The sequence below is a fragment of the Kitasatospora sp. NPDC093806 genome (assembly GCF_040683335.1).
Classification (GTDB): domain Bacteria; phylum Actinomycetota; class Actinomycetes; order Streptomycetales; family Streptomycetaceae; genus Kitasatospora.
This window is the reverse complement of sequence record NZ_JBFBDO010000034.1, coordinates 1-57,130: the sequence shown is the minus strand read 5'-3', so window position 1 is coordinate 57,130 and position 57,130 is coordinate 1. Positions and strand designations below refer to the sequence as shown.

51 protein-coding genes and 2 tRNA genes (1 of these 53 cut by a window edge) are annotated in these 57,130 nt (G+C 73.1%); 26 read left to right on the top strand and 27 right to left on the bottom strand.

Translation table 11 applies throughout. The annotated features are described in order from the left end of the window. On the top strand, positions 1-179 hold the 3' portion of the coding sequence (locus AB0N76_RS18585) for a pyridoxal phosphate-dependent aminotransferase (protein ID WP_363558394.1). Its footprint begins 991 nt before the window's first position; the window shows 179 of its 1,170 coding nt (coding positions 992-1,170); the start codon falls outside the window, past its left edge; its stop codon occupies positions 177-179. 8 nt (positions 180-187) lie between these two features. Here the strand turns inward: AB0N76_RS18585 and AB0N76_RS18580 are convergent, their stop codons facing one another. Next, a complete protein-coding gene (locus tag AB0N76_RS18580) occupies positions 188-526 on the bottom strand; it encodes a hypothetical protein (protein ID WP_363558392.1) in 339 nt (112 codons plus the stop codon). 402 nt (positions 527-928) lie between these two features. On the opposite strand from AB0N76_RS18580, the gene AB0N76_RS18575 reads away from it, so the two are divergent. The 5 genes from AB0N76_RS18575 (at position 929) to AB0N76_RS18555 (ending at position 4,135) form a co-directional block, all read left to right on the top strand. After that, a complete protein-coding gene (locus AB0N76_RS18575; protein ID WP_363558390.1) occupies positions 929-2,155 on the top strand; it encodes a helix-turn-helix transcriptional regulator in 1,227 nt (408 codons plus the stop codon). 345 nt (positions 2,156-2,500) lie between these two features. Continuing rightward, the gene (locus AB0N76_RS18570) at positions 2,501-2,632 is read left to right on the top strand and encodes a hypothetical protein (RefSeq protein ID WP_363558388.1); all 132 of its coding nucleotides are present in this window, start codon (positions 2,501-2,503) and stop codon (positions 2,630-2,632) included. 195 nt (positions 2,633-2,827) lie between these two features. Continuing rightward, entirely contained in the window at positions 2,828-3,064 is a 237-nt protein-coding gene (locus AB0N76_RS18565; RefSeq protein ID WP_363558386.1) for a hypothetical protein, read from the top strand. Between the two features lie 104 nt (positions 3,065-3,168). Beyond that, complete coding sequence (locus AB0N76_RS18560) at positions 3,169-3,291, top strand: hypothetical protein (RefSeq protein WP_363558384.1); 123 nt, start codon at positions 3,169-3,171, stop codon at positions 3,289-3,291. A 112-nt stretch (positions 3,292-3,403) separates the two neighbouring features. Continuing rightward, entirely contained in the window at positions 3,404-4,135 is a 732-nt protein-coding gene (locus AB0N76_RS18555) for a phosphotransferase (protein ID WP_363558382.1), read from the top strand. Between the two features lie 1,018 nt (positions 4,136-5,153). Here the strand turns inward: AB0N76_RS18555 and AB0N76_RS18550 are convergent. Beyond that, entirely contained in the window at positions 5,154-6,326 is a 1,173-nt protein-coding gene (locus AB0N76_RS18550) for a phage major capsid protein (protein WP_363558380.1), read from the bottom strand. A 319-nt stretch (positions 6,327-6,645) separates the two neighbouring features. On the opposite strand from AB0N76_RS18550, the gene AB0N76_RS18545 reads away from it, so the two are divergent. Beyond that, positions 6,646-6,879: a hypothetical protein gene (locus tag AB0N76_RS18545; protein WP_363558378.1), complete on the top strand. Its 234-nt coding sequence runs from the start codon at positions 6,646-6,648 to the stop codon at positions 6,877-6,879. A 224-nt stretch (positions 6,880-7,103) separates the two neighbouring features. On the opposite strand, the gene AB0N76_RS18540 is transcribed toward AB0N76_RS18545, so the two are convergent. Next, a complete protein-coding gene (locus AB0N76_RS18540) occupies positions 7,104-8,798 on the bottom strand; it encodes a recombinase family protein (protein WP_363558376.1) in 1,695 nt (564 codons plus the stop codon). A gap of 627 nt (positions 8,799-9,425) precedes the next feature. Here AB0N76_RS18540 and AB0N76_RS18535 point away from each other — a divergent pair. From AB0N76_RS18535 to pyrE, 4 genes are all read left to right on the top strand, one after another. Then, positions 9,426-9,953 (top strand): DUF2617 family protein, encoded by a 528-nt coding sequence (locus tag AB0N76_RS18535; RefSeq protein ID WP_363558374.1) that lies wholly within the window; start codon positions 9,426-9,428, stop codon positions 9,951-9,953. 190 nt (positions 9,954-10,143) lie between these two features. Continuing rightward, a complete protein-coding gene (locus tag AB0N76_RS18530; RefSeq protein ID WP_363558372.1) occupies positions 10,144-11,793 on the top strand; it encodes a spermidine synthase in 1,650 nt (549 codons plus the stop codon). A gap of 308 nt (positions 11,794-12,101) precedes the next feature. Continuing rightward, complete coding sequence (locus tag AB0N76_RS18525) at positions 12,102-13,172, top strand: hypothetical protein (protein ID WP_363558370.1); 1,071 nt, start codon at positions 12,102-12,104, stop codon at positions 13,170-13,172. A gap of 101 nt (positions 13,173-13,273) precedes the next feature. Continuing rightward, on the top strand, positions 13,274-13,810 hold the full coding sequence (pyrE, locus tag AB0N76_RS18520) for an orotate phosphoribosyltransferase (RefSeq protein WP_363558368.1): 537 nt from the start codon (positions 13,274-13,276) through the stop codon (positions 13,808-13,810). Between the two features lie 90 nt (positions 13,811-13,900). On the opposite strand, the gene AB0N76_RS18515 is transcribed toward pyrE, so the two are convergent. Beyond that, positions 13,901-14,620 carry a VTT domain-containing protein gene (locus tag AB0N76_RS18515; protein WP_363558366.1) on the bottom strand — a complete coding sequence of 240 codons (720 nt, stop codon included), beginning with the start codon at positions 14,618-14,620 and terminating at the stop codon, positions 13,901-13,903. Positions 14,621-15,002: 382 nt separating this feature from the next. Between AB0N76_RS18515 and fbaA the strand changes: the two genes are divergently transcribed. The 3 genes from fbaA to AB0N76_RS18500 all read left to right on the top strand — a co-directional run bounded on the left by fbaA (position 15,003) and on the right by AB0N76_RS18500 (position 17,733). After that, positions 15,003-16,025, top strand: coding sequence for a class II fructose-bisphosphate aldolase (fbaA, locus tag AB0N76_RS18510; protein ID WP_363558364.1), 1,023 nt, complete (start codon positions 15,003-15,005; stop codon positions 16,023-16,025). Between the two features lie 116 nt (positions 16,026-16,141). After that, the gene (locus AB0N76_RS18505; protein WP_363558362.1) at positions 16,142-16,555 is read left to right on the top strand and encodes a DUF3151 domain-containing protein; all 414 of its coding nucleotides are present in this window, start codon (positions 16,142-16,144) and stop codon (positions 16,553-16,555) included. Between the two features lie 347 nt (positions 16,556-16,902). Continuing rightward, positions 16,903-17,733, top strand: a complete 831-nt coding sequence (locus tag AB0N76_RS18500; protein ID WP_363558360.1) for a DUF3152 domain-containing protein — start codon at positions 16,903-16,905, stop codon at positions 17,731-17,733. A 7-nt stretch (positions 17,734-17,740) separates the two neighbouring features. On the opposite strand, the gene AB0N76_RS18495 is transcribed toward AB0N76_RS18500, so the two are convergent. From AB0N76_RS18495 to purS, 4 genes are all read right to left on the bottom strand, one after another. After that, on the bottom strand, positions 17,741-18,553 hold the full coding sequence (locus tag AB0N76_RS18495) for a sterol carrier family protein (protein ID WP_363558358.1): 813 nt from the start codon (positions 18,551-18,553) through the stop codon (positions 17,741-17,743). A 69-nt stretch (positions 18,554-18,622) separates the two neighbouring features. After that, entirely contained in the window at positions 18,623-20,878 is a 2,256-nt protein-coding gene (gene purL, locus AB0N76_RS18490; RefSeq protein WP_363558356.1) for a phosphoribosylformylglycinamidine synthase subunit PurL, read from the bottom strand. Next, positions 20,878-21,555, bottom strand: coding sequence for a phosphoribosylformylglycinamidine synthase subunit PurQ (purQ, locus tag AB0N76_RS18485; RefSeq protein WP_363558354.1), 678 nt, complete (start codon positions 21,553-21,555; stop codon positions 20,878-20,880). Before purQ ends, purL begins: the two co-directional genes overlap by 1 nt. Further along, positions 21,552-21,806 (bottom strand): phosphoribosylformylglycinamidine synthase subunit PurS, encoded by a 255-nt coding sequence (purS, locus tag AB0N76_RS18480; RefSeq protein ID WP_030304493.1) that lies wholly within the window; start codon positions 21,804-21,806, stop codon positions 21,552-21,554. The genes purQ and purS overlap by 4 nt, the downstream gene beginning before the upstream one ends. 467 nt (positions 21,807-22,273) lie before the next feature. Between purS and AB0N76_RS18475 the strand changes: the two genes are divergently transcribed. The 7 genes from AB0N76_RS18475 (at position 22,274) to AB0N76_RS18445 (ending at position 26,962) form a co-directional block, all read left to right on the top strand. Further along, positions 22,274-22,591 (top strand): Lsr2 family protein, encoded by a 318-nt coding sequence (locus AB0N76_RS18475; RefSeq protein ID WP_238860361.1) that lies wholly within the window; start codon positions 22,274-22,276, stop codon positions 22,589-22,591. Between the two features lie 131 nt (positions 22,592-22,722). Then, positions 22,723-22,795, top strand: a tRNA-Gly gene (locus AB0N76_RS18470). Positions 22,796-22,846: 51 nt separating this feature from the next. Beyond that, positions 22,847-22,922, top strand: a tRNA-Gly gene (locus AB0N76_RS18465). Between the two features lie 160 nt (positions 22,923-23,082). Then, positions 23,083-24,093, top strand: coding sequence for an ABC transporter ATP-binding protein (locus tag AB0N76_RS18460; protein ID WP_363558352.1), 1,011 nt, complete (start codon positions 23,083-23,085; stop codon positions 24,091-24,093). Then, positions 24,090-24,929 carry an ABC transporter permease gene (locus AB0N76_RS18455; RefSeq protein ID WP_363558350.1) on the top strand — a complete coding sequence of 280 codons (840 nt, stop codon included), beginning with the start codon at positions 24,090-24,092 and terminating at the stop codon, positions 24,927-24,929. The genes AB0N76_RS18460 and AB0N76_RS18455 overlap by 4 nt, the downstream gene beginning before the upstream one ends. 123 nt (positions 24,930-25,052) lie before the next feature. Continuing rightward, entirely contained in the window at positions 25,053-26,267 is a 1,215-nt protein-coding gene (locus tag AB0N76_RS18450; RefSeq protein WP_363558348.1) for a sensor histidine kinase, read from the top strand. 74 nt (positions 26,268-26,341) lie between these two features. Further along, positions 26,342-26,962, top strand: a complete 621-nt coding sequence (locus AB0N76_RS18445) for a response regulator transcription factor (RefSeq protein ID WP_363558346.1) — start codon at positions 26,342-26,344, stop codon at positions 26,960-26,962. 55 nt (positions 26,963-27,017) lie between these two features. Here the strand turns inward: AB0N76_RS18445 and AB0N76_RS18440 are convergent, their stop codons facing one another. The 4 genes from AB0N76_RS18440 to purD form a co-directional block, all read right to left on the bottom strand. Further along, positions 27,018-27,917 carry a phosphoribosylaminoimidazolesuccinocarboxamide synthase gene (locus AB0N76_RS18440; RefSeq protein WP_363558344.1) on the bottom strand — a complete coding sequence of 300 codons (900 nt, stop codon included), beginning with the start codon at positions 27,915-27,917 and terminating at the stop codon, positions 27,018-27,020. A 107-nt stretch (positions 27,918-28,024) separates the two neighbouring features. After that, a complete protein-coding gene (locus AB0N76_RS18435; RefSeq protein ID WP_363558342.1) occupies positions 28,025-29,563 on the bottom strand; it encodes a N,N-dimethylformamidase beta subunit family domain-containing protein in 1,539 nt (512 codons plus the stop codon). Positions 29,564-29,830: 267 nt separating this feature from the next. Continuing rightward, positions 29,831-31,399 carry a hypothetical protein gene (locus AB0N76_RS18430; protein ID WP_363558340.1) on the bottom strand — a complete coding sequence of 523 codons (1,569 nt, stop codon included), beginning with the start codon at positions 31,397-31,399 and terminating at the stop codon, positions 29,831-29,833. 595 nt (positions 31,400-31,994) lie between these two features. After that, positions 31,995-33,242, bottom strand: coding sequence for a phosphoribosylamine--glycine ligase (gene purD, locus AB0N76_RS18425; RefSeq protein ID WP_363558338.1), 1,248 nt, complete (start codon positions 33,240-33,242; stop codon positions 31,995-31,997). Between the two features lie 470 nt (positions 33,243-33,712). On the opposite strand from purD, the gene AB0N76_RS18420 reads away from it, so the two are divergent. Continuing rightward, positions 33,713-34,483 (top strand): SLATT domain-containing protein, encoded by a 771-nt coding sequence (locus tag AB0N76_RS18420; protein ID WP_363558428.1) that lies wholly within the window; start codon positions 33,713-33,715, stop codon positions 34,481-34,483. Between the two features lie 34 nt (positions 34,484-34,517). Here the strand turns inward: AB0N76_RS18420 and AB0N76_RS18415 are convergent, their stop codons facing one another. The 3 genes from AB0N76_RS18415 to AB0N76_RS18405 form a co-directional block, all read right to left on the bottom strand. Further along, complete coding sequence (locus tag AB0N76_RS18415; protein ID WP_363558336.1) at positions 34,518-35,165, bottom strand: hypothetical protein; 648 nt, start codon at positions 35,163-35,165, stop codon at positions 34,518-34,520. Between the two features lie 117 nt (positions 35,166-35,282). Further along, complete coding sequence (locus AB0N76_RS18410; RefSeq protein WP_363558334.1) at positions 35,283-36,398, bottom strand: GntR family transcriptional regulator; 1,116 nt, start codon at positions 36,396-36,398, stop codon at positions 35,283-35,285. 183 nt (positions 36,399-36,581) lie between these two features. Beyond that, entirely contained in the window at positions 36,582-37,379 is a 798-nt protein-coding gene (locus tag AB0N76_RS18405; RefSeq protein ID WP_363558332.1) for a carbon-nitrogen family hydrolase, read from the bottom strand. A gap of 172 nt (positions 37,380-37,551) precedes the next feature. Between AB0N76_RS18405 and AB0N76_RS18400 the strand changes: the two genes are divergently transcribed. Next, positions 37,552-38,373 carry a maleylpyruvate isomerase family mycothiol-dependent enzyme gene (locus tag AB0N76_RS18400; protein WP_363558330.1) on the top strand — a complete coding sequence of 274 codons (822 nt, stop codon included), beginning with the start codon at positions 37,552-37,554 and terminating at the stop codon, positions 38,371-38,373. Positions 38,374-38,522: 149 nt separating this feature from the next. Then, entirely contained in the window at positions 38,523-39,362 is an 840-nt protein-coding gene (locus AB0N76_RS18395) for a Bro-N domain-containing protein (protein ID WP_363558328.1), read from the top strand. 62 nt (positions 39,363-39,424) lie between these two features. Here AB0N76_RS18395 and AB0N76_RS18390 read toward each other — a convergent pair whose 3' ends face one another. From AB0N76_RS18390 to pdhA, 5 genes are all read right to left on the bottom strand, one after another. Further along, positions 39,425-40,786 (bottom strand): MFS transporter, encoded by a 1,362-nt coding sequence (locus tag AB0N76_RS18390; protein WP_363558326.1) that lies wholly within the window; start codon positions 40,784-40,786, stop codon positions 39,425-39,427. A gap of 61 nt (positions 40,787-40,847) precedes the next feature. Then, a complete protein-coding gene (locus AB0N76_RS18385) occupies positions 40,848-42,083 on the bottom strand; it encodes a M64 family metallopeptidase (RefSeq protein ID WP_363558324.1) in 1,236 nt (411 codons plus the stop codon). Positions 42,084-42,492: 409 nt separating this feature from the next. After that, positions 42,493-43,932, bottom strand: coding sequence for a dihydrolipoamide acetyltransferase family protein (locus tag AB0N76_RS18380; RefSeq protein ID WP_363558322.1), 1,440 nt, complete (start codon positions 43,930-43,932; stop codon positions 42,493-42,495). Between the two features lie 15 nt (positions 43,933-43,947). Next, positions 43,948-44,925 (bottom strand): alpha-ketoacid dehydrogenase subunit beta, encoded by a 978-nt coding sequence (locus tag AB0N76_RS18375; protein ID WP_363558426.1) that lies wholly within the window; start codon positions 44,923-44,925, stop codon positions 43,948-43,950. Continuing rightward, positions 44,922-46,082: a pyruvate dehydrogenase (acetyl-transferring) E1 component subunit alpha gene (pdhA, locus tag AB0N76_RS18370; RefSeq protein WP_363558320.1), complete on the bottom strand. Its 1,161-nt coding sequence runs from the start codon at positions 46,080-46,082 to the stop codon at positions 44,922-44,924. Before pdhA ends, AB0N76_RS18375 begins: the two co-directional genes overlap by 4 nt. 373 nt (positions 46,083-46,455) lie before the next feature. On the opposite strand from pdhA, the gene AB0N76_RS18365 reads away from it, so the two are divergent. Together AB0N76_RS18365 and AB0N76_RS18360 are read left to right on the top strand one after the other, a co-directional pair. Next, on the top strand, positions 46,456-47,115 hold the full coding sequence (locus AB0N76_RS18365; protein WP_363558318.1) for a response regulator transcription factor: 660 nt from the start codon (positions 46,456-46,458) through the stop codon (positions 47,113-47,115). 65 nt (positions 47,116-47,180) lie between these two features. After that, positions 47,181-48,269 carry a phosphotransferase gene (locus AB0N76_RS18360; protein ID WP_363558316.1) on the top strand — a complete coding sequence of 363 codons (1,089 nt, stop codon included), beginning with the start codon at positions 47,181-47,183 and terminating at the stop codon, positions 48,267-48,269. A gap of 9 nt (positions 48,270-48,278) precedes the next feature. Here the strand turns inward: AB0N76_RS18360 and AB0N76_RS18355 are convergent, their stop codons facing one another. From AB0N76_RS18355 to AB0N76_RS18325, 7 genes are all read right to left on the bottom strand, one after another. After that, a complete protein-coding gene (locus AB0N76_RS18355) occupies positions 48,279-50,102 on the bottom strand; it encodes a protein kinase (protein WP_363558314.1) in 1,824 nt (607 codons plus the stop codon). A gap of 111 nt (positions 50,103-50,213) precedes the next feature. Then, positions 50,214-51,632 (bottom strand): protein kinase, encoded by a 1,419-nt coding sequence (locus tag AB0N76_RS18350; protein WP_363558312.1) that lies wholly within the window; start codon positions 51,630-51,632, stop codon positions 50,214-50,216. Positions 51,633-51,919: 287 nt separating this feature from the next. Beyond that, complete coding sequence (locus AB0N76_RS18345) at positions 51,920-52,477, bottom strand: bacterial proteasome activator family protein (RefSeq protein ID WP_363558424.1); 558 nt, start codon at positions 52,475-52,477, stop codon at positions 51,920-51,922. 187 nt (positions 52,478-52,664) lie between these two features. Then, on the bottom strand, positions 52,665-53,570 hold the full coding sequence (locus tag AB0N76_RS18340) for a hypothetical protein (RefSeq protein WP_363558310.1): 906 nt from the start codon (positions 53,568-53,570) through the stop codon (positions 52,665-52,667). Positions 53,571-53,704: 134 nt separating this feature from the next. Further along, positions 53,705-54,682: an NAD(P)H-quinone oxidoreductase gene (locus AB0N76_RS18335; RefSeq protein WP_363558308.1), complete on the bottom strand. Its 978-nt coding sequence runs from the start codon at positions 54,680-54,682 to the stop codon at positions 53,705-53,707. 40 nt (positions 54,683-54,722) lie between these two features. Beyond that, a complete protein-coding gene (locus AB0N76_RS18330; protein ID WP_363558422.1) occupies positions 54,723-55,721 on the bottom strand; it encodes a potassium channel family protein in 999 nt (332 codons plus the stop codon). A gap of 71 nt (positions 55,722-55,792) precedes the next feature. Then, positions 55,793-56,980, bottom strand: a complete 1,188-nt coding sequence (locus AB0N76_RS18325) for a molybdopterin molybdotransferase MoeA (protein ID WP_363558306.1) — start codon at positions 56,978-56,980, stop codon at positions 55,793-55,795. Between the last annotated feature and the right edge of the window lie 150 nt (positions 56,981-57,130).

Below are 57,130 nucleotides of genomic sequence, written 5' to 3'. Positions count from 1 at the left end.
AGGACGGCATCGAGTTCTGCCGCACCCTGCCGGAGCGGTGCGGGGTGGTGGCGATCCCCAACGCGGTCTTCTACGACGACGTCGAGGCCGGCCGCCCGCTGGTCCGCTTCACCTTCTGCAAGCAGGAGGAAGTGATTAACGAAGCAGTGAACCGGCTGTCCCGCCTGCGGGAACGCTGAGTCACGCATCACGCCACCGCCCCAGTGAGCGTGTGAGCACCCAGGTAGGTGTAGTCGGTGTCCGGTCGCCCGTCTGCCGCCGCTTCGAGCGCCCGGCGCCGTTCCGCCTGCCGCTGGTCTTCGAGAATGAGCCCCACCCACAGCGGGACCACCCGGACGGCTGCCGGTCGGGGCAGAGTGTGCCCCGGGCCTTCCTGGGACTCGTCGGGGGTCGGCTCTTCGACGGCTTCCGGGGTGTAGGGACGGACCGGGACGTGATCCTCGGCGTCCAAGGGCTTCATGCGCTCGATCACGTGCGGCGGCAGCTCGTACGAGCCCGGTTCCACCACGGACAGCTTCACGGGCACGGGAAGAGGGTCGCCCGCCCGGTGTCGGCCCTTGGCCGGCTGAGGGGCCCCTGAGACTGCCCATGCCAGGGCAAAGGCAACAAGAGTGCAGATCACCCAGGCATACGCCCAGGCGCTAAAGTGGGTCATGTCGTCGCTCCTCGAAAGCGTCGGCCATGCCCCGGGGGTGTTACCAGCACCCGCCGGGGTCTCTGTTTTGTTGTGACTCGAACGGTAATCCCGCTTCGCGGAGCTTGTCCAGCGATCAAGCGATCCCTGATCCCGCAATCGGGCGTGGACGTAGACGGTTTGGCGACACGTCATCTGCACTGACCCGGTCTTCGACCGCAGATCTTGCCCTGTCAAGAGTGCGCTCCCGGGCGTACGCTGACACGACTAGGCGCGTGTCTCGGGAGACCCCACATGACAGAGCTACCCGCAGAACTGACGACTGGCGAGCGAATCCGCATTCTGCGGGAACGCCGGGGAATGACTCGCCCCGTGGTTGCCGGTCTGGTCGGTCGGTCGTCCGACTGGCTCAAGAAGATCGAGACCAACGAGCGCCCCATCCGGGGTGTCGGCATGCTGATCAAGCTGGCCCAGGTTCTGCACGTGGATGACGTGTCAATCCTCACCGGCACCGAGATCAGCATCCCGGCAACCGGAACGGGCAAGGTCAGTCACATCTCCGTGCCCAAGATCCGGTCCGTCATGCACTCCGTGAGCTTCCAGCCGGTGCCGGGCGTGGTGACACCCCCGGACGTCCTCAAGGGTCTCGTGGAGCAAGCCTGGCGGCTGTGGCACACGTCTGCCCACCAGCGCACCGAAGTGGGCGCGGTCCTCCCCGACCTCCTACGGGATGCACACGCGTCGGTCCGCTCCCACGACGGCGCCGAGAAGCGGCAGGCGTACGCCGCGCTGGCAGACCTCTACCGGCTGGTGCAACGGCTGCTCGCCCACATCTGCGAGCCGGAGCTGTACTGGATGGCGCTGGACCGGGCACGGGACGCATCGGAGAACGCCGACGACCCGGTGTCCCTCGCGCTCGGCGCGTGGACCGTCAGCATCGGCCAGCGCGCTGCCGGATTCGTGGACGAAGCGGTGAGTACGGCCGAGATGGGCATGGCCGTCGTCCGCCCCCTGCTGGAATCCGGCGACCCTGAAGTCCTCGCCGCCTACGGGCAGTTGAATCTTCAGGCCGCCTGCACTCACGGCTTGGACGGAGTCTCCGGTCCAGCCGAACGCTTCCTTGCCGAGGCGGAGCTGACCGCCCGGAAGCTGCCTGACGGGTACTGGCACGCACAGAGTGCTTTCGCCATGTCGAACGTGGACGTGCACGCCGTATCCATCGGTGTCGGCCTACAGCGCCCGGGGGAAGCACTGCTGCGCGCGGAGAGCATCGACCCGGCGACCGTGCCGTCACTCGAACGGCGCTCTCGCCTGCTGGTGGACATCGCCTACGGCTACCACCAGCGCAAGGAGATGGCTGCCGCCGTTCACTACCTGGGGCAAGCCGTCGCGGTCACACCGGAGGGGGTCCGATACGTGCCCGGCGCCCGGAGTCTGGCAGCGGCAATCGAGCGCAAGGCGGTGGGGCCGCTGAAGGCATCTGCGGTCGCCCTGGCCGAGTCAATCGGAATCGCCGCGTAGGCCATCCGAGTGGGGGGACACTTTGTCCCCCTTGCAACAAGCGAATGCCCGTACCGTCCATTGGACGTGACGGGCATTCAGCTTTCGGAGGGCCAGCGGCAATGACGACGGATGACACGTGGCGAACGTTGACCGACTACAAGGTCGAGCGCCGATCTCGACTGGGCGCCGCCGGCGATCTGAGTGACTACGACGCCTCGGTGTCCGCCAGGGCGACGGGCAGCGGCATCCTTCGGGAGTGGCCCCCGTGCACCTGCGGCGCGGCCGTCTGTCCCGACGGGGGGCAGCGTGACGCAGCCTGAGGCGACCCCCGAGGTCCCAGTGAGGGCGTGCCGGATGTGCGGCATGTTCGACCGCATGGAAGCGGTGTTCGTCCAGGCCCCGCCGGAGGAGCAGGACCCCGAAGCCCTGGCGGACATCCACGCCAGGCGCGACGAGCACGCTCCGTACTGCCCGAACAAGCGGGGTGCGCTGTGACGCTGCACGACGTGGACCGCCCCTTGCTCACGGAGCTACCCCAGGACGCGGACGAGTGCCCGTCCTGCGAGTACTTCAACGGCGTTGCGGCCCAGTACCCGGCCGACGACAACCCCACCATTGCACGGCACTTGGTCCGCTGGCGGAAGCAGCATGCCGAGGACGGAGAGTGCTCGAACCCTCAGGCGGGCCCGGATGAGTGATCACCAGGACAACCCGCAGACGGCGCTGCACGGCTTCTCCGAGCATGCCGAACCGGTGGACCCGTTCGAGTGGATCAGGGCCCACCCATGGCAGTGTGAGCGACTCACCGAGCCTCGGCCGCTCCTCACCCCCGAGGAGCACACCGAGACGCCCCTGACGGCCGAGGAGCGGCAGCGGCGGTCGCTGCTTCTGGCGCGGGCCCGGGAAGCCAACCACCGGCGGCGCTGACCGGAGTACGCCGCCCCATGACTCCCGTCCCCGATCGACGGACCTTCGAACGGTCGGAGCGGGCCCCTGCAAGGTTCATCAACTACATGAAGGGAAGTACGGCCATGCGACAGAAGATCACGGCGCACATCCTGGGGAACGGCACCTGCCCGTCCGGCGGAGACCACCAGTACCAGATGTGGAGCGCCAAGATGCGCTGCGTCAAGTGCGGTGCCACGCAGGGCTGACCATGTGAGTTCGGGGAGGGGGTCCGACCGGGGCTCCCTCCCCTTCATCGAAGGGGGTCGAAGCATGGAGCCGCACGTCGGTTGGGATGAACTTCCCAGCACGGTAAGGGCGGTGGTCGAGAAGAACGCTGGAAGGGTGCTCTCCGCCGAAACGGTGCCGGAGGGGATCACCTGCCGAACGGCCCTGATCCTCTCGACCGCGAGCGCGAGGCTGTTCTTGAAGGGCGCGCTGGTCTCCGACCCCGGAAGCTGGGAGGCACAGCGGACGGAAGCCGCCGTCAACGCAGCGGTCGGCAGGGTGGGCCCGGCCATGCGCTGGGAAGCCGTGGCCGATGAGTGGCATCTGATCGCCTTCGACTACGTGGACGGCCGACATGCCGATCTCACGCCCCAGTCGCGAGACGCGGCGATAGTCGCCGACGTGCTCAAGCGCGCTCGCTGTTGTCGAGTCCCCGCCGGCGGAGTCGTCCCGTCGCTGGCCGAACGGTACCGCCAGGTTCTTCGCCCCGGGGACTCCGAAGCGCTCGAAGGCTCATCGCTGCTGCACACCGATACCAACCCGCACAACCTCTTGATCGCCTCCCAGCGCGGGTACCTGGTCGACTGGGCCATGCCCGCTGTCGGCCCCGCGTGGGTGGACGCCGCACAGACAGCAGTCCGACTCATGGGGTACGGCTGGGAGCCTCGGGACGCCCGTACGTGGCTCAGCGGCTTCCCCGAGTGGGAGGACGCCACCCAGGCGAATAGAGCCGCTTTCGTGCGTGTGGTCACCGATGGCGCCACGGCCCGCTTCGGCTCGTACGCCGAGGAGGAAAACGCCCGGTTCCGGGCACTGCTGCGCTGACCGACCACCGACGGGCCCCATGCTCCCGCTGCCGAGGAAGGCACGCCGAGTGCGGCGGGATGGCCCCGGCTGTCCGACCTCATTCCCGTGACGGACAGCCGGGGCTCCGCGCGTTCGGACATGCCAAAGCCCCCGGGAGCCTCAGCGAGAGGCTGTCCCGGGGGATGGCAGATCGGTGCTCTGAGGGCCGCTTCAGCACCTCCTAGCGGGCGTTTCGGCCCCCTTAACGGTGCCTTTTCGCCGGGCTCCTCAGCACGGCTTCGCCGACGCAGCACGACAGTTGATAACCGGGGGCGACTGGGGCCGACGCCACACCCAGGGCGCGTACGGCGAGCTGGGGCCGGGATCGCTGCGACGGCAAAGCTGGGAGCTTTGGAAGCACCCCGCCCGCCCAGCGCAGCCACGATCAGGCATGCCGACGGCATCCTGCACAGCGAACCAGCCACGCATCCGAGCGCGGATCACGCTCAGTACCGGCAGGCAGCTTGTCCTTCGGCACGTACGAGTAGCGTGGGCACGAGCGGCACCGGACGGGAACCCAAGACAGATCGCTGTCCTCCTGGAGCGCACGTCCGGCCGGTTGCATCCACGCGGGCCGCATCCACGACGGCCACTCGCTCAACCACTCATCTGTGCCAGGAAGTTGGGGGACGCTGAGACCAATGAGCTGTCGGTCACCACCGACCCGGTGACCGGTCTCAACCTTCCGTCCCCAGCCCTGTGCGATGAGGTACCCCCCGACGTCGGAGGGCACCACCACCCGCATACCCGCCCCTACTGGGGTCCGGTCGATCCGGAGCCCGGTCAGCAGCTCGACGAACACGGTCAGACCCGTACGGCCAGGCCAGCGTCCACCAGCCACTCCGCCTCACTCTGCGGAACCTCGTAGGTCTCCCCGTTCTGGAGAGTCCGCGAAGGGGTGCCACTACTGAACGGGCCGTAGCCCATCCAACCAGTCATGTGAATGGAAGCGGTCGACTCGCTGGTACTGGAGATGGTCATGGCGGTGAACTCCTTATCAGGCGGAAATGGTGATCCGGCAGACGGCGGCAGCGTTCGGAACTGCGATTGCAGCGCGGGCGATCGCACGGACCGCCGTACCGTCCTTGAGAAAGCCGAACTGATTACTGACCTCGAATCCGGCGTCCTTGCGCCAAACGGCGAATATCTGATCTGCCTCGTACACGAGAATGTCGGCGTTCGGCATGAACGAAGAAAGCCATACCGGGACACCGAGGATCGACCGCTGAACGCCGGCAGCCGGAGAGCCGGCCGACTCGCTCAGAAGAGGCTTGAGCGAACCAGACGCCTCGCGCAGCGCCATAAGCGCAGACCACGACTTGGGCGCCATAACGATTGCTGACGCCTTCGCGTTGGCGGACTCCAACAGGCCGAAGGCCGACACGAACGGGTCGAGGTCCTTGAGCCCACCCGCAACGGCAAGTTTCTGAATCCCGGCGGTGTTGGCTATGCCGACGAAGCCCTTCCCGCTGCCGGTACCCACCAGGGCTTCCCGGTCGAATCCCAGGGCAACGGTCCGCAGTAGTGACTTCGCCATGGGATTCAGGAAGGAAGGGCCGCCATCCTGAATCAGCTCATTCGCGATCAGGTCGGCAACGGCGATCTTCTTCGGCGCGACCTTCAGCGGCTCAGCCCCGAAACCGCCGGTCGGAAGGTCGTCCAGCTCGCCGACGAATCCGGCGGAAAAGTCCGAGCGGATCACCGGGAACGAGTAGGTCTCGGCGTCCGTCTCCACCCGGTTGACACCGGACGCCATGACAACGGACTGCGGGGCCAGAAGGTCGACGAAGTTCCTCGCCACCTGCTCCGGAGAGAACGCCTTGCCGGTGCCGGTCGTGGTAATGCCCCGGGACATTTCCAACGAGCGATACATGAGCTCACCGGGCGTGGCGATCGCAGGCGCCTTCGAGAGCCGTTCGGTGCCACCTATGAATTCGGCATCGCGAAGCGGGTGCGCCGCACGCATTGCCGACTCCTCGGCGGCAGCAGCAGCAATATGCCGCTTCGCGTTCGCGTCCTCCTCGGCAATGAGGCTGAGCAGCTCATGCTCTCGCTTCTTTTCACCACTGGCAAGCGAACGACCCTTCGCGCTGTCGAGAAGCTCGCGAAGCTTCCTTACCGCAGCCTCGCGCTTGCCTATCGCTACCTGCGCTATTTCGGCATGGTTCATGCAGCACTCCGCTCTGGGAAGGGCAGCCGAAGAAAGTACGGCCGGACTCTACCCCCTCTAGAGCGCAAGCCCTTCCTGTGGCGGTTTGGCGTTTTGGACGTCGATCCTGACTTGCCTTAGAGATTTCTTTAGTGTGTTGAGAAGAGGGGTCTAAACACCAAAACACCATCGGCCCCGCTGGGTGGCAGGCATGCGCATGCGGATAGCCCGGGCGAGCGATCAAGTCACGACGGACGCCGCGCGGCTGGCGTTGACCGAACGTATACCGGTCACCGGTTCGCTGTGATCACTGACCCCTTCCAGAGACTGGAGATCCATCATGATCAAGCGTGTAGTAGTCGGCGTGGCAGCGGTGGCGCTGGCGACAGTCGGCGCCGGTGTGGCGCTCGCACAGGCCGGGGAGAATGGCGGCGACCGTCCGGCGACCGTTGCTCACCAGTACGACATCATTCCCGCCTCGGCGCCCGTGGAGATCCACGCCCAGGCGGCGGACGCCGAACAGGGCAACGCCCAGGAATCCGCGAGCGGCTGGGAGGGTGATGCCAACATCTGAGGCGATTCAGCTTCAGCGAGCTGTCCCGCCGGTTCCCTGTCGCCGGCGGGGCGCTCTCGTTGCGTCGTGCGGACCCAAGCGCTTGGTCGGGCTCCAACTCGAAGAGGACGACGACCACGGCTCCGACAATGAGCCCCGGCATACCCGCGCACGCGCTGTACGGCCGTCTGCGGGATGAAGAAGCCCCGGCAGGCTTGGGAGCCGTACCGGGGCTGTGGGGTTTGTCAGGCGGCTTGTTCGAACTGCGCAGCGGACGCCTTCTTCTTCGGTTTCTTGCCCTTCTTCCTCTTCGGCTGCTCCGGCTCGATGACGCGAGGTTCGCCGGCCCAGGCGAAGTGGAAGCGCTCAGGCGTCACTTGCGTGCGTCCGGCGGCGAACTTGCGGCGCACACACACGCCATCGAGGGCCAGGCCCAGCAACTCGCGTTGCTTCTCAACGGGAGCGTGGTCCCATGCTTCGCGGACAAGGACCGCGTCCAACAGGCAGCCGATGTCAGCCGATCGCTCGGGCACGGCCTTCAGCGCCTTCTGTGCCGCCTTCAACTCGGTCTCCGCTTCCGCCAGCAAGCCGGGGTAGAACTCGGCCGCTGGGCCGTCGAACTCCTTGCGCTTGTACCGGGCCGCAACGAGGTCTTCCAGCGCGGCCTTGGCGTTGTCGACGCGGTCTTGCAGCGCCTTCCGGTCGGCCACCACCTCTGGTCGGTTGGAGGCGAGCCAGCGGGCCGCCACTGCCTCGATCAGAGCATCGTCCGGTTCACTGGCGACGAGTCGGCTCACCCATGCCTCAAAGACGATCTGTTCGGCCCCTTCAGCGAGCACGGAAGCAGGGTTGTCGCAGCCGACGGCCCGGAGCTTGTGGCGGCAGGAGTACGACATGCCCTGCTTGATCATGACGTACCCGCAGCCTGCACAGAACAGGAGTCCGGCGAGCCGGCTACGCGGGACCGACCGAACGCCCTTCTTGGTCGGGCGGACCCCGAGAAGCGCCGTCCGACCAGTGATCTTCGCGCGCGCCCGCTTCTGCTGCGCCTCCGTGACCAGCGCCTCGCCGACCCGGACCCGCCTCCCCCTGCTGTCACGGTGGATCGGATCCTCACGGTCGTCCCAGTCGCTGGAGGGCTGGAACCCGATGTAGGCGGGGTGCTTGAGGATCTTGTAGATGTGGGTCGGCGTCCACTTGCGTCCGCCGGGCGACGGGATGCCGTCGGCGTTGAGCGCTTGGGCAACCTTCGGCGCGGTGATCCCGCTCTCGCACTCGCGGAAGATCCTCCGCACGACGTCGGCCTTGGTCGGGCCGTCGGCCTGGCCCGGAATGGCCGGAGAGTCGTCGATCTTGAGCTTGCGGGTCTTCTTCGACTTCCGCAGCCCGTAGGGCACCTTCGACGCCAGCCAGAAACCCGCGTCCTTCGAGTGGCGCCACGTGTCGCCCACGCGTTCACTGAGCTGGTCGGAGAACTCCTTGGCGTCCTCCGCACGCCACATGATCATGCGGCGGTCGCCCGGCTTGCTGGTGTCGAGCCCGTCCGCCCCGAAGATGATCCGGCGGCCTTCGAGCCGGTCCATGATCGTGAGAACCGCAAGCGCGCCCTTGCGGCTGAAGCGGTCGAGCTTGTAGGACCACAGGCAGCGGGTAACCCTGGCCTCAAGCGCGGCAAGGCCCGCGTCGTAGCCGGGGCGGTGGACGTCCTTGCTACCGGATATGCCGTTGTCCACCCAGACGTAGCGCGGCCGGTAGCCGTTGCGCTCACCCGATGCGATGCCGTCGGCGATCTGCTGGTTGATGCTCAGCTCGGTGTTGCGTGCTCCCTTTCGGGTAACGGACTTCCGTGCGTAGATGTCCATGTCCCCGTTCGGGTCAATGACCCGGTACGGAACAGCGCTTGCGGTCGTCCGGCCGAAGGCGTCGGTGGTCTTGGTCATCGCGCGCCCCCCGTGGCGTCGACCCCGCCGACGATGGCGGGGGGTACGTCCACTGGGGAGCGCAACGCCTCCCGGTCGCTTCGTCCGTCTTCACCTTCTGCAAGCAGGTGTCGGTTCTGGAGGAGGCGGTCACCCGGCTCGCCCGGCTGAACCGGACCTGACCCATCGACGGGACCTGTCGCACTCCCTGACGATTCGTCAACTCACCTGACGGGCTTGGATGTTTGCTGCCTGTCGGGCAATTCGCCGTGCCCTGATGGCAGGCTGCCCGGTGCCGCGCGCCGGGCGCTCCGGGGCCGGGGGCGTGCACGTCGCGCGAACGGCGCACGCTCGGCGCGCACGGCGCGCGAACGGGGGCCAGGGGCGCGCGCGGTGCATAGTCGCACACCGGGTCGATCAGAGCAGGGAAGCAGATGTGCTCGAAACGGTGAATGCTTGACAAAGTTGGGTAAATCACCGACGGACCCGGCGTATTCGTGCTTCTCTGCTGCTGAATCTCCAGCCGGAATCCTTCCTTCCACGGTCGGCCGCGCCCTGGACCGCACAGCCACGAACAGCCTCGCCCTTGCCTAGGCCAACTCGCTGCTGCACGGCGGGCGCGCACGGAGCTGAAACGCGGAGCCGAGCATGCTCACCACTTTGCAGACCTCCTACACGGACACCCGCGCGGGTGACCTGGCCTGGTGCCTGGGCGGCGAGCCGCTGCCCGCTCTCGCGGTCCGCGACCTGAGACTCGACGGCCCCGGCCACCCCGGCCCGTCCGGCACCCTCCAGCTGCGCCTGCTGGGCGCCTCGCACCAGGTGGTGATCGTGGCCGGACCGGGCCGCTGCCTGGAGACCGTCGCCTGCCTGCCCGGCCGCCGGACCCCGCTGCCGGCCCGGGTGGCCAAGCAGGTGGACGGCTGGGAGTACGAGTTCGCGGCCCGGATCGAGGCGTTGCCGCCGCACGACTTCGCGGCCCGCGCCCAGGAGTTGCTGGCCCTGGTGGAGGGGCACCCGCGCGGGCTGGCCGGCGTCTTCCCCGGCGACCCGAGCGCCTTCACCGCGCTGGTCACCCAGGGCGGGGCGGACCGGCTGCTCTGGCGCACCTGGCACGCCTATCCGCAGGAGGGCCAGCTGGTCTGCACCCGGTCCTCGCTGGTGGTCGCCCGATGACCGCCGACGGGGCCGCCGCCGGGACTGCCGCCGGGACCGGGACCGGGGCCGGGACCGGGGCCGGCAAGGCGTCCATAGGCCCACCCATGGCCCTTCATTCGTACGCAGGAACGATTCGTCAACCTGCGATACCGCCCTGTCCGTCGAATGGGCGCAGCCGTCCGTCCCGAACGTCGCCTAGCGTTTGTTCGTGATCAACCATCCGGCCGGTCCGCCCCCCGCACAGCCGGGACTCGACCTCGACGACGGCAGCCCACCCCGGCCCGGGCGGGGCCTGACCCCGCTGCCCACCCGCCGTCGGGCCCGGCTCCGCGCCCACCCCAAGCTCGCCCGGCTCGTCGTCCTGCTGGCCGCGTTCGTCTGCGCGGCCTGCGGACTCGTCTACGAGCTCGAACTCGTGGCGCTCGGCGACTACCTGCTCGGGGACTCGGTCACCCAAACCTCCGTCGTGCTCTCCGTCATGGTCTTCGCGATGGGTCTCGGCTCGCTGCTCGCCAAACGCCTCACCCGCCGGCCGGCCACCGCCTTCGCCCTGGTCGAATGCGCCCTCGCGCTCACCGGCGGCCTCTCCGTCCTCGCGCTCTACTCCTGCTGGGCCTGGATCGGCCGCTACCAGGCCGCCATGGTGGGCCTCACCTGCCTCATCGGCGTCCTGATCGGCGCCGAGATCCCGCTGCTGATGACCCTGATCCAGCGGATCCGCCGCGAGGACGCCGGCCGGGCCGCCGCCGACCTGTTCGCCGCCGACTACGTGGGCGCGCTGATCGGCGGCCTCGCCTTCCCGTTCCTGATCCTGCCCACCCTCGGCCCCGGCGACGGCGCCCTCGTCACCGGCGCCGTCAACGCCGTCGCCGGGGCGGCCGTCGTGCTCTGGCTCTTCCGCGAGGAACCGGCGCCCCGGGTCCGGCTGCTGCTCTGGGGCGGCTGCGCGCTCGTCCTCGCCCTGCTCGGCGCGGCCGCCGCCGGCTCCGGCGCCGTCGAACGCGCCGCCCGGCAGGCCCTCTACGGCGGCCAGATCCGCTCGGCGACCCAGGGCCGCGACCGGGAGATCGTCCTCACCGGCCCCGCCGAAGGCCCGCTCCGCCTCTACCTCGACGGCCGGCTCGCCGTCTGCGGACCGGACGAGTACCGGGGCAGCGAGGCCCTCGTCCACCCCGCCATGGCCGCCGGACCCGACTCCCGGGTCCTGCTGCTCGGCGGCGGCGACGGGCTCGCCCTGCGCGAGGTGCTGCGGCACAGCGGGGTCCGCTCGGTGCTGGTCGTCGCCCCCGAACCGGCCCTCCCCCGGCTCGCCCGCACCGACCCCGGCCTCGCCGCGCTCTCCGGCCGCTCACTGGACGACCCGCGGGTGCGGACCGCCGAGGCCGACCCGCTCGACTGGCTGCGCGGCGTCCGCCCCGCCCCGGGCCAGTCCTTCGACGTCGTCCTCGCCGACCTGCCCGCGCCGGCCGACGGCGGGCCGGTGAAGTTCCACTCGCAGGAGTTCTACGGCCTCACCACCCGGCTGCTCGCCCCCGGCGGACGGCTCGCCGTCCGGGGCGGCGAGGAACAGCCCGGACGGCAGGGCCTCTGGCAGGTCGAGTCCGGCCTGCGCGCCGCCGGACTGCGGACCGTCCCGTACGCGGTCGCGGGCAGCGCGACCGCGAGCTGCCGCCCGGGGCCGGAGGCCAGCCAGGACTTCCTGCTCGCCGCGGCCGCCCAGCCACCCCTCAGCCTCTCCCCGGACGCCCCACCGCCACGCGCCCTCACGACAGACGCCCTCCGCGCGTCGGCCGCCCGCCTCACCGCCCTCCGCCCCCTCCACCCACCCGCCGCCCTCACCCTCCTCGGCCCCCGCTGACGCCCGCTTCGCCGCCCGCATCGGCCCCCGCCGGCGCCCGCATCGCCGTCCACCACCCACTCGCTGAAAGGTGGAGGGAGGCGCGAACCCGACGGCGTGCGATGTGCGGGGTACGGGCTGAACGACGGCCGCGACCGGTGGAGCGGCAGGCGACCGGACGCCGCAGGCGGGCAGGGCGTCCTGGGGGCCGACCGGCGGGTGGGCAGGGGGTGCGCGGCCGTGGCGGTGGGCGGCTGGTGGGTGGGGCGCGGCGGCAGGTAGGGGACAGGGCGGGGCCGGGTGCGGGTTCGGTCGGTAGGCTCCGTGGCATGGAGCATGAGGTTGTCGTCCCGATGCCGGCCGGGCAGGTCCGGCAGGCCTTGCAGGATCCGGCGTTGCTGGCGCGTTCGGTGCCGGGGCTGAGCACCGAACCGGCCGCCGTCGGCAGTGGACCGGCGGAGGAGATCGGCGGGCGGCTGAAGCTGCGGATCGGCACCTCCACCATCACCTACAAGGGCGTGCTCTCCCTGATCGAGGGCCGCGAGGGCGTGCTGACCGCACTCGCCGAGGGCCAGGAGGCGCGCGGCAGCGGCGAGGCCACCGCCACCGTCCGGATCAGCGTCGCCGAGGGCGCCGAGGAGGGCACCGCGGTGGTCCGCTTCACCGGTGACCTGAGCGCCACCGGGCGGCTCACCGAGTTCGACGGCGAGACGCTCGTCGCGACCGGCCGCCGGTTGCTGGACCGTTTCGCCAGCGCCCTGACCTCCCCGGACACCGAGCCGGACGCCGACACGGACGCCGACGCGGACATCGACGCTGACAGCCCCCCGGAGACCGCGGCCGAGCGCGAGACCGACGCCGATGCCGATGCCGACACGGACAGCTCCGAGGACACCGCCACCGTGGTGTTCCTGGAGGACCGCCAGGACGAGCCCGGCGACGACCTCGACGACGACCTCTCCGACCTGATCGCCTTCTCCGACGCCGACGCCGAGCGCTTCGGCCTCCCGATCGCCGGCCCCGACGACGACGAGGACGAGGCCGCCGCCACCGGCCAGGACGACGCCGTCGCCAAGGCCGAGGAGGAGGTCACCGCCGAACTCCCCGCCGAGCTGCCCTTCGAGTACGAGCAGGAGCCGGTGCTCGGCGGCCCGGTCCGCCGCAGCATCGTCGGCCGCTCCGCCGAAGAGGTCGACCACGCCCCGCCGCGCGGCCCGTACGCCCCGGCCCTGCCGGCCCGCAGCGCCCGCGCCCGGGCGGCCTCCCGCTGGGGCGGGGACGCCGGCGGCATCGTGGTGCCGGGCGTCGGCGGCCGCAGCGCGATGCCGTGGGTGATCGGCGGCGGCGTGGCCCTGCTGGGCGGCGCGGTGGTGCTGGTCAGGGCGCTGCGCCGACGCTAGGGGCGAGGACAGGGCCAGGCCCTGTCCTCACACTCGCGTCGTCCGCCCGGAGGGCCGCCAGGCAGGCGGGAGTGTGAGGACAGGGCCTAGACTGGACGCTCATGAGCAACGACCGCGACGCCCTGCTGGCACAGATCAAGGACAAGGCCGTCGTCCACGGCAAGGTCACCCTTTCCTCCGGCAAGGAGGCCGACTACTACGTCGACCTGCGCCGGATCACGCTGGACGGCCAGGCCGCCCCGCTGGTCGGCCGGGTGATGCTGGACGCCACCGCCCACCTGGAGTACGACGCCGTCGGCGGGCTGACCCTGGGCGCCGACCCGGTCGCCACCGCGATGCTGCACGCCGCCGCCGCGCGCGGCCGCGAGCTGGACGCCTTCGTCGTCCGCAAGGCCGGCAAGGCGCACGGCCTGCAGCGCCGGGTCGAGGGCCCCGAGGTCAAGGGCCGCCGGGTGCTGGCGGTCGAGGACACCTCCACCACCGGCGGTTCGGTGCTGACCGCCGTCGAGGCGCTGCGCGAGGCGGGCGCCGAGGTGGTCGGCGTCGCGGTGATCGTCGAGCGCGGCGGCGCCGACGCGGTCGAGGCCACCGGCCTGCCGTACGTCACCGCCTACAACCTGGAGGACCTGGGCCTCTGAGGCCCGCCTCCGGACCGGATCGGAACGGCCGGGGCCCGGTCCTGTTTCACGTGAAACAGGACCGGGCCCCGGCCTTCGTCGTCGGACGGCTCAGCCGCGCCGGTGCCGGCCGCCACCGGCCTGGAGGGCCTCCGCGCCCTCCTCCTCGGCGCCGCCGGCCTTCTTCTTCCGGCGCTCGCGGATCACCTCGACGATCATCGGGGAGATCGAGAGCAGCACGATCAGCAGCACCGCCGGGATCAGGTACTTGTCGATCACCGGGGCGAGCGCGTCACCGAAGAAGTAGCCGATCAGCAGCATCGACTCGGTCCACAGGACGCCGCCGACCACGTTCCAGAGGAAGAAGGTCTTGGCCGGCATGTCCAGGGTGCCCGCGACCGGGTTCAGGAAGGTGCGGACGATCGGCATGAAGCGGGCGAGCACGACGGCCTTGCCGGGCCCGAACTTGTTGAAGTACTCCTCGGCCTTCAGCACGTACTCGCGCTTGAAGATCTTCGAATCGGGCTTGTCGAACATCTTCGGTCCGACCTTCACCCCGATCTGGTGCCCGAGCTGCGCACCGGCGATGGCCGCGATCGGGGCACCGATCAGCAGCGTCGCGATCGGGAGCTTCGCACCGTCCCCGAGCACCGACGAGGCGGCGCTGGAGGCGGCGACACCGGCGATGATGAGCAGCGAGTCACCCGGGAAGAAGAACCCGACCAGGAGGCCGGTCTCCGCGAAGATGATCGCGATCAGCCCGATGGCACCGAGGGACGAGATCAGTGATTTGGCGTCGAGGAGGTTGACGGCCAGCTGGTTGTAGTCCACGGGCGCAGAATAGCGGGCCCGCCTTGACGGAAGCCTCGCCCCGGGGGGCGATCGGCCGCTCATCCTTTCGTCGCACCTCGCCCCCGGGCTCGTCGCACCTCGTCCCCGGAGGTCGTCGCACGTCGTCCCCGGGGGCCGCCCGTCCCGACTGGCGGGCCGCATGGTGGACCCGGTGGGCATTCTGGGAAGATGGCCCAGGCGTCCGGTCCGCGGTGGCGAACACCCTCATCGCCGTCCCGTGGCCGCTGCCTCGAACCTGGGTACCGACTGGCCGCATCGCAGAGCCGCGCACCGGCCCCGGTACCCCGGAGTCGTCACAAAGGCGTACACAGCGTCGGACAGCACCGTCCGTGCGCCGCAAACCCGACAGGAGCGGATTCGCATGCCCATCGCAACTCCCGAGGTCTACAACGAGATGCTGGACCGGGCCAAGGCGGGCAAGTTCGCCTACCCGGCGATCAACGTGACCTCCTCGCAGACCCTGCACGCCGCCCTGCGCGGCTTCGCCGAGGCCGAGAGTGACGGCATCATCCAGATCTCGACCGGTGGTGCGGAGTTCCTGGGCGGTCAGCACAACAAGGACATGGTGACCGGTGCCGTCGCCCTGGCCGAGTTCGCCCACATCGTCGCCGCCAAGTACGACGTCACCGTCGCGCTGCACACCGACCACTGCCCCAAGGACAAGCTGGACGGCTACGTCCGCCCGCTGCTGGCGGTCTCCGCCGAGCGCGTGGCCAAGGGCCAGAACCCGCTCTTCCAGTCGCACATGTGGGACGGCTCGGCCGAGACCCTGTCCGACAACCTGGCGATCGCCCAGGAGCTGCTGGCCCAGGCCGCCGCCGCCAAGATCATCCTTGAGGTCGAGATCACCCCGACCGGCGGCGAGGAGGACGGTGTCACGCACGAGATCAACGACGAGCTGTACACCACCGTCAACGACGCCGTCCGCACCGCCGAGGCGCTGGGCCTGGGCGAGAAGGGCCGCTACCTGCTGGCCGCCTCCTTCGGCAACGTGCACGGCGTCTACAAGCCGGGCAACGTCGTCCTGAAGCCGGAGCTGCTGCGCGAGCTGCAGGACGCGATCGGCACCCAGTACGGCAAGAACGACCCGTTCGACTTCGTCTTCCACGGCGGCTCCGGCTCGTCCGCCGAGGAGATCGCCACCGCGCTGGAGAACGGCGTCGTGAAGATGAACCTGGACACCGACACCCAGTACGCCTTCACCCGCCCGGTCGCCGGCCACATGTTCGCCAACTACGACGGCGTGCTGAAGGTCGACGGCGAGGTCGGCAAGAAGAACACCTACGACCCGCGCACCTGGGGCAAGCTGGCCGAGGCCGGCATGGCCGCCCGCGTGCTCGAGGCCGCCCAGCAGCTGCGCTCGGCCGGCAACCGCCTGAAGTAAGGCAGCGCCTGAGGCAGGGCACCGCCCGAACGGCAGTGCCCGAAAGGCACCGCCTGACGCGGGCCCCGCCGGAGGCAGGGTCCGCGGCCGTGCCCCCCAGTGGTTGACTGGGGGGCATGGCCATTCACGAGAACCTCTTCGGGGGTCCGCCCCCGACCCACCTGCCCGCCGAGCCCGCACCGCTGGAGCTGCTGGCCGGCGGCGCCTCCCCGGCCGAGGTCGCGGCGAAGTTCCCGACCTCCTCGCTGGCCTGGGCCCAGCTCGCCGACGACGCCTTCGCGGCCGGCCGCACCGTCGAGTCCTACGCCTACGCCCGCACCGGCTACCACCGCGGGCTGGACGCGCTGCGCCGCGCGGGCTGGAAGGGCCACGGCCCGGTGCCGTGGGAGCACGAGCCGAACCGCGGCTTCCTGCGGGCGCTGCACGCGCTCGGCCGGGCCGCCGCCGCGATCGAGGAGAAGGAGGAGGCGGAGCGCTGCGCGCAGTTCCTCCGGGACAGCTCGCCGACCGCCGCCGCCACCCTGGGCTGACGCCCACCGCCGGACCGCAGGCCGCCCCCGTTGCCCGGAAGGGCAGTGGGGGCGGTTTCGTCGCTTTTGTGGATACCCGGTATGTGGACATTCACCGGTCCGCCATGCCAGGGTGGGGCGCGCGAGGGGGGCGTGCACGTCAGTTCGAGGCTCAGCGGCCCCACCGGTCGACAGAAAGCCCCAGTGTGCCCGCAGCCAGCCCCGCCCGCCGCTCCCGCTCCCGTGCCGCCGCGCCTCCGGGCGCCCGTGTCGGAGCCCGGGCCGGAGCGCGGAAGGCGGCCGCCGCAGCGGGCGGCCGGGCGGCCGCGCGCCGCCGTCACAGACCCCGTCGCCGGCTCGGCCCCGGCATGCTCGCCGCGCTGATCGCCGCGGTGGCGATACTCGGCGGCACGGTGTTCGCGCTGAGCCGGCCCGACGCCCCGCCCGGCACCGACCGGACCGCCCAGGGCCGGGTGGCCCCGCCGGACGGCGGCAGCGAGCCCGCGCAGCCCCCGGCCCCCGCCCCGACGCCCACGGCCGCCCCCACGCCGACGCCGACCCCGACGCCCACCCCCACCGCCACGGCGACGCCCACGCCCCCGGCCACCGCCGAACCGGGCGCCCCGGACCCCGGCCCGAGCAAGGGCGCGGGCACCTTCACCATCGCCCAGGGCTCGGCCGCCCCGGTCGGCAAGGGCACCATCCGCCGCTACCGGGTCGAGGTCGAGGACGGCATCGGGATCGACCCGACCGCCGCCGCCGCGCAGGTCCAGGGCATCCTCGCCGACAAGCGCGGCTGGACCAACGACCGCAAGAACGGCTTCCAGCTGGTCGCCGGCGGCAGCTACGACTTCACCGTGAAGATCGCCTCGCCCGCCACCGTCGACAAGATCTGCGGCGCGGCCGGGCTGGACACCCACGGCGAGGTGAACTGCAACGTCGGCAACCAGGTGCTGGTCAACGTCAAGCGCTGGACCATCGGCTCGCCCCAGTTCAGCGGCCCGATCGACGAGTACCGGGCGCTGATCGTCAACCACGAGGTCGGCCACCGGATCGGCCACGGCCACGAGACCTGCCCGGGCCCCGGCAAGCCGGCCCCGGCGATGATGCAGCAGATCTACGGGCTCAAGGGCTGCCAGCCCAACGCCTGGCCGTACAGCGCCGACGGCACCTACCTCAGCGGCCCGGCCGTCCCTTAGCCGACGATCAGCCCAGCAGCGGCAGGTACGCCCGCAGGTCGCTGCGCTCGCCGCCGGCCGACAGCGCGGCGGCGTCGGCCGCGGCCGCCCAGTCGGTGCGGCCGGTGGCCAGCCGGATCCAGGTCAGCGGGTCGGTCTCGACCACGTTCGGCGGGGTGCCCCGGGTGTGCCGCGGGCCCTCGACGGCCTGCACCACCGCGTACGGCGGCACCCGCAGCTCGACCGCGCCGCCGGGCACCCGGTCGGCGAAGGCGTCGGCGAGCAGCCGGGTGACGGCGGCGACCGCCTGCCGGTCGTGCGGGAAGTCCGCGAGGCCGAGCGCGTCGGCCAGGTCGTCGGCGTGCACGACCGTCTCGACCAGCCGGGTCACCAGGAAGTCGGTGAGCGCCATCGGGCCGAACCGCATGGCCACCGATCGGCCGGGCGCCTCCCCCGCGGTGCCGTCCAGCGCGGCCCGCGCGGCGTCCACCGAGCGGTCGAAGCGGGCCGCCACCTCCTCGGGCAGGCCGGTGAAGGCGGCCGCCACCTGCTCGGCCGCCTCGGCGTCGACCGTCTCCGCGACCGTCGTGGTCAGCTCGGTGAAGCGGCTCAGCGAGAGCGGCGCGCCGACCGGCGCGGGGCCGGTCAGCTGGGCCGGCAGCCGGTCCAGCACCAGGCTCAGATGGGCCACCAGCTCGCGCACCCGCCAGCCGCCGAGCCGGGTCGGCCGGTCCAGGTCGGCGGCGGTCAGCCGGTGCACGGCCGCGCGCAGGGCCTCGTGCTGCGCCGCCAGCGCGGCGCGCACCTTCTGCGGCTGGTAGGTACGGGACTTGGCAGGCATGGGCCCCAACATACGCCGAGGGGCGGACGGTTCGTCGCGAACCGTCCGCCCCTCGGGCGCTGGCGCCGATCAGGCCAGCAGGGCCTCGATGACGCCGGTGTGGGCGTCCTTCAGCTCCGCCAGCGAGACGGTGAACTGGTCCTGGACGTCCAGGCTGTCCCCGTCGACCACACCGATCCGGGTGGCCGGCAGGCCCCGCGCGGTGCACATGTCGTTGAACCGGAGCTCCTCGCTGCGCGGCACCGCCACGACGGCGCGGCCGGCCGACTCGGAGAACAGGAACACGAACGGGTCCAGGCCCTCGGGCACGATGATCCGCGCGCCGTGTCCGCCCTTGAGGCAGCTCTCCACCAGGGCCTGGCCCAGGCCGCCGTCGGAGAGGTCGTGCGCGGCGTCGATCATGCCGTCGCGCGAGGCGGCAATCAGGATCTCGCCGAGCAGCTTCTCCCGGTCCAGGTCGACCTTGGGCGGCAGACCGCCCAGGTGCTCGTGGACCACCTGCGACCAGGCCGAGCCGCCCAGCTCGTCCGCGGTGTCGCCGAGCAGGTAGAGCAGCTGCCCCTCCTCGGCGAACGCCATCGGAGTGCGGCGGGTGACGTCGTCGATGACGCCGAGCACCGCGACCACGGGGGTCGGGTGGATGGCGACCTCGCCGGTCTGGTTGTAGAGCGAGACGTTGCCGCCGGTGACCGGGGTGCCCAGGGTCAGGCAGGCGTCGGCCAGGCCGCGGGTGGCCTCGGCGAACTGCCACATCACGTCCGGGTCCTCGGGGGAGCCGAAGTTGAGGCAGTCGGAGATCGCGAGCGGCTTGGCACCGCCGGCCGCGACGTTGCGGTACGCCTCGGCGAGGGCCAGCTGGGCGCCGGTGTACGGGTCCAGCTTGGTGTAGCGGCCGTTGCCGTCGGTGGCGACCGAGACGCCGAGGTTGGTCTCGTCGTCGATCCGGATCATGCCCGAGTCCTCGCCGTGCGAGAGCACGGTGTTGCCGAGCACGTAGCGGTCGTACTGGTCGGTGATCCAGGACTTGGAGGCCTGGTTCGGGTGCGAGGCGACCTTCAGCAGGTCGGCCTTGAGGCCCTCGCCGGTGGTCGGGCGAGCCAGCCGCTCGGCCGTCGGGGCGTCGGCCTGCAGCGCGTCCTGCCAGCTCGGGCGGGCGTACGGGCGCTGGTAGGTCGGGCCCTCGTGGGCGACGGTGCGCGGCGGCACGTCCACGACGAGCTCGCCGTGCCAGTAGATCTCCAGGCGCTCGCCGTCGGTCACCTCACCGATGACGTTGGCGATGACGTCCCACTTCTCGCAGATCTCCAGGAAGCGGGCGACCTTGTCGGGCTCGACGATGGCGCACATGCGCTCCTGCGACTCGCTCATGAGGATCTCCTCCGGCGAGAGCGTGTGGTCGCGCAGGTGCACGGTGTCGAGGTCGACCCGCATGCCGCCGGAGCCGGCCGAGGCCAGCTCGCTGGTGGCGCAGGACAGACCGGCGCCGCCGAGGTCCTGGATGCCCTTGACGAGCTTCTCGCGGAAGATCTCCAGGGTGCACTCGATGAGGAGCTTCTCCTGGAACGGGTCGCCGACCTGGACCGCCGGGCGCTTGGCCGGCTTGGTGTCGTCGAAGGTCTCGGAGGCCAGCACCGAGACGCCGCCGATGCCGTCGCCGCCGGTGCGGGCGCCGTACAGGATGACCTTGTTGCCGGCGCCGGAGGCCTGCGCGAGGTGGATGTCCTCGTGCTTCATGACGCCCACGCACAGCGCGTTGACCAGCGGGTTGCCCTGGTAGCAGGAGTCGAAGACGACCTCGCCGCCGATGTTCGGCAGGCCCAGGCAGTTGCCGTAGCCGCCGATGCCCGCGACGATCCCGGGCAGCACGCGCCGGGTGTCCGGGTGGTCGGCCGCGCCGAACCGCAGCGGGTCCATCACGGCGACCGGGCGGGCGCCCATCGCCAGGATGTCGCGGACGATGCCGCCGATGCCGGTGGCCGCGCCCTGGTAGGGCTCGATGTACGACGGGTGGTTGTGCGACTCGACCTTGAAGGTGACCGCGTAGCCCTGGCCGACGTCGACCACACCGGCGTTCTCGCCGATGCCGACGAGCATCGCGTCGCTCTGCGGCTTCTTCTCGCTGAACTGCTTCAGGTGGACCTTGGAGCTCTTGTACGAACAGTGCTCGGACCACATGACCGAGTACATCGCGAGTTCCGCGCCGGTCGGGCGGCGGCCGAGAATCTCCCGGATCCGCGCGTACTCGTCCTGCTTGAGGCCGAGCTCGGCCCACGGCTGGGCGGCGTCCGGGGTCTGCTCGGCGTTCTTGACGGTGTCGAGGCTCATCAGGCGTTCACCAGCTGCTTCAGGACGGAAGTGAAGAAGCCCAGGCCCTCGGTGGTGGGACCGGTGAGCGGCTCCACGGCGTGCTCGGGGTGCGGCATCAGACCGACGACATTGCCGGCGGCGTTGCTGATGCCGGCGATGTCACGGTACGAACCGTTCGGGTTGACGTCGAGGTAACGGGCGACCACCCGGCCCTCGGCCTCCAGCTCGTCGAGGACGTGCGCGTCGGCGACGAAGCGGCCCTCACCGTTCTTCAGCGGGACGACGATTTCCTGGCCGACCGCGTAATCGCGGGTCCAGGCGGTGCCGTCGTTCTCGATCCGCAGCTTCTGGTCGCGGCAGATGAAGTGCAGCGAGTCGTTGCGGGTGAGCGCGCCGGGCAGCAGGTGCGATTCGCACAGCACCTGGAAGCCGTTGCAGATACCCAGAACCGGCATTCCCAGCTTGGCCTGCTCGATGATGGTCTCCATCACCGGCGAGAAGCGGGAGATCGCACCGCAGCGCAGATAGTCGCCGTAACTGAATCCGCCCGGCAGGACGACCGCGTCGACCTGGTGGAGATCCTTGTCACGGTGCCAGAGGGCGACCGGCTCGGCGCCGGCCAGCCGGACCGCGCGCTGGGCGTCGCGGTCGTCAAGGGAGCCGGGGAAAGTGACGACGCCGACGCGGGTGGTCACTTGCCCTCCTCCTCGACGCGGACGGTGAAGTCCTCGATCACGGTGTTGGCGAGAAAGGTCTCGGCGGCTTCGCGGATACGGGCGAGCGCGGCGTCATCGACCGGGCCCTCCAGCTCCAGCTCGAAACGCTTGCCCTGGCGGACGTCGGCGATCCCGGTGAATCCGAGACGGGGCAGTGCGCGCTGCACCGCCTGTCCCTGGGGGTCGAGGATCTCCGGCTTGAGCATGACGTCGACTACGACGCGTGCCACTGGCACTCCCGGTGGTGTCTTCGTGAGGCGGGGGAACTCCAGACTACCGGGGGTTTCGGGCGGCATTGCTGGCCGGGGATGGTGACGCGCGTAGACCCACGACCCTTACGCCACAAGGGCTCCACCCTCCCCGCACCCCCTGCGGGGTGCCCCTTTTCACCGGATTCCGGGGGCCTCGCGAGAACCGTCGAAGAACACCCGAATACCGTCACTCCGGGACAGATCGGCCAGCCGAGTGCCGGACTATCCGGCACCCCGGCGAAGAGACGTGAATATCCGGAAAAGAAAGCCGGACTCTTCGATTTCTCCCCGCTTCGGGTGCAGAATAGGGCCACCTGCCGCGGCAAGTGCTGCGTATCCGGCACGGCCATCCGGCCTGCCCGTATGCGCTTGCGCGAGTGGTGCACATCAGGCCCTGGAGCGCACCCGCGCCCGGTCGGCCGAATTGCCCGAGAGGATTGACACCCATGGCCCAGCGTGTAGTTGTCACGCTCTCCGACGACCTGGACGGCGGCGCCGCCGCGGAAACCGTCCACTTCGGCGTGGACGGGAAGTCGTACGAGATCGATTTGTCCCTGGACAACGCGGAAAAGCTGCGGGAGGCCCTCGCCCCGTTCGTCGCGGCCGGCCGCCGCCAGAGCCGCACCGGTAAGTCCTTCCGCCGCACCGCGCTGACCCCGGACCCGGCCGCCGTCCGGGCCTGGGCCCAGTCCCGGGGCATGGAACTGCCCGCCCGCGGCCGCATCCCGAAGCACGTGTACGAGGCGTTCGCCGAGGCGAACTGACCCCCTCGGGGCCCGGTCGTCCCGCCCGAACCACCAGGGCGGGACGACCACCCCTTCGGATGCTGTAGAGTATTCCTCGTCGCCGCAACGGAGAGATCCGAAGAGGCGGCGGGTGCCCCACCAGGCACCACGCGGACGTGGCTCAGTTGGTAGAGCATCACCTTGCCAAGGTGAGGGTCGCGAGTTCGAATCTCGTCGTCCGCTCGCAGTGCGCGAGCACAGCAGTACAGCAGTACAACTCAATAGTTCCATCCTGCGGACGTGGCTCAGTTGGTAGAGCATCACCTTGCCAAGGTGAGGGTCGCGAGTTCGAATCTCGTCGTCCGCTCCAGTACGAAGGGTCCTCTCGGAAGAGAGGGCCCTTCGGCGTTTCCGGCATTCCCCGCCCCCGGCCGCCCATGACATTTGTCATCGCCGACCCGTGGATCCGCACCGGCTTCTCGTGAAGGCGCGCACTGCTCCCGGCGCCCGGCCGACGGGAGGCTTGAGGCATGGAAACGAGCCAGCCCCACCGCCCCGGTGACCACGTGATCGAGGTCACCGACCTGCACCGCCACTACGGCACCGGCGGCACCCGCTACCACGCGGTCCGCGGCGTCGACCTGACCGTCGGCCGCGGCGAGCTGTTCGCCCTGCTGGGCACCAACGGGGCCGGCAAGACCTCCACCATGGAACTGATCGAGGGCCTCGCCGCCCCGACCGCCGGCCGGGTCCGGGTGCTCGGCCACGACCCGCACCGCGAGCGCGCCGCCGTCCGCCCCCGGATCGGCATCATGCTGCAGGAGGGCGGCTTCCCCGGCGACCTCAGCGTCGCCGAGACCGGCCGCGCCTGGGCCGGGATGACCAGCCACGCCCGCCCGCTGGACGAGGCGCTGGAGCTGGTCGGCCTCGCCCACCGGCGGCACGTCCGGGTCAAGCAGCTCTCCGGCGGCGAGCGCCGCCGCCTCGACCTGGCGATGGCCCTGCTCGGCCGGCCCGAGGTGCTCTTCCTGGACGAGCCCAGCACCGGCCTCGACCCGGAGGCCCGCGCGGCGGTCTGGCGGCTGGTCCGCGAGCTGCGCGCCCAGGGCACCACGGTGCTGCTCACCACGCACTACCTGGAGGAGGCCGAGGAGCTCGCCGACCGGCTGGCGATCATGCACGGCGGCCGGATCGTCGCCGCCGGCACGGTGGCCGAGGTGATCGCCGGGCACCCGTCCCGGATCGGCTTCGAGCTCCCCGAGTTCGCCGGCACCTCGCTCCCGCCGCTGACCGGCGCCACGGTCACCGCCGACGGCCGGAAGATCACCGTCCAGACGCCGCGGCTCCAGGCCACCCTGACCGAGCTGCTCGGCTGGGCCGACCGGCACGGCATCGAGCTCGGCGCCCTGGACGCCCGCAGCGCCTCGCTGGAGCAGGCCTTCCTGGCCATCGCCTCCGAGGCCGCCCAACAGCCCCCGGCCGACACCCCGGACACCACCGCCCCCACCGCCCGCCGCCGCCTGATGGGACTCGCCCGATGACCACCGCCGCCACCGCCGCTCCCCGGAGCACCACCGGGCCCCGGAGCACCACCGCCCGCCGGCTGCTCGCCCTCGGCCGGGCCGAGGCCGTCCTGCTGGTCCGCAACCGGACCGCCCTGTTCACCGCCCTCACGCTGCCGCTGTTCCTGGTCTTCGCGCTGAAGAGCGTGCTCGACCAGCAGGCCGAGACCAACCCCGGCCTGGACGTCGACTCGCTGCTGGTCAACGGCTCGGTCGGGATGGTGCTGGCCTTCGTCGTCTACTACAACCTGACCGCCGCCTACGTGGCCCGGCGCGGCGAGCTGGTGCTCAAGCGGCTGCGCACCGGCGAGGCCCGGGACATCGAGATCCTGACCGGCACCGCCGTCCCCTCGGTCGCCCTGGCCCTGCTGATGTGCGCCGTGATCGGCGGCTTCGGCGCCGCCGCCCTGCACCTGCGCGCCCCGGCCAACCCGGTGCTGCTGGCCGTCGGCCTGCTCCTGGTGGTCGTCACCCTGATGGCGCTGGCCGCCCTCTCCAGCGCCTTCACCAAGACCGTGGAGAGCGCCGGCATCACCACCATGCCGGTCCTGCTGCTCACCCAGTTCGGCTCCGGCCTGTTCTTCCCGCTGGAGATCATGCCCGACAAGGTCGCCGACGTCTGCCGCCTGCTGCCCACCACCCCGGCGTTCCAGCTGGTCCGGGTCGGCTGGTTCGGCACCGACGGCTCGGCCGCCCCGACGGACTTCGCCGGCACCTGGGCCACCGCCGCCCCGCACCTGGTCACCGGCGGCATCTGGCTCGCCCTCGCGGTCTGGGGCGCCGTCCGCTACTTCCGCTGGGAGCCGCGCCGCTAGGGCGTGTCCTGGGGCGGTCCGCGGGACCCGCGGCAGAACCGCAGGTCAGCTCCCCGCCGGGGCTCTGATAGGAAGGCTCCGGCACGATCATGACCGAACGGGGGCGGAAGCAGGATGGGCATCATGAATCCGGTGCGCACGTGGAAGGGCTACACCAAGCCCCAGCGCTCCGAGCTCTACCTCCGCTGGTCGCTCTACCTGATCTCGCTCGCCCCGCTGCCCGGCGCGCTGCTGAGCGTCGGGGCGGACACCGCCAACCAGCGGTACGTGGCCGCCGCCCGGGTCTCCGTGGTCCTCAGCCTGGCCCTGATCCTGGTCACCGTCCGGGCCTACCGGACCGCGATCGACCACTACCTCAAGCGGCCGGCCGACCACCTGCGCTGGCTCGCCGTCAGCGGCGCCCTCACCGTGGCCGGCTCCTGGGCCCTGCTGCTGATCGGCCCGCACGCCGGGACCGGCCCGGACCGGGTGCCGTTCACCGCCGGCATCGTGACGACCATGATCTTCTCGGCCTTCGGGCCGGCCGCCGTCGGACTGCGGCCGCTCCGGGCGGCGCTCGCCGGGCTCGGCGGGCTGCTGGCCGTCGCCCCCGCGCTGCTCCTGGCCGGCGTCGAACCGGCGGCCACCGCCGGGATGCTCACCTTCGACGCGGTCATGATGGCCTTCATCGGATCCAGCTGCCGCAGCTTCGCCTGGCTCCAGTCGGTGGTCCTGGAGCTGGACGCGGCCCGCGAGGCCCAGGCGCAGCTGGCCGTCGCCGAGGAGCGGCTGCGGTTCTCCCGCGACCTGCACGACGTGATGGGCCGCAACCTCACCACCATCGCGCTCAAGAGCGAGCTGGCCGTCCAGCTGGCCCGGCGCGGCCGCCCGGAGGCCGCCGAGCAGATGGCCGAGGTGCAGCGGATCGCCCAGGAGTCCCAGCGCGAGGTCCGCGACGTGATCCGCGGCTACCGCACCGCCGACCTGCACGCGGAGGCGATCGGCGCCCGGGCGGTGCTCCGCTCCGCCGACGTGACCTGCGAGATCGACCTCGGCGAGGACGCCGACGCCCTGCCGGCGCCGGTCCAGTCGGTGCTCGGCTGGGTGATCCGCGAGGCCACCACCAACGTGCTGCGGCACAGCGAGGCGGCCCGGTGCTCGATCCGGCTCCGCCGGGCGGACGGCCGGGCGGTGCTGGAGCTGGAGAATGACGGGGTGCCGGCCGTGCCGATCCCGTCCCAGGGCAGTGGGACGGGGCTGCGCGGCCTGCGCGAGCGGCTCGCCGCCCACGACGGCGAGCTGACGCTCCCGGACGCCGTACCGGGCAGCTTCCGGCTGCTCGCCAGCGTCCCGCTCTGACCCCTCGTCGCTCCCCCGCCGCTCCCCCGCGGCGGCCCCAGCCGCAGCCCCTGCCCGCACGGAAGGCCCCGCCGATGACCGACACCGCGCCCGTCCGCGTCCTGCTCGCCGACGACGAACACCTGATCCGGGGCGCGCTGGCCGCGCTGCTCGCGCTGGAGGAGGACATCGTCGTGGTCGCCCAGGCCGCCTCCGGACCGGAGGCGCTGGCGATGGCGCAGGCGCACCTGCCGGACATCGCGGTGCTGGACCTGCAGATGCCCGGGCTGGACGGCATCGAGGTGGCCACCCGGCTGCGCGGGCTGCTGCCGGACTGCCGCTGCATGATCCTCACCGGCCACGGCCGCCCGGGCTACCTGAAGCGGGCGCTGGAGGTCGGCATCCGGGGCTTCCTGCCGAAGACGGTCTCGGCGGCCGACCTGGCCGGGATCATCCGGACCGTGCGGGCCGGCGGCCGGTACGTGGACCCGGAGCTGGCGGCGGACGCGATCGCCGCCGGGGAGACCCCGCTCACCCCGCGCGAGACGGACGTGCTGGAGCTGGCCGCCGACGGCACCTCGATCGCCGAGATAGCCGAGCGGGCCTCGCTCTCCCAGGGCACCGTCCGCAACTACCTGTCCTCGGCGGCCGCCAAGCTGGGGGCCGAGAACCGGCACGCGGCGGTGCGGATCGCCCGCGAGCACGGCTGGATCTGATCCCGCCGCGCCCGCGGGCGCCGTTCCCGGGCCGCCGAGGGCCCGGGTGGGCCGGTCAGGCCCAGCTGAGGCCGGTGATCAGCTCGTAGGCCTCGACGTACTTGCTGCGGACCTTCTCGACCACCTCGGCGGGCAGCTGCGGCGGCGGCTGCTCGCTCTTGCGGTCCCAGCCGGAGGCCGGGGAGGTCAGCCAGTCGCGGATGATCTGCTTGTCGAAGGAGGGCTGGGCGTGGCCCGGCTCCCACTGGTCGGCCGGCCAGAACCGCGAGGAGTCCGGGGTGAGCACCTCGTCGCCGATCACCAGTTCGCCGTCGAGCAGGCCGAACTCGAACTTGGTGTCGGCCAGGATGATGCCGCGGTCGCGGGCGATGTCGCGGGCCCGGGAGTAGACGGCCAGGGTGAGCTGGCGCAGCTGGGCGGCCAGGTCGGCGCCGACCCGGCGGGCGGTCTCCTCGTAGGAGACGTTCTCGTCGTGCTCGCCGACCTCGGCCTTGAGGGCCGGGGTGTAGATCGGGGCGGGCAGCTCGGAGCCGTCGTCCAGGCCCTCGGGCAGGGCGATGCCGCAGACGGTGCGGGAGGCGCGGTACTCCTCCAGTCCGGAGCCGGCCAGGTAGCCGCGGGCCACGCACTCGACCGGGACCATGTCCAGGCTGCGGCAGACCAGGGTGCGGCCCTTCCAGTCGGCGGGGGCGCCGGCCGGGACCTCGGTGGAGATCACGTGGTTGGGCACCAGGTCGGCGATCCGCTCGAACCACCACAGCGAGAGCTGGGTGAGGATCCGGCCCTTGTCCGGGATCTCGTTGGGCAGCACCCAGTCGTAGGCCGAGGTGCGGTCGCTGGCGACCATCACGAGCTCACCCGACTCGGTGCGGTAGAGGTCGCGCACCTTGCCGGTGTGCAGGTGGACCAGGCCGGGCACCTGGACCGGCTCGGGCTTGGTGACAAATCCGCTCAAGGTCGTCTCAGTCCTCAGGGGTCGTTCGCGGGCGTGGGGCGCGAAAGGGGAGGTCACTGGCCCCGAGTCTGTCATGGACGCCCGGTCGGACCGGTCCCCAGGTGGTCTCAGGCGTTCTTGCAGAGGTGGTCCAGCAGGTTGGCGGTGGCCCGCTGGATCCGCTCGTCGGTGAGCCCGGGGCGGTCCAGCGCGGGCGACCAGGCGAAGGTGCCGGAGGCGAACACGTACGCGCCGCTGGGCGCCCGGTAGAGCGAGGTCTCCTGGTGGCGGGCGCGGCCCGCCGGGTCCCGGTACGGGGAGTGCGCGAGCAGCACCCGTTCGGTGTGCTCGGGCAGCGCGACCTTCGGGTAGTAGCGGTCCGCCTCGCCGGCCACCAGGCCGGGCAGCTCCTCACCCTCCTGGACGCCGGTGCCGTCCCAGAGCCAGTGGCCGGTGTGCCGGGCGACCAGCGGGACGGGCGCGGCGACCCGGCCGGAGTACTGCAGGCCGAGCAGGTGCTGCTCGGGCTCGCCGGCGTCGCGCCACAGCGCGCTGGCGGCGCCGGTCACCCCGGCGGCCGGGTTGCCGGACGGCACCTTCTGGCGCTTGCGGCAGTTGAGCATCCGGTTGGGCTCGCCGGAGGGGGCGGCGCTCAGCTCGACCCGCCAGTACATGGTGTTGGCGGAGAGGAAGACCAGCGAGGTGCCGCCGTCCCGGGCCCGTTCGACGGTGCGGCGCATCGGCTCGGACCAGTACTCGTCGTGGCCGGGGAAGACCAGCGCCCGGTGCCGGGCCGGGTCGACCAGTCCGGCGTGCAGGTCGGTGGCGGTGGCGTAGGAGAGGTCGTAGCCGTACCGCTCGGCCCAGCGGATGAAGTCGTAGGCGTGGCCGACGTGCAGCGGCAGTCCGGCGGTGGCGTGCGGACGGTCGAAGGAGACGGTGACGGCCGCCTCGGGCTCGCCGACCAGCCGGCCGCCGTCCCAGGCGTGGTAGAGGCTGGCGCCGCTGCGGCCGTCCTCGGGGAACAGGTTGTACGCCTGCCAGGTCACGTCGGGGACCACCAGCAGCAGCTCGGCGGCGCGCGACTGGTCCTCGAAGTCCCGGACGGTGAACGGGATGTGGCTGCGGTGCAGCATGTCGGCGGTGGTCAGCACGGCGACGTACGCGCCGGGCCGCCAGTGCTGCGGGATCTGCTGGCGCCAGGTGTGCCACCAGTGGTGGCAGGAGACGGTCCGGCCGACCACCATCGGGGCGGGCTGGACCATGCCGGCGATCAGCGGGCTGGTGGTCATGTGGTGGGCGCCGTCGCCCGCGTAGTGGCCGATCCGGTAGACGTCGACGGTGAACTCGCGGGGCGGGTTGACGGTGACCCGCAGGTCCACCGAGCCGCCGGGGCGGACCACGCCGGCCGAGGCGAAGCCCTTGATCTGCTGTTCCTCGTCGTTGGCGCTGAGCGGGGTGCCGACCGGGGGCTTGCCGCGGCCGCCGGCGGCCAGCGGGCGCTGCCCGGGGGCGTCCACCGAGACGTACCAGGGGACCTCGCCCTCGGCGCCGCCGAGGTACCGGTCCGGGCTGCGCAGCCAGGGCAGCGGGCCCTGGCCGAAGGGGTCGGAGACGCTGTGCGCGTGCGTCCCGGACTCCCAGCGGCGGTTGAGTTCGGTCCCCACGCGCGCCCCTCCCAGGTGCACCTCGCCGGTTGGCATGTGCCTCCCGGATGTGCGTGCGGTCTAATACACCACACCGTGCTGGCGCTGCGTCACCCCACGGTAGCAACTAGTGGCGGGGAATCTTCCGGCCCGGCGGGCGGGGGGCCTCCGGCCTGCGAAGACCCGGGGCGGGCGCCCGGGCCGGGGGCGCATGCTCCCCGGACTCGCGCCCCCTGCGCCCCCGATGCCACCTGGCGCGGGGGCCGCCGGCCGCCCGGGCCCCGGGCCTCAGAGCCGGACCGGCTTCTCCAGCCGGACGTCGGCCGCGTCCAGCCAGGCCCGCAGCGGCCCGTCCTGGCCCTGTTCGACGGCCTGGGCGACCGGCTCGGCCAGATCGGTCCGGCGGACCCCGCCGAGCAGCAGCACCGGGCCGTCCAGCCAGTCCAGCCCGGGGACGGCGCCCGCGGTGTCCACGGCGGCGCAGCAGACCATCGCGGTGACGTGGTCGACCAGCACGTCCCGGCCGGTGCGGACCGGTTCGAACAGCGGCGCGGGCGCGGCGGAGCGGGCCGGCTGGACGGCGAGCGCGGCGGCCAGCCGCTCGCCGTCGCCCTCGGCGAGCCGGACCAGCAGCCGGGTCAGCGTCGGGGCGCCGGGGCGGGCCTGCGGGGCCGGCCGGTCCAGCGCGGACTGCAGGGCGGTTGCCCGGGCCCGCCAGCCGGCGTCCACCACGTCGGCCGGGTAGTCGGCCCAGTCCAGCTCGCGCCAGGCGCCGGAGGCAGGCGCGCCGAAGAACAGCTCGGCGGCGAGCCGGGAGACCGCCGCGTCTACCGCGCCGGGTTCCTCCAGCAGGTCGCAGGCCGGGCGGTCGCCGAGCCGGCTGCTGTAGCCGTCGGCCAGCCGGTCCCGCCGGGACAGCTCGGTGAGCGCGGCGACCACGCCCGCGTTGAGGTGCGCGGGGTGCCGGCCGAGCCGCCAGGCGGGCAGCGCGACCCGGGTGAGCAGCCGGTCCCAGCCCGCGTAGGCGAGCCCGACCTGCTCCTGGGCGGCGATCCGCAGGCCGTAGTCGACGCCGCGGGCCTGCTCGGAGGCCCAGCCGGCGACGGCCCGCTCCAGCTCGGCGGCGTGGCCGCGGCACAGGCCCAGCAGCCGGCGGGTGATCCGGTCGGTGAGCACGGCCGGGCCGCGCCGGGACGGGCGCGCGGCGGCGGGCGGCGGGGCGCCGGCCAGGCCGGGCGCCGCGGTGGCGTCCAGGCTGGCGTCCAGGGAGCGCAGGAAGTGCCGGGCGGCGGCGATCTCCGGGTCGGCGGCGGCCGCGGTGCCGGCCACCACCGGGGCGAGCAGGGCGCGCAGCTCTCCGGCCCGCATCCACCAGAGGAAGGGCGAGCCGATCACCAGGACCGGCGCGGGCGGCTCCTGGCCGCCCGGCCGGGGGCGGCGGCGCGGCCGGGGCGCGGGGACGTCCTCCAGCCAGCTGTCGCAGTCCGGGGTGAGCGCGATGGCGGAGGGTGCGGGGACCTCCAGCCGGTCGGCGAGCTCGTCGATCAGCCGGTACAGCTCGGGGGCCTGCGCGCGGTCCAGCGGGACGGCCGGGGTCCGCGGCGGGACCGCCCGGTGGTAGGCCCGGGCGGCCAGGCCGGCCACCAGCAGGGTCAGCGCGGCCACCGCGCAGACCACCCAGCGGGCGAGGTCCCAGCCGGCCGCGTCGGGGGCACCGGCGGCGCCGATCCGGCCGGTGAAGCGGCCCGCGAGCAGCACCGCCGCGGCGGCGGCGGGCAGCGCGGCGGCGGCCAGGGCGAGACCTCGGATCCGCAGGACCGCCTGGGCATGAGCGCGCGCGGTGTCGACAGCGGCCATACGGTGCGGCACCCCCTTCGGAGCCCTCGGGCGCCCGGCGACGGGCCCCTGAGCCGACTCGAAACGATCAGTTCCGACCGGGAAACGGTGGCGTCCGAACCCCGGTAGTGCATGCTGCGTGGCGCTACTGACATTTTCGACGCCCGTGTCCGGGTGGGTGTTCCGGATCGCCCCGGTTTCCACTCGTCCCGGTGACGCCGCCCGGATTCCGGACGACCGCACCCGGGCAGCGTGCGTGGCGGCCCGGGCGTCCGGTCCGGCCGGACGCCGTCCAGCATCCCCCCGCGCGACCGCCGCTACCCGGCGGCGGCCGGGAACGGCCCGGCCGGTGGCGCCGTGGTCCAGCGCACCATAAGGCCGGGCGCCCGGTTACGTCAGCCGGATGCGGTCGCTGTCACTCGATGGGCTGGATTCCGGCCGCCGAACGGTGCGCCGTCCCCCGGGGCCGCTCCGGTCCCGTCCGCCTCCGAAACGCCGGGCGGGGCTGCGTCCATGGGGGTTGTCGCGGGTCCGGGGCGGGCCGGTCGGGGCCGGAACGCCCGGGCCCCCGGCGGGCGGTCGCTCGCCGGGGGCCCGGGGAAGGGCTGGGGACGCGCTACCGCGCGGCCTTCAGCGCGATGTCGCTGCGGTGCTGGCCGCCCTTGAGGGAGATCCGCTCCACCGAGCGGTAGGCCCGCTCGCGCGCCTCGGCGAGGTCGGTGCCGGTCGCGGTGACCGAGAGGACCCGGCCGCCGGCGCTCAGCACCCGGCCGTCCTCGGCCGCCTCGGTCCCGGCGTGCAGCACGTACGCGGTGCCGTCGGCGGCCTCCGCCTCGGCCAGGCCCTCGATCGGGTCGCCGGTGCGCGGCGCGGCCGGGTAGCCCTCGGAGGCGATCACCACGGTGACCGCGGCGCCCTCGTCCCAGCGCAGCGGCTCCAGCTGGTCCAGCGTGCCGGTGGCCGAGGCGTGCAGGACGCCGGCCAGCGGGGTGCGCAGCCGGGCCAGCACGACCTGGGTCTCCGGGTCGCCGAAGCGGGCGTTGAACTCGATCACCCGGGTGCCGCGCGAGGTCAGCGCCAGACCGGCGTAGAGCAGGCCGGAGAACGGGGTGCCGCGGCGGCGCAGCTCGTCCACGGTCGGCTGCAGGACGGTCGCCAGGACCTCCTCGACCAGGCCCTCGGGCGCCCACGGCAGCGGCGAGTAGGCGCCCATGCCGCCGGTGTTCGGGCCCTCGTCGCCGTCCAGCGCGCGCTTGAAGTCCTGGGCGGGCTGGAGCGGCAGCACGGTGCTGCCGTCGGTGATCGCGAAGAGCGAGACCTCGGGGCCGTCCAGGTACTCCTCGATCACCACGCGCTCGCAGGCGGCGGCGTGGGCCAGTGCCTCGTCCCGGTCGGAGGTGACCACGACGCCCTTGCCGGCGGCCAGGCCGTCGTCCTTGACCACGTACGGCGCGCCGAAGGCGTCCAGCGCCTCGGCGGCCTCGGCGGGGGTGGTGCAGACGTAGGAGCGGGCGGTGGGCACGCCGGCGCCGGCCATCACGTCCTTGGCGAAGGCCTTGGAGCCCTCCAGCTGGGCGGCCGCCCCGGACGGGCCGAACACCGGGATGCCGGCCGCGCGCACGGCGTCGGCGACGCCCGCGACCAGCGGGGCCTCCGGGCCGACCACAACGAGGCCGGCGCCCAGCTCGCGGGCGAGCGCGGTGACCTGCGCGCCGTCGAGCTGGTCGACCGGGTGGACCGTCGCCACCTGCGCGATCCCGGCGTTACCCGGGGCGCAGTGCAGCTCGGTCACGGCGGGATCTTGGGACAGAGAGCGGCACAGGGCGTGTTCGCGGGCGCCGCCGCCGATGACGAGGACCTTCACGCTGCGCAAGGGTAGTCGGTGGCCGGTTCCGGCCGCTCTCCGGTCCCGTAGGAAGAGACAGCCGGAGGGGTCGGGTACACGCACGGTGTCGGAGGATCCTCCAGTCCCGACACCCGTCGGTGTGCCGCAGGTGGCCGGGTCAGGACAGCGGGTCACCGGGGCCTCGCTCGGACGGGTGAAATCCCGCCGACCGCCGCAACCCTCCCACCTCGGGATCCGGTGGCCGAATCCGGTAACGATCATTGGCGAAGCGCCCACACGGTCAGCCATTTGGCGGTAAGAAGTGCTGTTGGACCACCGCGCTGTCCGGCGCTTCACGGGCCGTCAGGCCGATGACGCGTCAGTCCGCGCACCGCCGTGACCAGCCGTACCAGCGCCGTAAACAGCCGTACCAGCGCCGTGAACAGCCGTACCAGCCAGACCCAGCAGTCCGCCCGCCACAGGGAGCCCCACAGGTGAGCCAGCCGGAAATGCAGCCCGAGGAGAGTGCCTGGGGCAAGGAGATCGGCGAGGAGGACCCGTCGGCCGCGACCGTCGCGCGCCGTGCCTCGACCCGCCGCCGGTCCGATCTGAGCACCCGCCAGTTCCCGCTCGGGGACTGGGGCGAGCCGGCCGAGCGGCTGGAGGAGCTGTACCGCTGGTCCGAGGAGCGCGCGGTCGAGGCGATCGAGTGGTACCGCCGGGACCGGATCTGGAAGCGCCGCTGGGCCCGGCTGCTGCGGTTCGGCACGGCCGGCTTCGCGATCGGCGGCGTCACCGCCCCGCTGGTCGACCTCACCGGGGCCGTCGCGCACGGCACCAGCTGGGGCTACGTCGGGCTGGCGCTGGCCGCCGGCTGCTACGGCGCGGACCGGGTGTTCGGCCTCACCTCCGGCTGGATGCGCGACGTCTCCACCGCGCAGGCGCTGCAACGCCGGCTGGAGGCGTTCCAGTTCGACTGGGCCTCGGAGTGCGTCCGGGAGGTGCTCGGCCCCACCGAGGGCACCGCGGGCGAGGCCGCCGAACGGTGCCTCGGCGTGCTGCGGCGGTTCTGCGAGGACATCTCGGACATGGTCCGCACCGAGACCTCGGAGTGGATGCTGGAGTTCCGGGCCGGCATGACCCAGCTGCCCACCCAGGCGGCCGGCAGCTGGGGCGGCCGGAGCGAGCCGGGGGTGGGCGCCCAGGTGCGGGTGCTGCCGCCGCCGGGCACCCGGCCGACCATGCCGCGCCAGCGGCCGCCGGAGGGCCCGCTGCGGTAGGCGGCCGCCCGCCCGCTCGGGTGGCTCGGACGGCTCAGGCGAAGACGATCATCGAGCCCTGGTGCAGGCTCCGGGTCGCCGCCGCGTACAGGCCCGCCCAGGCGTGCCGCTCCCGGGCGAACGGGTGCAGGTCGTCCAGCGGCGGGCCGAACGGCTGCTCCAGGCCGGTCGGGCCGAGCGGCCGGGTCGGGGCCGGCGGGGCGAGCGGGTCGATGCCCAGCGCGGGGGCGACTGCCTGCAGCTCGCGCAGCAGACCGTGGCTGGAGCCGAGCGGACCGCCCGCGGCGAGCAGCGTCTCGTCCACCAGCGGAACGGCGAACTCGATCGGCACGTACGCGCCGGCGTGGTCGAAGTGCCACACCAGGTGCGACTGCTCGGCGCTGCTCTCGAACATCTCCAGCAGCTGCTCGTAGTCGCCGCCGAGCTCGTCGACCGGGGTGATGTCCAGACCGGTCAGGCCCAGCAGGTAGGCCCGGCGCAGGAAGTGCAGCGAGTCGTAGTCGAAGGCGGCTATCGGCTCCACCGCCCCGCTGAGCTCCGGCACGTACCGGTAGACCGGGACCTCGGGCAGGCCCCGTGAGGCCAGCGCGTGGTTGTAGAGCGCGAGGTCGTCCCGGAAGGGGTTGTCGGGGCTGTGGCTCAGCACGTCCACCAAGGGGACGAGCCAGAGGTCGCAGGCCATGGGCCGGCTCTTCCTCTCCGGGCGTCGGGACCGGCCGCACGACGGCGGACGGCGGATGGGCGGGTCGGTACCCGGACGGCCCTTGCGGGGCGTGGCCGGGACGAACGACCGCCCACCCTACCGGCCCGGCGTGCGATGGGGACCGGGCCGGCCCTCGGGCAGCCGGCCGGACGGCGACTCGGGCAGCCGGCGGCCGAACCGTCCGTACGGGACCGAACGCGGCTGCGGCACCAGGCCCAGCCCCAGACCCAGTTCGCGGCCCAGCTCCCGGCCGAGCTCGCGTTCCCGGCCCCGGGCGCCGCCGGCCGGGCGGGCGGACTCCTCCGGCCAGGACTCGACGACGGCGGACGCGGGGGTGGTGGCGGGGGTCGTGGGGGCGGCGGGTCCGGTGCCCGCCGCGGCGTTCCCCGGCTCGGCGTCCCCCGGTTCGGCGTCCCCCGGTTCCGCCGGGCCGTCCAGCCCCTCCGGTCCGGGCCCGCCGAAGGTCGGCAGCTCCGACACCGACCGCCCGGTCAGCAGCGCCAGCACCCCCACCGACTCCACCGGCTGCCCCGCCAGCTCGGCCAGCAGCCCGACGGTGAAGAGGTTGTACTCGCAGACGATCCGGTGCGCGCGCGGCACGTCCAGGGACTCGATCGCCTCCACCAGGTCGAGGTGGCCGTCCCAGCAGACCCCGGCCAGCTGACGCATGTCCCGCAGGTACGGCGCGGCGAACATCCACGACTGCACCCGCAGCCAGTCCAGGTAGTCGGCGATCCGGCGGTTGCCCAGCAGCCCGGCGACCTCCTGCCAGAACCGGCGGTCGCACCCCACCATCACGTCCAGGTTCCCCGCCCGGGCCGCCCGCACCGCCGCGTCCGCCCGGCGGCGCAGCGAGGGCAGCCGGTCGTCGTCCGCCGCGACCGGCCGCGCGGCCAGCCGGCGGAAGTAGCTGTCGGTGATCACCACCCGGGACTCGAAGATCTCCCGGAAGTCGTCCCAGCCGAACTCGGGCACCGTGAAGCCGCGGTGGTGCTCCGCCCGGAGCAGCCCCTGCGCGGACAGGTCGACCAGCGCCTCCCGGGCCGGCGTCGCCGAGACCCCGTACAGCTCGGCGATCTCCTTGACGGTGAAGTTCCGGCCGGCCGCCAGCCGGCCGGCCATCATCTCCTCGCGCAGCGCGCCGGCGATCTGCTCGCGCAGGCTGTTGCGCTGGATCACGGGGCGGGAGTCGCCCGCGCCGGTGCCGAACATGCGCGCGACCTCCTCGGGCGGACCGGTCGGCCTGGCGGGGGCGGACCGGCGGTGGAACGGCTGGTAACACGACGAGGGCTCATCTTCTCAAAAAGGACACCGTCGTGTACAAGCCCCTCATACGCCCGGCGCGCCCCCGCCGCGTCCGCCTCGCCGTTCCGCCGCGTCCGCCCGCCGCGCCGGCTAGCGCTGGACCGGCGCCGGAATGCCGAGCAGCCGGTCCCGGTGCACCGGGAACTCGGCGCGCGCCTTCGCCACCTCCGCCGGATCGAACTCCACGGTCAGCACCTCCTCGCCGGCCCCCGCCTCGGCCAGCACCCGGCCCCACGGGTCCACCACGATGCTGTGGCCCGCCTGCGGCACCCCGGCGTGCGTCCCCGCCGTGTTGCAGGCCAGCACGAACGCCTGTTCCTCGACCGCGCGCGCCTTGGCCAGCAGCGTCCAGTGCTCCCGCCGCCGCTCCGGCCACCCCGCGACGACCACCAGCGTCTGCGCGCCCGCGTCCAGCAGCGCCCGGAACAGCTCCGGGAACCGCAGGTCGTAACAGGTCGCCAGGCCCAGCGTGCCGACCCCGGTCGCCGCCGTGACGATCTCCTGGCCCGCGCCCATCACCGCCGCCTCGCCGCTGTCGAACCCGAAGCGGTGGATCTTGCGGTAGGTGTGCACCAGCTCGCCGTCCGGGGCGAACAGCAGCGAGGTGTTGTAGATCGGCCCGTCCGGGTCCCGCTCGACGATCGACCCGGCGTGCAGCCAGACGCCCGCCGCCCGCGCGGCCGCCGCCATCGCGTCCGAGGTCGGCCCGTCCAGGGCCTCGGCGCCGTCCGACCAGAGGTCGTAGGCGAAGGCGCCCAGCGGCCACAGCTCCGGCAGGACGACCAGGTCGGCCCCGCGCTGCGCCCGGACCAGCGCGGCCGCGCGGGCCCGCCGCTCGGCCGGGGGTTCGGCGTCGGAGACCATGAGTTGGATCAATGAAGCGCGCACAGTACCACCGTCCACGGCAAGAGTCCTACGATCGTCACCCGAAAGCGCTGCCCTGTTCTCACCAGGCAGCGTAACGTGCGGTTAGCGTGTGCGCCCGGAAGCCGGAACTTCCCGGCCGAACCCAGACCGGGGCGCGCGTGGCAAGGCAGCTGACGGAGGGCCGGAGATTCCCGTGACGGACAACCAGACCGTGCAGGCGTACACCGAGGCGTGGACGCAGTCCATCGAGGCGATATCCGAGCTCGTGGCGCCCCTGCCGGAGGGGTCCTGGAACCGGGCCACCGAATGCCCCGGCTGGTCCGTCCGGGACGTCGTCTCGCACGTCATCGCGGTCGAGTCCGAACTGCTCGGCGACCCCCGTCCGATCCACTCGCTGCCGCGCGACCTGCGCCACGTCACCACCGAGATCGCCCGCTACCTCGAACTGCCGGTCGACAAGCGGCGCTGCCACACCGCGCTGGAGATGACCGGCGAGCTCGAGTACACCGTCATCCGCCGCTCCCGCGCGCTGCGCAACGCCAAGCAGATGCCCAACGAGCCGGTCCGCTGGCCGGCCGGCCCGCACAGCCGCGACATCCCGTACCACGAACTGCTCCGGCTGCGCGCCTTCGACGTCTGGGTGCACGAGCAGGACCTCCGCCGCGCCCTCGGCGAGCCCGGCAACCTCGACTCCCCGGCCGCGCTGGTCACCCGCGACGTCCTGCTCCAGGGCCTCCCGAAGGCCGTCGCCCACCAGGCCGGCGCCCCGGCCGGGACCGCCCTGGTCGTCGACGTCACCGGCCCGGTCGAGTTCCTGCGCACCGTCCGGGTCGACTCCGCCGGCCGCGGCACCGTCGACGAGTCCATCAGCCTCGCCCCCGACGTCCAGCTCACCCTCGACTGGGAGACCTACGTCCGCCTCGCCTGCGGCCGCGGCCGCCCGGGCCCGGTGACCGTCGAGGGCGACAAGGAACTCGCCGACCGCGTCCTCGCCAACTTCTCCGTCACCCCGTAGCCCGCACCATCACCCGCCCGGCGTACACGGACCGTGCACGCCGGGCCCACGCTCCCCGTGCCCCCGTACGTCACGTTGGCACCATTGCCGCCATCCGTTCGGCCTCGTTGTTCCGGTCAGCGTCACCCGGAAGAAGGAGGGGCGTCCACATGGACGACGAACAGACGATGCAGGACGAGATGGTGCTGGTCCGGTCCAGCTTCCCGGTCACGGGGCAGCCGATCAGGGTCGTGATGATCGACGGGGATCCGTGGTTCGTCACGGCCGATGTGTGCACGGTGCTGGACCGCGGAAGCGCAAGCCGTGCGAGCAGGACCGTGGATCCCGCTGAAACCAGGACCGTGGACATGCGCCTCGTATGCCTGACCAAAAGTCAGGCATACGACGTTTCCGCAGGTCGGAAACTGTACAGTCGCGGAAATCCATACCTGAACGTGATCAGCGAGGCGGGCCTCTACAGCCTGCTGATGCGGTCGAACAAGAAGTCCTCCAAGCCGTTCAGGGAGTGGGTCACCCGAGAACTCCTCCCGTCCGTCCGGCGAGGGGACACCGACATCCCCGCCCAGCAGCGGCGGATGGCGGAGACGCTCACCGAGGCGATCGGGCAGCAGGTGCACATCGTCGCGGCGATCGAGCACGAGAACTGGCCGGGTCTCGTCGTCCACTCGGACGGGACGGTCCACTGCCGGCACGGGGAAATGGTCCTGCGCCTGCCCGGGCCCGACGACAGCGGGCCGCCGTTCGGTGCGTACTTCGAGTGCCAGGGCGGGGAACGGGTCGGCATCCGGGGCAGCCGGCTGGTCCCGGGCTGCCCGAAGCTCCGGTTGGTGGACCTGATCCGCATGCGGGACGAGGTCCAGCGGCCTGAACCCGTGACGTCGGTGCCCGATGCCGGGCTCATGTACGCCGACGTGAACCAAGGCCGGATCGACCGGGTCTTCGGAACGCCTCCGCAGATCGCCGAGCTGCTGCGGCATCACAGGGACTGAATCCATACCGCCCTATGCCTCACTTCAAGTGAGGCATAGGGCGTTTCCGCAGGTCGGAAACCCTACGCCGGTGCGCCCGTGAGCCGGCGCCGGAGCCTGAGGATCATCACCGTCCCCAGCGCCAGTGGCGCGTACTGCCAGCAGAAGGCCCAGCGGAAGGCGTCCGCCGCGTAGGGGCCGGCGCCGGACGGGGTGAGGGCGTCGAGGAGGACGCCGATGCCGAAGAGGGTGATCATCGTGCCGATGAAGCCGCCCATGTTGACGATGCCGGAGGCGGTGCCGAAGCGTTCGACCGGGTTGTGCGAGCGGGCGTAGTCGAGGCCGACCAGGGATGCGGGGCCGTTGGTGCCCATCACCAGGACGACGGTGACCAGCAGCCACAGCGGCGGGTGGCCGCCGGGCCAGGCCAGGACGACGGCCCAGAGCGTCCCGGTGGCGGCGATGACGGTGAGCACGATCGGCATCCGGGCCCGGGCGGTGCGGGAGAGGAGCCGGCCGAACAGCAGGGCGAAGCCCATGTTGGCGAGGACCAGCAGGGTGAGCAGTCCGCCGGCCTCGGCGCGGGTCATGCCCTGGCCCTCGACCAGGTAGGGCATGCCCCAGAGCAGGCCGAAGGCGTTGCCGGGGAACTGGGCGGTGAAGTGGATCCAGAGCCCGAGCCGGGTGCCCGGTTCCCGCCAGGCCTCGCGGACCTGCCGGCGGACGGCGAGCCGGGGGGCGGCCGGCGTCCCGGCCGGGGCGAGCGGGGCGAGCGGGGCCGGGGCGTCGCGGAGCAGGAGCGCGACGAGGGCGAAGACGGCGGCGCCGAGCAGCGCGATGGCGGTGAAGGTGGGCGTCCAGCCCTTGCTGTGCAGGGCCCGGGCCAGCACCACCGTGGTGACCAGGTTGCCGCTCATCCCGGCCAGGCCGGTCAGCTGGGCGACGAGCGGGTTCCGGGCGGCCGGGAACCAGCGGGCGGCTATCCGCAGCACGCTGATGAAGGTCATCGCGTCGCCGCAGCCGAGGACCGCCCGGGAGGCGAGGGCGGGGCCGAAGGACTCGGAGAAGGCGAAGGCCAGCTGGCCGGTGCTGAGCAGCAGGATGCCGAGCAGCAGCACCCTGCGCGGTCCGAACCGGTCGACGAGCAGGCCGACGGGTATCTGCATGGCCGCGTAGACCAGGACCTGGAGGATCGAGAAGGTGGAGAGCGCGGAGGCGCCGATGCCGAACCGGTCGGCGGCGTCGAGCCCGGCCACGCCGAGGCTGGTGCGGTGGATGACGGCCAGGACGTAGACGCTGACGCCGACGGACCAGGCGAGCCAGGCGGCCCGCCCGCCGGGTGGGCCCGGGACCGCCGCGGCGCGATCGGGGCCGCCGGGCAACGGGCCGGCGGGCAGCGGGCGGGCGGACGGGGCGCGGGCTGGGCGGGCGGGCTCCACGGTCATAGTGGCCCCAGATTAGTCATCCCATCATTGGATGCCCAGGCTGGAACCGGTCGGACCGGGCTCAGCCGACCACCGTCCAGGACACCGACCGCGTCATGTAGCGGTCCCGGAAGGCCTCGTCCCGCACCCAGTCCGTGGTGTCCCGGACGGTCGCCGTGACGGTCGCGCCGTGCCCGGGCTCCAGCGTCAGCCGCGCGGTGTCGAACCAGCTGCGGTCCGCCGCCTGCGGCTCGACCGGGACGCCGTCCACCGTCCAGTCGACCCGCAGCTGCCGGGCGCCGGCCAGCGGCAGCGGCCGGACCTCCAGCCGGGGGCGGCCGGTGACGTCGCCGGGGGCCGGGACCGGGTTGTCGGTGGGCCGGACCCGGCGGTAGATCTCCTCGATGATCGCCTCCCGCGAGGGCAGGTTGTAGGCCCCGCCGAGGGTGCGCATCACCGAGTCCGGGGTCGGCCGGTAGATGCCGTTGGCGCTGCGATAGGCCCCGATCGTCCCGGCGCCGTCCGGGGACTCGGTGCCCAGCCAGCGCCACCACTTGGTCTGCCGGCGGCGCATCTCGTCGGCGTTCTCGGTGGAGAGGTTGGGGTAGTCGGCGTCCTCGGGCGCGCTGTCGTACTCGTCGCCGAGGTCGCCGACGGTGTGCCCTATCTCGTGCTGGATGATCCGCCCGGCGTCCGCGCTGCCGCCGGCCAGGGTGGTCACGCCGGTGCCGCCGGCGCCGCCGTACTCGCCGGAGTTGGCGAGCGCGATGAGGTACTGCGGGCCCTCGCCGCGGCCGGCGTACCGGGCGGTGGCGTCCTCGTCGGCGCAGAGCAGCCGGGCGGTGCCCTCGCACCAGAAGTGCATGCCGAGCGGGGTGTCGGGGCGGCGGCCGCGGCTCTCGGTCTCGGCGATGCCGGAGACCGGGGAGACCACCTCGACCCGCCTTATGTTGAAGAAGCCCTGGTAGCTGCGGAACGGCTCGATCTCCATCAGCGCGTGCCAGGCCAGGTCCGCCTGCCGGCGGAACAGCTCCTGCTCGTCGGTGGTGTAGCCGTCGCCGAGCAGGACGAGGGTGATCCGGTTGGCCGGGTCGCCGGTCCGCCGTATGTCGACGGTGGGGGCGGCGCCGGCGGTGCGCAGGTCGGCGTGCTGGACCTGGGTGTGCGGCGGCACCGCCCGGTCGGCGGGGGCGCCGGCCCCGATCACCCCGAAGGGCGACGGTCCGGCCAGTTCCAGCGCGGCCGGGAGCACGGCGGTGGACACCAGCACGAGCGCGGCCAGACTCCGGACGATCCGGCCAGGGTTGCCAGGCGGCATACGGGTGCGTCCTCGACGTTCCGGTCACCCGGTGTCGCCCGGGTGGTGGACGCGTAGCCGTACCCGGCCCGGCGTGTCGTCCCCACCGAACGGCGAAAAAGTCACCGACCTGGCCGAACGACAAGAACCTCACCGGTCATACCAATGAGTCTGATCAGGTGGATGATCATTACGTGCCGTGACTTTTGCCGACTTTCCATGCCACCGACAACCCCGGCCGGGGCCGCGCGTCTCTGACAGTGAGGACGAACCTGGGAGCCGCGTCATGGAACAGAACACCGTCGCCCACACCGACGACACCGCCTGGTCCTGAGAACCACCGGACCACAGACCGAAGGGGCCCTGTCTCCGCACCGCCGTGCGGAGACAGGGCCCCTTCACAGGCTTCCGGGCACCGGGCCCGGACCGGTCAGCCCCAGGTGATCAGGCGCTTCGGGTACTCCAGGATGCCCGCGATGTCGGCCAGCACCTTGGAGCCCAGCTCGCCGTCCACCAGGCGGTGGTCGAAGGACAGGGCCAGCGTGGTGACCTGGCGCGGGACGACCTTGCCCTTGTGCACCCACGGCAGCTCCCGGACCGCCCCGAAGGCGAGGATGGCCGCCTCGCCCGGGTTGAGGATCGGGGTGCCGCTGTCGACGCCGAAGACACCGACGTTGGTGATCGTGACGGTGCCGCCCTGCATGTCGCCGGGCGCCGTCTTGCCCTGACGGGCGGTGTCGATCAGCTCGCCGAGCGAGCCGGCCAGGCCCGCGAGGGTCTTCGAGCCGGCGTCCTTGATGTTCGGGACGATCAGGCCGCGCGGGGTGGCCGCGGCGATACCGAGGTTCACCTGGCCCTTGATGACGATCTCCTGGGCCGCCTCGTCCCACTGCGCGTTGATCTCGGGGTTGCGCTTGATCGCGGTGAGCAGCGCCTTGGCGACCAGCAGCAGCGGGCTGACCCGGACGTCCCGGCCCAGCTCGCCGCTCTCCTTGAGGCGGCGGACGAACTTCATCGTCCGGGTGACGTCGACCTGGACGAACTCGGTGACGTGCGGGGCGGTGAAGGCCGAGGCCACCATCGCCTGCGCGGTCGCCTTGCGGACGCCCTTGACCGGCACCCGGACGTCGCCCGTGCCGGGGACGGCCACCGGGACCGCCACCGGGGCGGCAGCGGCCGGCTCGGCGGCCGGGGCCTCGACGACCGGCGCCGGGGCCGCGGCGGCGGCCGCGAAGGCGTGCACGTCCTCGCGGGTCACCACGCCGTCCGGACCGGTCGGGGTGACGGCCCGCAGGTCGATCCCGAGGTCCTTGGCGAGCTTGCGCACCGGGGGCTTGGCCAGCGGCCGGTCACCGGTGACGACGACGGCCGACACCGGCGCCGGGGCCACGGCGGGCGCCGGAACGACGGCCGGAGCAGCGGGCGCCGGGGCGGTGGCCGTCGCGACCACGGTGGTGGTGCGCCGGGCCCGGCGCTGGCTGCCGCCGGTGCGCGGGCCGTAGCCGACCAGCACCTCGCGCCGCTCGGGCTCGGCCGGCTCGGCGGCCGGAGCGGCCGCGGGCGCGGCGGCGGGCGCCGGAACCGCCGGAGCGGCGGCGGGGGTGCCCGCCCCGCCGGCCACCGCGACCGAGATGATCACGGTGCCGACGTCGACCGTCGCGCCCTCCGGGAAGAACAGCTGCTCGACGACCCCGTTGAACGGGATCGGCAGCTCCACGGCGGCCTTGGCGGTCTCGACCTCGCAGACGACCTGCCCGTCGGTGACGGTGTCACCGGGCTTGACGTACCAGCTGAGGATCTCGGCCTCGGTGAGGCCCTCGCCCACGTCGGGCATCTTGAACTCGCGGAGCGAGCGAACTTCGGTGGTCATCTTCGCTCCCCGGAATCAGTACGCGAACGCGCGGTCGACGGCGTCGAGCACGCGGTCCAGGTCGGGGAGGAACTGCTCCTCGACCCGGGACGGCGGGTACGGCGCGTGGTAGCCGCCGACCCGCAGGACCGGCGCCTCCAGGTGGTAGAAGCAGCGCTCGGTGAGCCGGGCGGCCAGCTCGGCGCCCATGCCCATGAACACCGGGGCCTCGTGCACCACGATGCCGCGCCCGGTCCGGCGGACCGAGTCCTCCACGGTGGCGAAGTCGATCGGCGACAGCGAGCGGAGGTCGACGACCTCCAGCCGGCGGCCGTCCTCCTCGGCGGCCGCGGCGGCCTCCAGGCAGACCTTGACCATCGGCCCGTACGCGATCAGCGTGGCGTCGGCGCCGGGGCGGACGATCCGGGCGGCGTGCAGGTCCAGGCCCGCCTCGTCGCCGACCTCGCCCTTGTCCCAGTAGCGGCGCTTGGGCTCCAGGAAGATCACCGGGTCGTCCGAGGCGATCGCCTGGCGCAGCATCCAGTGCGCGTCGTGCGCGTTGGACGGGGTGACCACCCGCAGACCGGCGGTGTGCGCGAAGTACGCCTCGTGCGACTCGCTGTGGTGCTCGACCGCGCCGATGCCACCCGCGTAGGGGATGCGGACGGTGACCGGCATCTTGACGTGGCCGAGCGCACGGGCGTGCATCTTGGCCAGCTGGGAGACGATCTGGTCGAAGGCCGGGTAGACGAAGCCGTCGAACTGGATCTCCACGACCGGGCGGTAGCCGCGCAGCGCGAGGCCGATCGCGGTGCCGACGATGCCGGACTCGGCGAGCGGGGTGTCGATCACCCGGCTGTCCCCGAAGTCCTTCTGGAGGCCGTCGGTGATCCGGAAGACGCCGCCGAGCTTCCCGATGTCCTCGCCCATCAGGACGGTCTTCGGGTCGCTCTCCAGCGACTTGCGCAGCGCGTTGTTGAGCGCCTTGGCGATGCTGAGCTGGCCGGCCATCAGAGGTTCTCCCCCGCCTCGAAGGAGGCCGCGTACTCGACGTACTCGGCCCGTTCCTCAGCGACCAGCGCGTGCGGCTCGCTGTACACGTGGTCGAAGATCAGGGTGGGGTCCGGGTCCGGCATGCCGCGCACGCCCTCGCGCACCCGCAGCCCGAGCTTCTCGCTCTCGGCCTCGACGCCGGCGAAGAACGCCTCGTCGGCCAGGCCCTCCTTCTCCAGCAGCGTCTTCAGCCGCAGGATCGGGTCCTTGGCCTTCCAGGCCTCGGTCTCCTCGGTGAGCCGGTAGCGGGTCGGGTCGTCGGAGGTGGTGTGCGCGCCCATCCGGTAGGTGAACGCCTCGATCAGCACCGGGCCGTTGCCGCTGCGCGCGTGCTCCAGCGCCCAGCGGGTCACGGCCAGGCAGGCCAGCACGTCGTTGCCGTCGACCCGGACGCCGGGGAAGCCGAAGCCGGAGGCGCGGCGGTACAGCGGGATCTTGGTCTGGGTGGTGGTGGGCTCGGAGATCGCCCACTGGTTGTTCTGGCAGAAGAAGACCACCGGCGCGTTGTAGACCGAGGCGAAGGTGAAGGCCTCGTTGACGTCGCCCTGGCTGGAGGCGCCGTCGCCGAAGTACGCGATGACCGCGTCGTCGGTGCCGTCCTTGGTGATGCCCATCGCGTACCCGGTGGCGTGCAGGGCCTGCGCGCCGATCACGATGGTGTAGAGGTGGAAGTTCTTCTCGTTCGGGTCCCAGCCGCCGTGGTTCACGCCGCGGAACATGCCGAGCAGGTTCAGCGGGTCGACGTCGCGGCACCAGGCGACGCCGTGCTCGCGGTAGGTCGGGAAGGCGTAGTCGCCGGCGCGCAGCGCGCGGCCGGAGCCGACCTGGGCGGCCTCCTGGCCGAGGAGCGAGGCCCACAGGCCCAGCTCGCCCTGGCGCTGCAGGGAGGTGGCCTCGGCGTCGAACCGGCGCACCAGCACCAGGTCACGGTAGAGGGCACGCAGCTCGTCCGGCTCCACGGTCAGCGGGTAGTCCGGGTGCTCGACCCGCTCGCCTTCCGGGGTGAGCAGCTGCACGAGCTCCGGCTGGGCGTCCGTACCCGTGGCGCGGAGGGTGTCAGGGACGCCGGGGGCCGCCTTCTTGCGGGCCCTCGCCGTGCTTTTGACGGTCACGTTCACTCCTCGGTCTGTCCGGCCGCCCGGGGTCGCCGGTGACCGGTCCGGTCACCGCCTCGCGGGGCGCGCGTGGGTGTGCGCACCTACTGCGGGGCAGGTGGTGATCCTTTTCCGACGGCGTCCCTCACGAGAACGTTACCCAGCGTCCGCCCCCGGCGCGTCTGCGCTAGGACGTCCTAGTTGTTGGGTGCCGACAACTGCGGGTGTGGCGCAGCTCTCAATTCGGTCGCCTTCAGGACACCAGCGCACGTTATCCGGGCGGAGGCTCCCGCGTAAGGGGGTTACCGGCATCGGTTTCCACCGCTCTGGCCGGATCACGACCCCGGTCCGGTGCGGGCGGTAGGTCTTTTGTAGGGTGATATGGGAGGCTTTGCGCGTGACTGATAACGGACAAATCAGGGTATTCCTGCTCGACGACCACGAGGTGGTGCGCCGGGGCGTCCATGAACTCCTCTCGGTCGAGAGCGACATCGAGGTGGTCGGCGAGGCCGGCACCGCCGCCGAGGCGCTCACCCGGATCCCCGCCGTGCACCCCGACGTCGCCGTCCTCGACGTCCGGCTCCCGGACGGCAACGGCGTCGAGGTGTGCCGGGAGATCCGGTCCCGGCTACCGGAGATCAAGTGCCTGATGCTGACCTCGTTCTCGGACGACGAGGCGCTGTTCGACTCGATCATGGCCGGGGCCTCCGGCTACGTCCTGAAGGCGATCCGCGGCACCGACCTGATCACCGCCGTCCGGGACGTCGCCGCCGGCAAGTCGCTGCTCGACCCGGTCGCCACCAGTCGGGTGCTGGCCCGGCTGCGGGACGGCGGCGAGAAGGAGGACGAGCGGCTCGCCCAGCTCACCAAGCAGGAGCGCCGCATCCTCGATCTGATCGGCGAGGGGATGACCAATCGTCAGATCGGCAACGAGCTGCACCTCGCCGAAAAGACGGTGAAGAACTACGTCTCCAGTCTGCTCGCCAAGATGGGGATGGAGCGCCGGACCCAGGCGGCCGCCTTCGTGGCCCGGCACCAGGCGGACCACCAGCACTGATGCGGGCGATGCACAGACCTGACGGGTTGTCAAGGGCCCCCGCCGGGTGGCCATAACCTCTGGCTGTGACTTTCAGCCAGACCCTCGCCTGTGCACCAGCCCGCCCCGATCTCACCGCCCCACCGATAGGAACCCTCAGCCCGCCCGTCCCCCACGCCGCGCTCGCCGAGGTCCTGCGCCGCTACCGGGTGGGCCGCCTGCTCACCGCCGAACCCGTCGCCGAAGGCCTGCTGAACCGCGGGTACCGGGTCACCACCGAAGCCGGCGACCACTTCCTGAAGTGCTACGTCGACGCCGCCACCGCCGGCCGCGAGGCGGTCGCCGGCCACCACCGCGCGATGCGCGCGCTCGCCGCCCTGGGACTCCCGGTCGCTCCCCCGCTGGCCCTGGCCGACCGGAACTGCACGATCGCCGCGTTCGGCGGCCGCCTGTTCGCCCTCTTCCCCTGGGTGGACGGCGGACACCGGCACGGCGGCGAACTCCGCCTGCCGCAGTGCGACGAACTCGGCGCGCTGCTCGGCCGGTTGCACGGCGCCCTGGACGAGGTCTGCGCCCCCCTGGCGCAGCCCGCCGGCTACCGCAGCGCCGACCCGCTCGACAGCGCCGCCCTCGCCCGCGACCTGCGCCTGCGGGCCCGCGAGCACCGCCCGCACGGCGAACTGGACGCCCTGGTCGAACGCCGGCTGACCGAACGGCTGGAGCTGCTCGCCGAGCACGCCCACCGGCGGCCCGCCGAGCGCGTCGCCCCGCCCACCGGCTGGACCCACGGCGACTTCCACGGACTCAACCTGCTGCACCGGGAGGAGCGGATCGCGGCCGTCCTGGACTGGGACAAGCTCGGGCCGCAGCCGCGCGCCGAGGAGGCCGTCCGCGCGGCCACCCTGCTGTTCAACGACCGCGCCACCGGCGTGCTGGACCTGGTCCGGGTCCGCCGCTACTCACAGGCCTACCGGGCCACCGGGGCCGCCACCGCCGAACACCTGGCGGCCGCCGCGCACCGGGTCTGGTGGGAGCGGCTGAACGACTTCTGGATGCTGCAGTGGCGCTACCAGCGGGCCGACCACCGGGCCGACCCGCTCTACCCCGCCTCGGCGGGCCAGTTGGCGTGGTGGTGCCAGGAGTACGAGCAGGTCCTGGACGCCTTCGCCAACTGACCCGGCGGATCAGCCGCCGGTCCCGGCCGGCGGCGGGGTGATCGGCGGCAGCGACGGCTTCGGCGTGGCGCCGCCGGTCGGCTGGGCCGGCTGGGTCGTCGCCGGCGGCGGGTTGGTCGCCGGCGGCGCCGTGGTCGGAGCCGTCGTCCCGCTGCCGCCGGTCCCCGTGGTCGGGGCGGTGGTGGGCGGGGCGGTGGCCGTCCCGGTCGCCGAGGCGGTCGGGGTCGGCGGCTTGCTGGCCCCGGTCATCGTCGGCGACGGCGCGCTCGGGCTCGGCGTGTGCTTGCCGGTCTGCTGGTTCGGCGGCTGGCTCTGGTTGCCGCTGTTGTTGCCGTTGTCGGTCGGCTGCTGCGGCTTCTTGCTTCCCTGGTTGTTCGGCGCGGTGGTCGCGGTCGAACCCGAGCTGGGCGTGGTGGCCTCCGGCCCGGTCGACACCACGGCCGAGGACGGAGTGACGTCACCCGGCAGCGTCCCGCCCTTGTTGTCGTCGTCACCGCCGAGCGCCAGCCCGATGCCGACACTGGCCGCGAGGATCACCGCCACCAGACCGGCCACCCAGCCCCACCGCCTGCGCCCGCCGGAGCCGTTGCCGTGCCCGTCGCCGCCGTCCCCGTCGTAGCCGTCGCCGCCGTACGGGCCGCCGGCCGCCGGGTAGCCGGTGGCCGGCGTGTGCGGACCGCCCGGCACCTGGTACGGCAGCATCGCGGTCGGGTCGCCCGGGGCGCCCGAACCGAGCACCGCCGTCTCGTCCATGCCGACCGCCGGCAGCGCGCCGCTGTGGCCCTGCCCGGCGGCGGCCAGCCCGGCCGCCCCGCCGGTGAGCCAGCCGCCGGTGCCGCCGGTCAGCTCGCGCAGCGCGTGCTCGATGTGCGCGCGGAACTCGTCCGCGTCCTGGAACCGGTCGTCCGGGTTCTTCGCCAGCGAGCGCAGCACCAGCTGGTCCAGCTCGGCCGGCACCCGCGGGTTGGCGTGCGAGGGCGGCACCGGCGGGTCCTGGACGTGCTGGTACACCACCGACAGCGGGGTGTCGCCGGTGAACGGCGGGCGCAGCGTCAGCAGTTCGTAGAGCATGCAGCCGGCCGCGTACAGGTCGGAGCGGTGGTCGACCGGCTTGCCCAGCGCCTGCTCGGGCGAGAGGTACTGCGGGGTGCCCATGACCATGCCGGTCTGGGTCATCGTCGACGCCGTGCCGGTGAGCGCCCGGGCGATGCCGAAGTCCATCACCTTGACCGCGCCGCCGGTCGTGATGATCACGTTGGCGGGCTTGATGTCGCGGTGCACGATGCCGTGCCGGTGGCTGTAGGCGAGCGCCTCCAGCACGCCGCCGATGATGACCAGCGCCTGGTCGACCGGCGGCTCCTCGTCCACCAGCAGCTCGCGGACGGTCCGGCCCTCGACCAGCTCCATCACGATGTACGGCGTCGACTCCTCGCCGACGTACTCCTCGCCGGTGTCGTACACCGCGACGATCGCGTGGTGGTTGAGCGCCGCGACGGCGTGCGCCTCGCGCGTGAAGCGGAGCCGGGCGATCTCGTCCTGCGCCAGCTCGCCGCGGAGCAGCTTCACCGCGACGGTGCGGCCGAGCCGGACGTCCTGGGCGGCCAGCACCTCGGCCATGCCGCCCCGGCCGAGCCGGTGGGTCAGCCGGTAGCGGCCGTCACCGACCGTGCCCAGCGGAGCGGCGGTGCCGCGGCCGGGCGTCTGCGGCCCACCGCCGTACGGCGGGAGCGCGGTCGTGGCGGCGTCGCTACCGGGCTCGGGCATCCGCGGGGACCCGCCGGACGGACCGGTCGCCCAGGCCCCCTCGTCGTCCGGTTGCTGCGTCTGTGCCATCGCTCCTCGCCCCGGGCGTTCGCTCGGATCGCGGTGCCCTGTCGCTCGTATTCCCCGAACGCTACCGCCTCCGGCCCGCCCCCGTGGCACGCCGGATCCGGACGGAAGGCGTCAGAGCAGGCCATTCCGGTCGGCCGGGCCGTCCAGCCGGAGCACCGTCGCGGTCTGCCCACCGACACGCGAGGTCTTCCCAGTGGTTCCGTCCCGTTCAGCCCGGTTGACCACGATCGCGATGATGATCACGGCCAGCACGATCACGCCGACGATGATGCCGATGATCACCAGCGCGGTGGAGCAGCCGCCGCTGTTCGAGGCGGCGGGGGCCGGCTGGAACGGCGGCATCGGCTGCGGCGGCGGGGTGTGCGCCTGCTGCTGCGGGAAGGGCTGCGGGGTGTGCGGCGCCTGGAAGGCCGGCGGCGGGGTCTGGTACGCCTGCGGCTGCGGCCCCCCTTGCTGAAGGAACTGCGGCTGCGGAGTGTGCGGGGCCTGGAAGGCCGGCGGCGGCGTCTGGTACGCCTGCGGCTGCGGCGGCCCGAACGGCTGCGGGGTGTGCGGCGCCTGCGGCACCGGCGGCGCGGCGTGCACCGAGCGCGGCCCGTCGGTGATCACCAGCGGGGTGCTGGCCGCCAGCGGGCTGCCGCCGCCCTTGGCCGCCGCGATCAGCCGCTCGGCCTCGTCGCGCATCGCCGCCGCGCTCGGGAAGCGGTGCGCCGGGTCCTTGCGCAGCGCGGTGGCGACGAACTCGTCCATCGCCGGGTGCAGCGCCGGGTTCAGCGTGGACGGCGCCGGCGGCTCCTCCTGGACGTGCTTGTAGGCGATCGAGAACGCCGAGTCACCGTCGAAGACCAGCTGGCCGGTGATCATCTCGAAGAGCATCACGCCGACCGAGTAGAGGTCCGAGCGGGCGTCCACCGGCTTGCCCAGCGCCTGCTCGGGCGACAGGTACTGCGGGGTGCCGACCACCATGCCGGTCTGGGTCATCGAGGTGACCCCGGACTCCAGCGCGCGGGCGATGCCGAAGTCCATGACCTTGACGTTGCCCTTGCGGTCGAACATGACGTTGCCGGGCTTGATGTCGCGGTGCACCAGGCCCATGTCGTGCGAGGCCTCCAGCGCGTTCAGCACGCCGACGGTGACCCGCAGCGCGTCCTCGGCCGGCATCGCGCCGTGCTGGGCGACCGCCTCGTTGATCGCGTCCCGCAGGCCCTTGCCGTCGACCAGCTGCATGACGATGTACGGGGTGCTGGAGCCGTCCGCGGCGCGGTCCTCGCCGCTGTCGTACACCGTGACGATGTTCGGGTGCTCCAGCCGGGCCACCGCCTGCGCCTCGCGGCGGAACCGCTCCTTGAAGGACTCGTCCCGGCCCAGCTCGGCGTGCATGCTCTTCAGCGCGACCGGCCGCTTGAGCACGTTGTCGTACGCGAGGTGGACCGAGGCCATGCCGCCCTCGCCCAGCACCCGCTGCAGCACGTACCGCCCGTTGCCCAGGGAGTAGCCCTCGGCCGCCGCCGCGTCGCCGTGCTCGCTCATGGTCCCCTGCTCCCCCTCGGCGCGGCCCTTGCCGCCGCGACCGTGACGTTCGGTCTCGTCCGTGCGTGTCGTCCGGGCCCGGCCCGCTGGCCCGCCCGACCCCTGCCGCGGCCCTCGCCCGGCCCGCGACAGGGGCCAAGGGTATCCGCTCGCGGCGACACCGACCGGCCCAGGGCCGACACTGTGTCCAGGTCGCGACCCGGTACCGGCCGGTAGCGCGGGCGGCCGCCGCGGAGCGGCCGCCGGTGCGGGCCTGACGGCCCCGAAGATCCTGAAGGTCCGCGGGCCTACAGGTACGGGCCGGAGCGGATGCCGCGGCCCTCGCCCGGCTCGTCGCCCTCCGCGTCCCCGCCGTGCAGACCGGGCGGCAGCGCCCGCCGCATCTGCTCCAGCTGCGCCCGCGCCGCCATCTGCTGGGCGAACAGCGCGGTCTGGATGCCGTGGAACAGGCCCTCCAGCCACCCGACCAGCTGGGCCTGCGCGATCCGCAGCTCGGCCTCGGTCGGGATCGAGTCCTCGGTGAACGGGAGCGACAACCGCTCCAGCTCGGCGACCAGTTCGGGGGCCAGGCCGAGCTCCAGCTCCTTGATCGAGCTGGCGTGGATGTCCTTCAGCCGGGCCCGGCTGGCCTCGTCGAGGGGAGCCGCCCGGACCTCCTCCAGCAGCTGCTTGATCATGCTGCCGATCCGCATGACCTTGGCGGGCTGCTCGACCATCTCGGTCACCGGCAGTTCCCGCGGGATGTCGCCGTCGTCGTCCGCCGGGCCGACCGGTCCCTGGCCCACCGGCAGCCCGTCCGGTCCGACGATCAGCACCTTCTGGCCGTCCTGCGACTGCCCGCCCATGCCCTGGTAGAGGTCGTGCGACGAGCGCTCGTTCATCGGATTCGTCATGAACCACATTCTCCCTCACTGGGGTTGGTCGGGTGGAGGGCCCCGACCCTTCCGCCCGGCCCCGGAGCATGACGCTACGCCCCGCGGCGGGGGGCCGGCATCCGTACGGATACTCAGTTCGCCGGGGGCTCCGACGGGGTCAGCCGCGGCGCAGCCGCAGGCCGATCAGGCCCAGCCCGCAGCCGATCAGGCCGAGGCCGGCGCCGAGCGGGAGCTGGCGGGTGGAGGCGTCGTCCCAGCGGGTGGGCAGCACGGCCGGGCCGACCGCCACGGCCGCCTGCCGCTCGGGCCGGCCGAGCGCCAGCACCGCGCTGTCGGAGGCCGCCGGATCGGCCGGGGCGGCGTCGTCGGCGGTGCCGGGGGCGGCCTGGTCCTCCTCGGCCGGCTGCTCCGGGGACTGCTCGGCGGCCTGCTCCGGTGCCTGCGCCGCGGTCCGGTCGGGGGCCTGCTCGGGGGCGGACTCGGTGCGTTCGGGTGCCGAGGCCGGGTGGTGCCGGTACCAGCGCGGGTCCCGTTCGAGCCAGGCGGCGCCCGGACGGGGGCGGCCGGTCGACGGCCGCACCGGCGCGGCGGCCGGGACGAGGGCGGCGGGGGTCGCGGTCGCGGGCGCGGCCCCGGGCGCGGTCGCGGTCGCGGACGGCGCCTCCGTCGGCTCGGGCGCTTCCGACGGCTCCGCGGGCTCGGACGTGGCCGAGGGCTCCGCGGGCTCGGACGTGGCCGAGGGCTCCGGCGCGGCCGAGGGCTCGACGGCGGCCGACGGCTCCGGGGCGGCGGAAGAGGGGGCCGCGACGGGCGACGGCCCGGCCTGGGCCGGCGCCGGGGCGGCGGCCGGCGCGCTCGGCACCGCCACCGCCACCGCCACCGGCGCCACCGTCAGCGGTACGGCGAGGCCGAGCACCGCCACCACCAGCAGCCGCCGCACCCGCCGCTCGGCCCGCCGCTCCCGGGACCGGGCACGGTCCCGGGAGCGCCCGGCACGGCGGAAACGGTGGTGCGGCGGCACGGCGGGCAGCGGCCCGAGGAGCGCGGGGGAAGGTGCGGGCACGGTCGAGGTCCTTCCGCGACGGCCGACCGCGCGGGGCGGGGTCGGCGGCGGGACAGCTCCCGACCAGCGTCACACAATCCGGCATTCCGAGCATGTCGGACACCAGCCCGCCGACCGCGCCACCCGGCCCCCGCTCAGGCCCGCAGCACCACCTTGCCGACCTGCGCGCCGGCCTCCACCACCCGGTGCCCCTCGGCCGCCTCGCTCAGCGGCAGCACCCGGTCCACCACCGGCCGCACCACCCCGGACTCGACCAGCGGCCAGACGTGCTCGCGCACCGCCGCCACGATCGCCGCCTTCTCGGCCAGCGGGCGGCCGCGCAGATTGGTGGCGATCACCGCGCCGCGCTTGCGCAGCAGGGTGTTGAGGTTCAGCTCGCCCTTCACCCCGCCCTGCAGCCCGATGATCACCAGCCGGCCGTTGACCGCCAGCGCGTCCACGTTCCGCGGCAGGTACTTGGCGCCCATGATGTCCAGGATCACGTCCGCCCCGGCGCCGCCGGTGGCCTCCCGGAGCACCTCGACGAAGTCCTGCTCCCGGTAGTCGATCAGGATGTCGGCGCCCAGCTCCGCGCACCGGGCGAGCTTCCCGGCGCTGCCCGCCGTCACCGCCACCCGGGCGCCGACCGCCTTGGCCAGCTGGATCGCCATCGTCCCGATGCCGCTGGCGCCGCCGTGCACCAGCAGCGTCTCCCCCGGCCGCAGGTGGGCGGTGAGGAAGACGTTGGACCAGACCGTGCAGACCACCTCGGGCAGCGCGGCGGCCTGTTCGGGCGTCAGCCCCTTCGGCACCGGCAGCAACTGACCGACCGGCACCGCCACCCGCTCCGCGTAGCCGCCGCCGACCAGCAGCGCGCAGACCTCGTCGCCGACCGCCCAGCCGGCCACCCCCGGGCCCAGGGCCGCGATCCGGCCCGCGCACTCCAGCCCGGGGTAGCGCGAGCTGCCGGGCGGCGGGTCGTAGTGGCCCTGCCGCTGGAGCAGATCGGCCCGGTTGACGGCGGTGGCCGCCACCTCGACCAGGACCTCGCCCTCCCCGGGGACCGGGTCCGGCACCTCCGCCCAGACCAGTGCCTCGGGCCCGCCGGGTTCAGGAATCGTCATCGCATGCATGGGCCCGACGCTACTGCGCCCGCCGGCCGCGGCGGTGGCCCTACGGCGCCGGAGTCGCCGACTTGATGACGATCACCCGGTCGGTGAGCTGCAGCGTCTGCGCCTCCGGCTCGTTGTGGTTGATCACCCGGCGGCCGCGGACCACCGCCACCACCAGGTCCTCCAGCTCGCGCGGACCGTGCCCGGCCTCGGCCCGGGTGACCGGGCGCTCGATCACGTCCAGACCGGTGCCGTAGGTCAGCAGGTCCTCCATCACCTCGCCCGCGTGCGGGCTGAGCATCGACATGCCGAGCAGCCGGCCGGCCGAACTGGAGCTGGTGACCACCACGTCGGCACCGCTCTGCCGGAGCAGCGGGGCGTTCTCGTCCTCCCGCACCGCCGCGACGATGGTCGCCGACCGGGTCAGCTGGCGCGCCGTCAGGGTGACCAGGGCGGCGGTGTCGTCCCGCTCCGGCGCGACCACCACCCGGGCGGCGGTGGGCAGCCCGGCGCGCAGCAGGGTGTCGGTGCGGGTGGCGTCGCCGACCACCCCCACCAGCCCGTCCCGGGCGGCCTGGTCGACCACCTTGCGCTGCGGGTCGACCACCACGATCTCCTCCTTGCGCAGCCCCTGCCCGAGCAGGGTGTCGACCGCGCTGCGGCCCTTGGTGCCGTAGCCGATCACGACGGTGTGCTCGCGCACGGTGGACCTCCAGCGGTTCAACCGCCACTGCTGGCGGGTGCGTTCGGTGAGCACCTCCAGGGTGGTGCCGACCAGGATGATCAGGAAGAGCACCCGCAGCGGGGTGATCACCAGGATGTTGGTGAGCCGGGCGCCCGCGCTGTACGGGGTGATGTCGCCGTACCCGGTGGTGGAGAGCGTCACCGTGGCGTAGTACGCCGAGTCCAGCAGGCTCAGCCCGCCGCCGGCGTTGTCGTTGTAGCCGTCCCGGTCCAGCCAGACGATCAGCGTGGTGGCCACCAGCACGGCCAGCGCCAGCAGCAGCCGGAAGCCGACCTGCCGGACGGCCGGGGCGCTGCGCCGGGCGGGCAGCACGATCCCGGCGTCGGCCCAGGGCTCGGTCCCGGGGGTGACCCGGTCGGCCAGCCGCTCGCGGCCGCGGCGGATGCTCACGGTGCCTCCAGCAGTTCGACCGGATCGCCGGCCGCGGCGCCGCCGGGCGGCACCACCGCGAGCGCGTCGGCCCGGGCCAGGCCGCGGAGCATCGCCGGTCCGTCGTACGGGAGTTGGATCACCCCGTGGGTGGTCCGCCGGACCGGGACCAGCCGGGTGTCGGCCGGGTGGCCGGGCAGCGCCTCGACCGCCGCCGCCCGGACCGGGTCGGCGGCCGGGCGCCCGGACAGCGCGTGCAGCAGCGGCAGGGCGAGGGTGACCGTCCCGGCCACCGCGGCCAGCGGGTTGCCGGGCAGGCCCACCAGGTGGCGGCCGCCGGGGAGTTCGGCGAGCAGCATCGGGTGGCCGGGCCGGACCGCGACCCCGTCCACCAGCAGCCGGGCGCCGGCCTCGGCGAGCGCCCGGTGCAGGAAGTCCACCGGGCCGGCCGCCGTCCCGCCGGTGGTGACCACCACGTCGGCGGTGGAGTGCCGCAGGGCGTCCCGGAGCAGGCCGAAGTCGTCCCGGACGGCGCGCGGTTCGCCGGTGTCCGCGCCGGCCGCGCGCAGCCACGGCGGCAGCAGCGGACCGAGCGCGTCCCGGACCAGGCCGGGCCGGGGCAGGCCGGCGCCGAGCAGTTCGTCGCCGAGCACCAGCAGTTCGACCACCGGGCGGCGGTGGACGGCGAGCCCGTCGTGGCCGCAGGCGGCGGCCAGGCCGAGCACCGCCGGGCCGACCGGGGTGCCGGCCGGGAGCAGCGGCTCGCCACGCCGGCACTCCTGGCCGCGCGGCCGGACGTCCTGGCCGGTGGTCAGCGCGCCGGGGGTGCGCTCACGCAGCAGCGGGCCGCGCGGCTCGCCGTGCTCGCGGCGGAGCACGGCGGTGGCGCCGGGCGGCAGTTGGGCGCCGGTGGCGATCTCGACGGCGGCGCCGTCGGCGAGCGGGCCCTCGGCGGGGCGCCCGGCCAGCAGCCGGCCGGTCACCTGCCAGGGGCCGGGCCCGGCGACCGCCCAGCCGTCCATCGCCGAGGTGTCGAAGGCGGGCAGGTCGGTGAGCGCGGTGAGCGGCTCGGCGAGGGTGCGGCCGAGCGCCTCGGCCAGCGGCAGCCGCAGCGGCGCGAACGCGGCCCGGCCGGCCCGGCGGGCGCTCTCCCGGGCCGTGGCCCAGCTCGTCGCGCGGGCCCGGTCGGACGGGCGGCCGCGCACGGGGGGTTCCTCCACCGTCCTCACGGCTGCCCCGGCTCGGCGGGCCGGGCCGCCGCCCAGCGCTCGGCGAGCGCCTCGGCCTGCCGGGCCGCCCCGCTGACCACCTTCCTGATCGGCTACGCCGCCGCCGCGCGCGGCGGCGGCCCGGAG

Coding starts and splice junctions, on each gene's coding strand:
- AB0N76_RS18575 (WP_363558390.1), top strand. CDS start 929: ATGACAGAGCTACCCGCAGAACTGACGACTGGCGAGCGAATCCGCATT.
- AB0N76_RS18570 (WP_363558388.1), top strand. CDS start 2,501: ATGTTCGACCGCATGGAAGCGGTGTTCGTCCAGGCCCCGCCGGAGGAG.
- AB0N76_RS18565 (WP_363558386.1), top strand. CDS start 2,828: ATGAGTGATCACCAGGACAACCCGCAGACGGCGCTGCACGGCTTCTCC.
- AB0N76_RS18560 (WP_363558384.1), top strand. CDS start 3,169: ATGCGACAGAAGATCACGGCGCACATCCTGGGGAACGGCACCTGCCCG.
- AB0N76_RS18550 (WP_363558380.1), bottom strand. CDS start 6,326: ATGAACCATGCCGAAATAGCGCAGGTAGCGATAGGCAAGCGCGAGGCT.
- AB0N76_RS18545 (WP_363558378.1), top strand. CDS start 6,646: ATGATCAAGCGTGTAGTAGTCGGCGTGGCAGCGGTGGCGCTGGCGACA.
- AB0N76_RS18540 (WP_363558376.1), bottom strand. CDS start 8,798: ATGACCAAGACCACCGACGCCTTCGGCCGGACGACCGCAAGCGCTGTT.
- AB0N76_RS18535 (WP_363558374.1), top strand. CDS start 9,426: ATGCTCACCACTTTGCAGACCTCCTACACGGACACCCGCGCGGGTGAC.
- AB0N76_RS18525 (WP_363558370.1), top strand. CDS start 12,102: ATGGAGCATGAGGTTGTCGTCCCGATGCCGGCCGGGCAGGTCCGGCAG.
- pyrE (WP_363558368.1), top strand. CDS start 13,274: ATGAGCAACGACCGCGACGCCCTGCTGGCACAGATCAAGGACAAGGCC.
- fbaA (WP_363558364.1), top strand. CDS start 15,003: ATGCCCATCGCAACTCCCGAGGTCTACAACGAGATGCTGGACCGGGCC.
- AB0N76_RS18505 (WP_363558362.1), top strand. CDS start 16,142: ATGGCCATTCACGAGAACCTCTTCGGGGGTCCGCCCCCGACCCACCTG.
- AB0N76_RS18500 (WP_363558360.1), top strand. CDS start 16,903: ATGCTCGCCGCGCTGATCGCCGCGGTGGCGATACTCGGCGGCACGGTG.
- AB0N76_RS18495 (WP_363558358.1), bottom strand. CDS start 18,553: ATGCCTGCCAAGTCCCGTACCTACCAGCCGCAGAAGGTGCGCGCCGCG.
- purL (WP_363558356.1), bottom strand. CDS start 20,878: ATGAGCCTCGACACCGTCAAGAACGCCGAGCAGACCCCGGACGCCGCC.
- AB0N76_RS18475 (WP_238860361.1), top strand. CDS start 22,274: ATGGCCCAGCGTGTAGTTGTCACGCTCTCCGACGACCTGGACGGCGGC.
- AB0N76_RS18460 (WP_363558352.1), top strand. CDS start 23,083: ATGGAAACGAGCCAGCCCCACCGCCCCGGTGACCACGTGATCGAGGTC.
- AB0N76_RS18455 (WP_363558350.1), top strand. CDS start 24,090: ATGACCACCGCCGCCACCGCCGCTCCCCGGAGCACCACCGGGCCCCGG.
- AB0N76_RS18450 (WP_363558348.1), top strand. CDS start 25,053: ATGAATCCGGTGCGCACGTGGAAGGGCTACACCAAGCCCCAGCGCTCC.
- AB0N76_RS18445 (WP_363558346.1), top strand. CDS start 26,342: ATGACCGACACCGCGCCCGTCCGCGTCCTGCTCGCCGACGACGAACAC.
- AB0N76_RS18430 (WP_363558340.1), bottom strand. CDS start 31,399: ATGGCCGCTGTCGACACCGCGCGCGCTCATGCCCAGGCGGTCCTGCGG.
- AB0N76_RS18420 (WP_363558428.1), top strand. CDS start 33,713: ATGCAGCCCGAGGAGAGTGCCTGGGGCAAGGAGATCGGCGAGGAGGAC.
- AB0N76_RS18415 (WP_363558336.1), bottom strand. CDS start 35,165: ATGGCCTGCGACCTCTGGCTCGTCCCCTTGGTGGACGTGCTGAGCCAC.
- AB0N76_RS18410 (WP_363558334.1), bottom strand. CDS start 36,398: ATGTTCGGCACCGGCGCGGGCGACTCCCGCCCCGTGATCCAGCGCAAC.
- AB0N76_RS18395 (WP_363558328.1), top strand. CDS start 38,523: ATGGACGACGAACAGACGATGCAGGACGAGATGGTGCTGGTCCGGTCC.
- AB0N76_RS18390 (WP_363558326.1), bottom strand. CDS start 40,786: ATGACCGTGGAGCCCGCCCGCCCAGCCCGCGCCCCGTCCGCCCGCCCG.
- AB0N76_RS18385 (WP_363558324.1), bottom strand. CDS start 42,083: ATGCCGCCTGGCAACCCTGGCCGGATCGTCCGGAGTCTGGCCGCGCTC.
- AB0N76_RS18380 (WP_363558322.1), bottom strand. CDS start 43,932: ATGACCACCGAAGTTCGCTCGCTCCGCGAGTTCAAGATGCCCGACGTG.
- AB0N76_RS18355 (WP_363558314.1), bottom strand. CDS start 50,102: ATGGCACAGACGCAGCAACCGGACGACGAGGGGGCCTGGGCGACCGGT.
- AB0N76_RS18350 (WP_363558312.1), bottom strand. CDS start 51,632: ATGAGCGAGCACGGCGACGCGGCGGCGGCCGAGGGCTACTCCCTGGGC.
- AB0N76_RS18345 (WP_363558424.1), bottom strand. CDS start 52,477: ATGGGCGGGCAGTCGCAGGACGGCCAGAAGGTGCTGATCGTCGGACCG.
- AB0N76_RS18335 (WP_363558308.1), bottom strand. CDS start 54,682: ATGCATGCGATGACGATTCCTGAACCCGGCGGGCCCGAGGCACTGGTC.